This window comes from Bradyrhizobium sp. CCBAU 51745 (genome assembly GCF_028128715.1).
GTDB classification, from domain to species: Bacteria; Pseudomonadota; Alphaproteobacteria; order Rhizobiales; family Xanthobacteraceae; genus Bradyrhizobium; species Bradyrhizobium manausense.
In genome coordinates, this window is record NZ_LBJP01000007.1 from 399,374 (window position 1) to 453,381 (window position 54,008).

56 protein-coding genes, 1 tRNA gene and 1 riboswitch (2 of these 58 running past the window's edge) are annotated in these 54,008 nt (G+C 64.6%); of the genes, 15 read left to right on the forward strand and 42 right to left on the reverse strand.

Features of this window, described 5'->3' with window-relative positions; genetic code table 11:
- The 3 genes from XH98_RS09120 to XH98_RS09130 all read right to left on the reverse strand — a co-directional run.
- A protein-coding gene (locus XH98_RS09120; protein ID WP_057742628.1) for an SCO family protein crosses the window boundary here: on the reverse strand, window positions 1–102 show its beginning. 489 nt of this gene lie to the left of the window's left edge; only the first 102 of its 591 coding nucleotides appear in the window; its start codon is at window positions 100–102; the stop codon falls past the left edge of the window.
- A gap of 24 nt (window positions 103–126) precedes the next feature.
- A complete protein-coding gene (locus XH98_RS09125; RefSeq protein WP_271598704.1) occupies window positions 127–321 on the reverse strand; it encodes a hypothetical protein in 195 nt (64 codons plus the stop codon).
- Window positions 322–528: 207 nt separating this feature from the next.
- Window positions 529–999 (reverse strand): hypothetical protein, encoded by a 471-nt coding sequence (locus XH98_RS09130; protein WP_057742624.1) that lies wholly within the window; start codon window positions 997–999, stop codon window positions 529–531.
- A 250-nt stretch (window positions 1,000–1,249) separates the two neighbouring features.
- Between XH98_RS09130 and XH98_RS09135 the strand changes: the two genes are divergently transcribed.
- The 3 genes from XH98_RS09135 (at window position 1,250) to XH98_RS09145 (ending at window position 3,908) form a co-directional block, all read left to right on the forward strand.
- Window positions 1,250–2,920: an FAD-binding dehydrogenase gene (locus XH98_RS09135; RefSeq protein ID WP_271598703.1), complete on the forward strand. Its 1,671-nt coding sequence runs from the start codon at window positions 1,250–1,252 to the stop codon at window positions 2,918–2,920.
- A gap of 119 nt (window positions 2,921–3,039) precedes the next feature.
- Window positions 3,040–3,390, forward strand: a complete 351-nt coding sequence (locus tag XH98_RS09140) for a RidA family protein (protein ID WP_057742620.1) — start codon at window positions 3,040–3,042, stop codon at window positions 3,388–3,390.
- Between the two features lie 152 nt (window positions 3,391–3,542).
- Entirely contained in the window at window positions 3,543–3,908 is a 366-nt protein-coding gene (locus tag XH98_RS09145) for a nuclear transport factor 2 family protein (RefSeq protein ID WP_271618409.1), read from the forward strand.
- A 192-nt stretch (window positions 3,909–4,100) separates the two neighbouring features.
- Here XH98_RS09145 and XH98_RS09150 read toward each other — a convergent pair whose 3' ends face one another.
- From XH98_RS09150 to XH98_RS09200, 11 genes are all read right to left on the reverse strand, one after another.
- Window positions 4,101–4,943, reverse strand: coding sequence for an amidohydrolase family protein (locus XH98_RS09150; RefSeq protein WP_271618410.1), 843 nt, complete (start codon window positions 4,941–4,943; stop codon window positions 4,101–4,103).
- A 3-nt stretch (window positions 4,944–4,946) separates the two neighbouring features.
- The gene (locus tag XH98_RS09155) at window positions 4,947–5,927 is read right to left on the reverse strand and encodes an aldo/keto reductase (protein WP_271618564.1); all 981 of its coding nucleotides are present in this window, start codon (window positions 5,925–5,927) and stop codon (window positions 4,947–4,949) included.
- Between the two features lie 205 nt (window positions 5,928–6,132).
- On the reverse strand, window positions 6,133–7,065 hold the full coding sequence (locus XH98_RS09160) for a sugar-binding protein (RefSeq protein ID WP_271598700.1): 933 nt from the start codon (window positions 7,063–7,065) through the stop codon (window positions 6,133–6,135).
- 101 nt (window positions 7,066–7,166) lie between these two features.
- Window positions 7,167–8,237, reverse strand: a complete 1,071-nt coding sequence (locus XH98_RS09165) for an ABC transporter permease (protein WP_271598699.1) — start codon at window positions 8,235–8,237, stop codon at window positions 7,167–7,169.
- A complete protein-coding gene (locus tag XH98_RS09170; protein ID WP_271598698.1) occupies window positions 8,237–9,001 on the reverse strand; it encodes an ATP-binding cassette domain-containing protein in 765 nt (254 codons plus the stop codon). The genes XH98_RS09165 and XH98_RS09170 overlap by 1 nt, the downstream gene beginning before the upstream one ends.
- A gap of 13 nt (window positions 9,002–9,014) precedes the next feature.
- A complete protein-coding gene (gene xylA, locus XH98_RS09175; RefSeq protein WP_271618411.1) occupies window positions 9,015–10,337 on the reverse strand; it encodes a xylose isomerase in 1,323 nt (440 codons plus the stop codon).
- Window positions 10,334–11,791, reverse strand: a complete 1,458-nt coding sequence (gene xylB / locus XH98_RS09180) for a xylulokinase (RefSeq protein WP_271618412.1) — start codon at window positions 11,789–11,791, stop codon at window positions 10,334–10,336. The genes xylA and xylB overlap by 4 nt, the downstream gene beginning before the upstream one ends.
- Before the next feature lie 138 nt (window positions 11,792–11,929).
- Window positions 11,930–12,976 (reverse strand): LacI family DNA-binding transcriptional regulator, encoded by a 1,047-nt coding sequence (locus XH98_RS09185; RefSeq protein WP_271618413.1) that lies wholly within the window; start codon window positions 12,974–12,976, stop codon window positions 11,930–11,932.
- Window positions 12,977–13,128: 152 nt separating this feature from the next.
- Window positions 13,129–13,590 (reverse strand): GNAT family N-acetyltransferase, encoded by a 462-nt coding sequence (locus tag XH98_RS09190; protein ID WP_271618414.1) that lies wholly within the window; start codon window positions 13,588–13,590, stop codon window positions 13,129–13,131.
- A 2-nt stretch (window positions 13,591–13,592) separates the two neighbouring features.
- Window positions 13,593–14,105, reverse strand: a complete 513-nt coding sequence (locus tag XH98_RS09195; protein ID WP_162268319.1) for a GNAT family N-acetyltransferase — start codon at window positions 14,103–14,105, stop codon at window positions 13,593–13,595.
- A complete protein-coding gene (locus XH98_RS09200) occupies window positions 14,105–14,686 on the reverse strand; it encodes a helix-turn-helix domain-containing protein (protein WP_220004127.1) in 582 nt (193 codons plus the stop codon). The genes XH98_RS09195 and XH98_RS09200 overlap by 1 nt, the downstream gene beginning before the upstream one ends.
- Window positions 14,687–14,861: 175 nt before the next feature.
- On the opposite strand from XH98_RS09200, the gene XH98_RS09205 reads away from it, so the two are divergent.
- Window positions 14,862–15,857: an alpha/beta fold hydrolase gene (locus XH98_RS09205; protein ID WP_271598693.1), complete on the forward strand. Its 996-nt coding sequence runs from the start codon at window positions 14,862–14,864 to the stop codon at window positions 15,855–15,857.
- A gap of 7 nt (window positions 15,858–15,864) precedes the next feature.
- On the opposite strand, the gene rpiB is transcribed toward XH98_RS09205, so the two are convergent.
- Entirely contained in the window at window positions 15,865–16,314 is a 450-nt protein-coding gene (gene rpiB / locus XH98_RS09210) for a ribose 5-phosphate isomerase B (RefSeq protein WP_271598692.1), read from the reverse strand.
- 17 nt (window positions 16,315–16,331) lie between these two features.
- Window positions 16,332–16,405, reverse strand: a tRNA-Gly gene (locus tag XH98_RS09215).
- A 177-nt stretch (window positions 16,406–16,582) separates the two neighbouring features.
- Here XH98_RS09215 and XH98_RS09220 point away from each other — a divergent pair.
- The 5 genes from XH98_RS09220 to XH98_RS09240 all read left to right on the forward strand — a co-directional run bounded on the left by XH98_RS09220 (window position 16,583) and on the right by XH98_RS09240 (window position 19,711).
- Window positions 16,583–17,161, forward strand: a complete 579-nt coding sequence (locus XH98_RS09220; RefSeq protein ID WP_271618415.1) for a methylated-DNA--[protein]-cysteine S-methyltransferase — start codon at window positions 16,583–16,585, stop codon at window positions 17,159–17,161.
- Between the two features lie 94 nt (window positions 17,162–17,255).
- Entirely contained in the window at window positions 17,256–18,095 is an 840-nt protein-coding gene (locus tag XH98_RS09225; protein ID WP_271618416.1) for a helix-turn-helix transcriptional regulator, read from the forward strand.
- Window positions 18,096–18,150: 55 nt separating this feature from the next.
- Entirely contained in the window at window positions 18,151–18,510 is a 360-nt protein-coding gene (locus XH98_RS09230) for a VOC family protein (RefSeq protein WP_271618417.1), read from the forward strand.
- Window positions 18,511–18,650: 140 nt separating this feature from the next.
- Window positions 18,651–19,040, forward strand: coding sequence for an SRPBCC family protein (locus XH98_RS09235; RefSeq protein ID WP_271598688.1), 390 nt, complete (start codon window positions 18,651–18,653; stop codon window positions 19,038–19,040).
- A gap of 197 nt (window positions 19,041–19,237) precedes the next feature.
- Window positions 19,238–19,711 (forward strand): hypothetical protein, encoded by a 474-nt coding sequence (locus XH98_RS09240; RefSeq protein ID WP_271598687.1) that lies wholly within the window; start codon window positions 19,238–19,240, stop codon window positions 19,709–19,711.
- Here XH98_RS09240 and XH98_RS09245 read toward each other — a convergent pair.
- The 3 genes from XH98_RS09245 to XH98_RS09255 form a co-directional block, all read right to left on the reverse strand.
- A complete protein-coding gene (locus XH98_RS09245; RefSeq protein WP_271618418.1) occupies window positions 19,708–21,150 on the reverse strand; it encodes an MATE family efflux transporter in 1,443 nt (480 codons plus the stop codon). The two genes, XH98_RS09240 and XH98_RS09245, sit on opposite strands and share 4 nt — an antisense overlap.
- A gap of 166 nt (window positions 21,151–21,316) precedes the next feature.
- Window positions 21,317–22,366 (reverse strand): hypothetical protein, encoded by a 1,050-nt coding sequence (locus XH98_RS09250; RefSeq protein WP_271618419.1) that lies wholly within the window; start codon window positions 22,364–22,366, stop codon window positions 21,317–21,319.
- 197 nt (window positions 22,367–22,563) lie between these two features.
- Window positions 22,564–23,700 carry a 2'-deoxycytidine 5'-triphosphate deaminase gene (locus XH98_RS09255; RefSeq protein ID WP_442868562.1) on the reverse strand — a complete coding sequence of 379 codons (1,137 nt, stop codon included), beginning with the start codon at window positions 23,698–23,700 and terminating at the stop codon, window positions 22,564–22,566.
- 80 nt (window positions 23,701–23,780) lie between these two features.
- Window positions 23,781–23,860: riboswitch (SAM riboswitch) on the forward strand.
- Window positions 23,861–23,933: 73 nt separating this feature from the next.
- Here XH98_RS09255 and XH98_RS09260 point away from each other — a divergent pair.
- Window positions 23,934–25,121 (forward strand): O-succinylhomoserine sulfhydrylase, encoded by a 1,188-nt coding sequence (locus XH98_RS09260; protein ID WP_057745218.1) that lies wholly within the window; start codon window positions 23,934–23,936, stop codon window positions 25,119–25,121.
- Between the two features lie 121 nt (window positions 25,122–25,242).
- Here the strand turns inward: XH98_RS09260 and XH98_RS09265 are convergent, their stop codons facing one another.
- The 3 genes from XH98_RS09265 to XH98_RS09275 are packed head-to-tail and all read right to left on the reverse strand — an operon-like array spanning window position 25,243 to window position 28,307.
- Complete coding sequence (locus XH98_RS09265; RefSeq protein WP_271598683.1) at window positions 25,243–26,244, reverse strand: SGNH/GDSL hydrolase family protein; 1,002 nt, start codon at window positions 26,242–26,244, stop codon at window positions 25,243–25,245.
- 12 nt (window positions 26,245–26,256) lie between these two features.
- Complete coding sequence (locus XH98_RS09270) at window positions 26,257–27,036, reverse strand: SGNH/GDSL hydrolase family protein (protein ID WP_271598682.1); 780 nt, start codon at window positions 27,034–27,036, stop codon at window positions 26,257–26,259.
- Window positions 27,036–28,307, reverse strand: a complete 1,272-nt coding sequence (locus tag XH98_RS09275) for an OpgC domain-containing protein (RefSeq protein WP_271598681.1) — start codon at window positions 28,305–28,307, stop codon at window positions 27,036–27,038. The genes XH98_RS09270 and XH98_RS09275 overlap by 1 nt, the downstream gene beginning before the upstream one ends.
- Before the next feature lie 181 nt (window positions 28,308–28,488).
- Between XH98_RS09275 and apaG the strand changes: the two genes are divergently transcribed.
- Complete coding sequence (gene apaG / locus XH98_RS09280) at window positions 28,489–28,881, forward strand: Co2+/Mg2+ efflux protein ApaG (protein ID WP_057745205.1); 393 nt, start codon at window positions 28,489–28,491, stop codon at window positions 28,879–28,881.
- A gap of 122 nt (window positions 28,882–29,003) precedes the next feature.
- Here apaG and XH98_RS09285 read toward each other — a convergent pair whose 3' ends face one another.
- From XH98_RS09285 to XH98_RS09295, 3 genes are all read right to left on the reverse strand, one after another.
- Window positions 29,004–30,023 carry an Hsp33 family molecular chaperone gene (locus XH98_RS09285; protein ID WP_057745202.1) on the reverse strand — a complete coding sequence of 340 codons (1,020 nt, stop codon included), beginning with the start codon at window positions 30,021–30,023 and terminating at the stop codon, window positions 29,004–29,006.
- Between the two features lie 163 nt (window positions 30,024–30,186).
- Window positions 30,187–31,110 (reverse strand): ornithine carbamoyltransferase, encoded by a 924-nt coding sequence (argF, locus tag XH98_RS09290; protein WP_271618420.1) that lies wholly within the window; start codon window positions 31,108–31,110, stop codon window positions 30,187–30,189.
- On the reverse strand, window positions 31,110–32,312 hold the full coding sequence (locus tag XH98_RS09295) for an aspartate aminotransferase family protein (RefSeq protein WP_271618421.1): 1,203 nt from the start codon (window positions 32,310–32,312) through the stop codon (window positions 31,110–31,112). Before XH98_RS09295 ends, argF begins: the two co-directional genes overlap by 1 nt.
- Window positions 32,313–32,779: 467 nt before the next feature.
- On the opposite strand from XH98_RS09295, the gene XH98_RS09300 reads away from it, so the two are divergent.
- Window positions 32,780–33,292, forward strand: a complete 513-nt coding sequence (locus tag XH98_RS09300) for a GcrA family cell cycle regulator (protein ID WP_271618422.1) — start codon at window positions 32,780–32,782, stop codon at window positions 33,290–33,292.
- 92 nt (window positions 33,293–33,384) lie between these two features.
- On the opposite strand, the gene phoB is transcribed toward XH98_RS09300, so the two are convergent.
- The 13 genes from phoB to XH98_RS09365 all read right to left on the reverse strand — a co-directional run bounded on the left by phoB (window position 33,385) and on the right by XH98_RS09365 (window position 45,083).
- A complete protein-coding gene (phoB, locus tag XH98_RS09305) occupies window positions 33,385–34,098 on the reverse strand; it encodes a phosphate regulon transcriptional regulator PhoB (protein ID WP_057745196.1) in 714 nt (237 codons plus the stop codon).
- Window positions 34,099–34,120: 22 nt separating this feature from the next.
- The gene (phoU, locus tag XH98_RS09310) at window positions 34,121–34,837 is read right to left on the reverse strand and encodes a phosphate signaling complex protein PhoU (RefSeq protein WP_220004112.1); all 717 of its coding nucleotides are present in this window, start codon (window positions 34,835–34,837) and stop codon (window positions 34,121–34,123) included.
- Between the two features lie 11 nt (window positions 34,838–34,848).
- On the reverse strand, window positions 34,849–35,670 hold the full coding sequence (pstB, locus tag XH98_RS09315; RefSeq protein ID WP_220004111.1) for a phosphate ABC transporter ATP-binding protein PstB: 822 nt from the start codon (window positions 35,668–35,670) through the stop codon (window positions 34,849–34,851).
- Window positions 35,667–36,512, reverse strand: a complete 846-nt coding sequence (gene pstA / locus XH98_RS09320) for a phosphate ABC transporter permease PstA (protein WP_271618423.1) — start codon at window positions 36,510–36,512, stop codon at window positions 35,667–35,669. The genes pstB and pstA overlap by 4 nt, the downstream gene beginning before the upstream one ends.
- Window position 36,513: 1 nt before the next feature.
- A complete protein-coding gene (gene pstC / locus XH98_RS09325; RefSeq protein WP_271618424.1) occupies window positions 36,514–37,503 on the reverse strand; it encodes a phosphate ABC transporter permease subunit PstC in 990 nt (329 codons plus the stop codon).
- Between the two features lie 187 nt (window positions 37,504–37,690).
- Window positions 37,691–38,704 (reverse strand): phosphate ABC transporter substrate-binding protein PstS, encoded by a 1,014-nt coding sequence (gene pstS / locus XH98_RS09330; protein WP_271598674.1) that lies wholly within the window; start codon window positions 38,702–38,704, stop codon window positions 37,691–37,693.
- Between the two features lie 149 nt (window positions 38,705–38,853).
- The gene (locus XH98_RS09335) at window positions 38,854–40,146 is read right to left on the reverse strand and encodes an ATP-binding protein (protein WP_271598673.1); all 1,293 of its coding nucleotides are present in this window, start codon (window positions 40,144–40,146) and stop codon (window positions 38,854–38,856) included.
- A gap of 36 nt (window positions 40,147–40,182) precedes the next feature.
- Window positions 40,183–41,241: a lysylphosphatidylglycerol synthase domain-containing protein gene (locus XH98_RS09340; RefSeq protein ID WP_271598672.1), complete on the reverse strand. Its 1,059-nt coding sequence runs from the start codon at window positions 41,239–41,241 to the stop codon at window positions 40,183–40,185.
- Entirely contained in the window at window positions 41,242–41,508 is a 267-nt protein-coding gene (locus XH98_RS09345) for a hypothetical protein (RefSeq protein ID WP_271618425.1), read from the reverse strand.
- 260 nt (window positions 41,509–41,768) lie between these two features.
- Window positions 41,769–42,701 (reverse strand): haloalkane dehalogenase, encoded by a 933-nt coding sequence (locus XH98_RS09350; protein WP_271618426.1) that lies wholly within the window; start codon window positions 42,699–42,701, stop codon window positions 41,769–41,771.
- On the reverse strand, window positions 42,698–43,288 hold the full coding sequence (locus XH98_RS09355) for a TetR/AcrR family transcriptional regulator (protein ID WP_220004104.1): 591 nt from the start codon (window positions 43,286–43,288) through the stop codon (window positions 42,698–42,700). Before XH98_RS09355 ends, XH98_RS09350 begins: the two co-directional genes overlap by 4 nt.
- Window positions 43,289–43,389: 101 nt before the next feature.
- Window positions 43,390–43,686 carry a hypothetical protein gene (locus XH98_RS09360; protein ID WP_271598669.1) on the reverse strand — a complete coding sequence of 99 codons (297 nt, stop codon included), beginning with the start codon at window positions 43,684–43,686 and terminating at the stop codon, window positions 43,390–43,392.
- A 2-nt stretch (window positions 43,687–43,688) separates the two neighbouring features.
- Window positions 43,689–45,083 carry an OmpA family protein gene (locus XH98_RS09365; RefSeq protein WP_271598668.1) on the reverse strand — a complete coding sequence of 465 codons (1,395 nt, stop codon included), beginning with the start codon at window positions 45,081–45,083 and terminating at the stop codon, window positions 43,689–43,691.
- A 167-nt stretch (window positions 45,084–45,250) separates the two neighbouring features.
- Here XH98_RS09365 and XH98_RS09370 point away from each other — a divergent pair, with 167 nt between their 5' ends.
- Window positions 45,251–46,309 carry a polysaccharide deacetylase family protein gene (locus tag XH98_RS09370; protein ID WP_271598667.1) on the forward strand — a complete coding sequence of 353 codons (1,059 nt, stop codon included), beginning with the start codon at window positions 45,251–45,253 and terminating at the stop codon, window positions 46,307–46,309.
- A gap of 224 nt (window positions 46,310–46,533) precedes the next feature.
- Window positions 46,534–47,334, forward strand: a complete 801-nt coding sequence (locus tag XH98_RS09375) for an SDR family oxidoreductase (protein ID WP_271618427.1) — start codon at window positions 46,534–46,536, stop codon at window positions 47,332–47,334.
- 180 nt (window positions 47,335–47,514) lie between these two features.
- Here the strand turns inward: XH98_RS09375 and boxB are convergent, their stop codons facing one another.
- The 4 genes from boxB to XH98_RS09395 form a co-directional block, all read right to left on the reverse strand.
- Window positions 47,515–48,966 carry a benzoyl-CoA 2,3-epoxidase subunit BoxB gene (boxB, locus tag XH98_RS09380; protein WP_057745154.1) on the reverse strand — a complete coding sequence of 484 codons (1,452 nt, stop codon included), beginning with the start codon at window positions 48,964–48,966 and terminating at the stop codon, window positions 47,515–47,517.
- Window positions 48,967–48,979: 13 nt separating this feature from the next.
- Complete coding sequence (gene boxC / locus XH98_RS09385; protein ID WP_271598665.1) at window positions 48,980–50,668, reverse strand: 2,3-epoxybenzoyl-CoA dihydrolase; 1,689 nt, start codon at window positions 50,666–50,668, stop codon at window positions 48,980–48,982.
- Window positions 50,669–50,803: 135 nt separating this feature from the next.
- On the reverse strand, window positions 50,804–51,616 hold the full coding sequence (locus tag XH98_RS09390; protein ID WP_271618428.1) for an alpha/beta fold hydrolase: 813 nt from the start codon (window positions 51,614–51,616) through the stop codon (window positions 50,804–50,806).
- Window positions 51,617–51,743: 127 nt separating this feature from the next.
- Entirely contained in the window at window positions 51,744–53,285 is a 1,542-nt protein-coding gene (locus tag XH98_RS09395; RefSeq protein WP_271618429.1) for a benzoate-CoA ligase family protein, read from the reverse strand.
- A 121-nt stretch (window positions 53,286–53,406) separates the two neighbouring features.
- Between XH98_RS09395 and XH98_RS09400 the strand changes: the two genes are divergently transcribed.
- On the forward strand, window positions 53,407–54,008 hold the 5' portion of the coding sequence (locus XH98_RS09400) for a helix-turn-helix transcriptional regulator (RefSeq protein WP_271598662.1). 307 nt of this gene lie beyond the right edge of the window; 602 of the gene's 909 nt are visible here — the first part of the coding sequence; the start codon lies at window positions 53,407–53,409; its stop codon lies off the right edge, out of view.

Below are 54,008 nucleotides of genomic sequence, written 5' to 3' on the forward strand. Positions count from 1 at the left end.
CTTGCTGACCCCGCCCATGGCCCAGAATATGATGAGGAGCCCGAGGACGAGACTTGCGGCGAAAGCGGTCGCGATCACCAGCGGACGGGCAGTGGAGCTCATGAGCGGAAAACTTCCTGTCGCGGGTCAGAAGCAGGCGGCAAAGCCGCTCCTGATCATTTCGAAGAACACCTGGGTGCCATAGTGGAACCAGAGCGCGAGCGCACCGATCACGAGAAGCCCACCGACGCCAGCCCCTGTCCACAGCAGCACAGACGGCGCGCGCCCGGCAGTGGGCGAATTGTCCCTTAGCGGATGCGCCTGATGCAGTGGTTGAGCCATGACAAGGATCGGGTTCCCTGCCTTTGAAATAGGCGCCTGGGCGCGGGCGGGCAAGCCAAACGGGGCGAGCGGAGATCAATTGGTGATGAGTTCTCCCGTCATGCCCGGGCTTGTCCCGGGCATCCACGAACCTCCTTTGCGTGCCCAAAAACGTGGATGGCCGGGACAAGCCCGGCCATGACGAAGGTGAGCGTGAGAAGCGAGGGACTACCTCGCCGATGGCTTGTTGGCCGAAGCCTGCGCGTCCATGTAGCAGGGCTTGTACATGGCCTGGAGCTGCTTGCCCCGCAGGAACAGCATGTGCGGCGTGAGGCCACCACGCTGTGAGATCCAGCGCTTCACCTGCGAGGGATACATCGCATAGAGCATCTGGGTGGCTTCGGGATTGGTGATGGCGCGGCCGTTGCTGCCGAAGTCCCAGGCGGCATGGAAGCCGAGCGTGGCGTGCGAGGTGACGCAGATGCGGTCGTGCGGGATGGCGCCGAGGACGATGGTGCAGGCGGAGGCGCAGAGACCGTCGATGATGACGGTATCGCCTGACTGCCTGAGGTCCTGGTATTTGTCGACGTAGGTTCCGATCCGGCCGCCACGATCATCCGCGATCCGAACCACCGCGTGAGACGCCCCCATGCAAGCGATCAGGCAAGCCGCCGCAAGCAACCCCGTCAGAAACTTCATTGGCCCCCGCCCCAGTCGTTTTCGAATCTGCGTGTCAGGTGGTGATGCGCGCCTAGCGTCGGTCGTTACCGTGGTTTTGTCTAGGCAGGCCGGCTCGCTCAAAACAAATTCAAATCCAGTGTTGCGTCCGCGCTGCACTCCGCCTGGCTCAATCCCAAAGTGGAACAAGTTAACGATGCCTTACGCGACACGCCCTTGATCTCAGTTACGGCAACGGGCTTCAATTCCGGGCAACTACAGGGGGGAACTCATGACCGACCTTCGGGCTGACCAGGCGGACGTCATTGTCGTCGGCGCAGGACTATCCGGGCTGGTCGCAGCGACCGAAATTGCCGATGCCGGCAAGCGCGTGATCGTCCTCGACCAGGAAGGCGAGCAGTCGCTCGGCGGCCAGGCGTTCTGGTCGTTCGGCGGATTGTTCCTGGTCGATTCGCCGGAGCAGCGCCGGCTCGGCATCAAGGACTCCTTTGAGCTCGCCATGCAGGACTGGCTCGGCACCGCCGGCTTCGACCGCGACGAGGACTTTTGGCCGCGCCAATGGGCCGAGGCCTATGTCGCGTTCGCTACGGCTGAGAAGCGTGACTGGCTGCGCGCGATGGGTCATCGCATCTTTCCCGTGGTCGGCTGGGCCGAGCGCGGCGGCTATGACGCGATGGGCCACGGCAATTCGGTGCCGCGCTTTCACGTCACCTGGGGCACGGGGCCCGGCATCGTCGAGCCGTTCGAGCGCCGCGCGCGCGAGGCGGCCAAGAGCGGGCGGCTGATCTTCAGGTTCCGCCATCGCGTCGATGCGCTGTCGATCACTAACGGTACCGTGGATGGCGTCAGCGGCGCGATCCTCGAAGCGACCAATGTCGAGCGCGGCAAGAGCTCGTCGCGCACTATCGTCGGCGAGTTCGCGTTGAAGGCGCAGGCCGTGATCGTCGCCTCCGGCGGCATCGGCGGCAATCATGATCTGGTGCGGGCGAACTGGCCCAGGCGGCTCGGCGATCCCCCGAAGTTCATGATTTCAGGGGTGCCGGAGCATGTCGACGGCCGCATGATCGGCATCACCGAGAAGACAGGCGCGCGGCTGATCAACCGCGACCGCATGTGGCACTACGTCGAGGGCATCCAGAACTGGTCACCAATCTGGCCGCGCCACGGCATCCGCATCCTGCCCGGGCCCTCCTCGATGTGGTTCGACGCCACCGGCACGCGACTGCCGGCGCCGCTGTTTCCCGGCTCGGACACGCTCGGCCAGCTCAAATACATCATGTCGACGGGGTATGATTATTCCTGGTTCGTCCTGACGCAGGCCATCATCAAGAAGGAATTTGCGCTGTCGGGCTCGGAGCAGAACCCCGACCTCACGGGCAAAAGCTGGCGCATGACCTTGCGCCGCGCCACCAACAAGGGCGCGCCGGCGCCGGTGGAGGCGTTCAAGAGCCACGGTGTCGACTTCATCGTGCGCGACAAGATCGAAGACCTCGTCGCCGAAATGAACAAGCTCGCCGGCAACGATCTGCTCAAGCTCGCGCACGTCAGGATGCAAATCGAGGCGCGCGACCGCGAGATCGCCAACCCCTACGTCAAGGATGCGCAGGTGATGAACATCCACAATGCGCGGCGTTACATCGGCGACAGGCTGATTCGCACCGCACCCCCGCACCGGATTCTCGATCCCGCGCAGGGACCGCTGATCGCGGTGAAGCTCAACATCCTCACCCGCAAGACGCTGGGCGGCTTCGAGACCGACCTCGACTCGCGCGTGTTCGGCGCCGAGGGCAGCGTCATTCCCGGATTGTATGCGGTCGGCGAAGCCGCAGGCTTCGGCGGCGGCGGCGTGCACGGCTATCGCTCGCTGGAAGGCACCTTCCTCGGCGGCTGCCTGTTCTCAGGCCGCAATGCCGGGCGTGCGGCAGCAAAAGCGGTGGGATAGGCGGGACGCATGCGTCATCGAGGATGCATGCGCCGCCGGCAACGCATGCGTGCCTGGGGTGGCTCAGCTTGGGGTGCTGGGCTAGACAGGGCCGCCATTCCCTGAAGGAGATTCCGCAAATGAGCATCCAGCGTTTTGAAACCGGCCCGCGCATGAGCCAGGTGGTCGTGCACGGCGACACCGTCTATCTCGCCGGCGTCGTCGCCAGCAACGCGGCCGGCGAAAGCGTGACCAAGCAGACCCAGGACATCCTCAAGACCATCGACGGCCACCTCGCCAAGGCCGGTACCGACAAGTCGAAGCTGCTGTCGGCCACGATCTACATCACCGACATGAAGACGTTCCAGGAAATGAACGCCGTGTGGGACGGCTGGGTCTCGCCCGGCAACACCCCCGCCCGCGCCACCGTCGAAGCCAAGCTCGCGGCGCCGCAGTACACCGTGGAGATCATGGTGACGGCGGCGAAGTAAGTTTCGCAGCATCGACGTACGACCGGAGCGCGATGAGACCCATCGCGCTCTTTTTTTTGCGGGCACATGATCTCCGAGGTAATCGATCCCTGCGCGCGAACCTTCGATAGTCAGGTCAGCCGAACCAAACGGCCCCATCGCAGGAGAGCACCATGACCGACCCCATCACCATCGCCCGCCGCTATATCGATCTCTGGAACGAGCGCGCGCAAAATCGCCGGCGCGAATTGCTCAGTGAAAACTGGACGGCGGATGCGAGCTATGTCGATCCGCTGATGAAAGGCGATGGCAGGGACGGCATCGAGGCCCTGATATCAGGCGTGCAGCAGCGCTTTCCTGACTTCAAGTTCAGCCTGATCGGCGAGCCCAACGGCTACGGCGACCATGTCCGATTTTCGTGGGGTCTCGGCCCTGACGGCGTCGACAGCCCGATCAAGGGGACGGATTTCGCCGTGCTGAAGGACGGGCGGATCAAGAGCATTACGGGATTCCTGGATCAGGTGCCCGCGGGGGCGTGAGGCGCGAGCGCGGCCAAACTCGAATTGTCGTCCCGGCGAAAGCCGGGACCCACACCGCGTGATGTCTCAATTGCGCGCGGTGGAAGCACCGAACAACTAGCCTTCGCCAAACTACTCCCTGGGGTTATGGGTCCCGGCTTTCGCCGGGACGACAGCTGTGGTTAGGCGCGAACTTATGTCCATCACATTATCTCATGCCAGCCGATACGCAGCCTTCGCATTCACCCCGAACGCCTTCTCGCGCACGCTTTCGCCGAGCTTCGCCAAGCACGCTTCCAGCGCGCTCTTGATCTCGCTGTAGCTGCCGGCGAGCAGGCACACCGGCCAATCCGAGCCGAAGATCAGGCGATCCTCGCCAAAACAATTCGCGACGTGCCGGAGATACGGAAACAGCCGCTCGGCGTCCCAATCGTCCCACTTCGCTTCGGTCGCGAGACCCGAGACCTTGCACCAGACATTGTCGCAGGCTGCGAGCTGCGCGATGCGCTCGGACCATTCGGCGCTGCCGCCAGCTGCGATCGGCGGCTTTGCAGCGTGGTCGAGCACGAAGCGGGCTTGCGGAAAGGCTTTTGCGGTTGCGATCGCGGCGGGTAGTTCGCGGGTGCGGACGAGGAAGTCGTAGGCGAGATCACGGGCGAAGATTTCCCCCAGTCCGCGCTGGACCTCAGTGCGCAGCAGCCAGTCGGGATCGGCCTCGTCATGAACCTGGTGGCGGATGCCGACCAGCTTGGCGCCGCCCGGCAAGGTGCGCAGGCGATCGAGCGTATCGCCGAGCGCGGCGTCGGTCAGGTCGGCCCAGCCGACGACACCGATGACGGAGGGCGTGGCATGCGCCGTCGCCAAGAATTCCTCGGTCTCCGCCAGCGACGAGCGGCACTGCACCACGATGCTTGCATCGATGCCGTTCGCCTGCACCAGTGGCGCGAGATCGGCGGGACCGAAGGCGCGGCGGATCGGCGCCAGCTCAGGCGCCATCATCCAGGGGTAGTCGGCGCGCGCGGGATCCCAGAAATGCTGGTGGGCGTCGATGACCATGACTCACGCTCCGCCCGGCAGCGGCGCCCGCGCGTCGACGAGGTTCCTGGCGCGCAGCTCCTGCCAGAAGGCCTGCGGCACCGTGCGCTCCGACATCGCGATATTGTCGGCGACCTCGCTCGCGTTGCGCGCGCCCATCACGGCAACGGTCACGGCCGGATGGGCCATGCCGAACTGGAGCGCGGCGGCCTTCAGCTCGGTGCCATGCTTGCGGCAGAGCTGGTCGAGCTCGAGCGCGCGCGCCACGAGGGCCGCGTCGGCGTCCTCATAGTTGAACTTCGCGCCCGCGTGCGGATTGGCCAGAATGCCGCTGTTGTAGATGCCGCCGAGCAGGATGCCGATATTCTTCGCAGTGCAGATCGGGAACAGCGCATCCAGCGCGCCCTGGTCGAGCAGCGTGTAGCGGCCGGCGAGCAGGAAGCAATCGACCGGGACGGCTTCGGCAAAACGCGTGAGCATCTCGCACTGGTTCATGCCGGAACCGATCGCTTTCACGGTGCCGTCGTCGCGCAGACGTATCAGCGCGCGGAAGGCGCCGCTGACGGCGGCATCATAGTGATCGTCGGGATCGTGCACGAGCAGGACGTCGACGCGATCGAGCCCGAGGCGCTCCAGGCTTTCCTCCACCGAGCGCATCACGCCGTCATAGCTGAAATCAAATCGCGGCCGCAGCGCAGGTGCGTCCTTAAAATGATCGTCCTCGACCGTCGTACTGTCAGGCGCGCGCAGCAGGCGGCCGACCTTGGTCGAGATCGCATAGGACTCGCGCTGCTGTTGCCGCAGGAAAGCACCCAAACGGCGTTCCGCGAGGCCGAAGCCATAAAGCGGCGCGGTATCGAAGAAGCGGACACCGAGCGACCAGGCCTTTGCGACGGTGGCCTCCGCGTCCGCATCGCTGACCGCCGAGAACAGGCCGCCGAGCGGCGCCGAGCCAAGGCCGATTGACGTGACTTCGAGATTGTCAGCTAGCCGCGCTTTTTTCATCTTATTCACTTTGCGGGCTCCCTTGCTTCTCCCCCTGTGGGAGAAGGTGCCTTGCCGAAGGCAAGGCGCACGAGGGGTTCTCTCGGCGCATATCACACGAGCGGGACTCGCGGAGAGAACCCCTCACCCTGCTTCGCTACGCGAAGCCACCCTCTCCCACAAGGGAGAGGGTGGTCAGCGCAGGAACGTTGGGCTGGTAACGTTCCTACTTCAACAATTGAGCGACGTTATCCTTGGTCACGAGGTCGAGGCCGGTGTAGATCACCTCCGGAACCTTCTGGCCCTTCTTGATCGCGAGCAACGTGTCCATCGACTTCTCGCCCATTTCGAACGGGCGCTGGCCGGTGAGCGCGTTGGAGTAGCCGTCCCGCAGCAACTCGAGCTGCATCTTCAGCGTATCGGCAACGACGAGCGTCAGCTTGCCGCTGTCGATGTCCTTCTTGTTCTTGTTAACGAAGGCCTTGAAGCCCTCAGGCGCGAACATCGGCCAGCCGCCGACCGGAACGATCGCGGCGAGATCGGGCGTCGCGGTGCGCAGGTCGGACATCTGCTGGACCGCGAGCGTGGAATCGTCGTTGCAGAAGGTCGGCGAACCCTGCACCTCGACCCACTTCGAGCCCTTCAACGCCTCGCGGACACCATCGACACGTTCGGCGAGGTTCTTGGCGCCCGGACCACCGGAGACCATGGCATATTTGCCGCCCTCGGGCCGAAGCTGCAGCAATTGCTTGCCGAGCGCCAACCCGAAGTCCTTGTTGTTGGTGCCGATATAGGCGATGCGCTTGGAGCCCGGCGCGTCCGCGTCAAACGTGATGACGGGGATGCCTGCCGCGGTCGCAGCCTCAATCGACTTGGTCATCGACGCGACGTCGGCAACCGAGATCGCGAGCCCATCCACCTTCTGGGTGATGAAGTCCTGGATGATCTGCGCCTGCGTCGCCGGCTCGTGCTCGATCGGCCCCTTGTAGATGCACTCGACATTGCCGAGTTCCTTGGCGCGCTTCAGGCAGCCGTCACGCGCCACGTCGAAGAACGGGTTGTTCATCGCCTTGGGAACGACGGCGAACTTGTAGGTCTGGGCAAATGCCGGGGTCGCCATCATCGCGATGGTCACGCCAGCCAACAGAAGCTTCTTCATACTATTCCCTCCACACTTTGATGCCTATCCATTTGTGATGTGATGCCCCGGCAGGCGGATAGACGATCTTTCGTTGTCCTGCCGGAGTAACTGGTTAAGTGTTAAGTCATGCGCGAGCGGATGCGATCGACCAGCACAGCAAGAATGATGATCACGCCCACCAGCGTCTGCTGCCAGTAGGAGTTGACCTGCGCGAGCACGAGGCCGTTGCGGATCACCTCCAGCAGCACGCAGCCGACGATGGCGCCGAGCGGTCCGCCGAGGCCGCCGGCAAGATTGGCGCCACCGATAACGGCGGCGGCGATGACGTTGAGCTCGTAGGACGTCGCCATGTTCGCGGGCGCGGATCCCAGCCAGCCCGAGATGATGATGCCTTGCAGGCCGGCGGCGAGCGCGCAGATCACATAGACCTGGATCTTCACGCGCACGACCGGAATACCAGTCAACTCCGCCGCCTTCTCGTTGCCGCCTAGCGCGAAGACGTGGCGGCCGAAACTCGTGTGATGCAGCACAACCGCCATCACGACGGCGAGGATCACCAGGTAGATGAAGGGCGCGGGCACGCCGTACACGTCACCCGAGGTCAACGCGTAGAACAAATCGGCATCGGGCCCGCCCGGAAAGCTGCCACGGCCGTTCGAGACGACATAAGCCAGCCCTCGCACGATCGAGAGCATGCCGAGCGTGGTGACGAAGGGCGACAGCCCGAGCACCGCAATGCAGAAACCGTTGAAAATCCCGACGATGAACGCGGTGAACAGCCCGGCAAGCAGCGAGATCAGCAGGATCAATCCGGGCACATTGGCGACGACCGTCTTGCCATCGGCTGCCATGTGGACGAAATACGATCCCGGCGCCGACAGCTCGACCATGACCATGGAGGTGATCATCGCGGAAAAACACATCATCGAGCCGACGGAGAGATCGATGCCGCCGGTGATGATGACGAAGGTGATTCCGAGCGTGGCGATGGCGATGAAGGAAAAGTTCTTCGCCACGTTCTGCATGTTGCCCTCGGTAAAGAAGTAAGGGCTGGCAAAACGCATCACGATCATCAGCACCACCAGCGCCAGCAGCACGTAGCCGGTCTGCGAGGCGAAGATGCCGCGATGCCACCATTTGCTGCGGCCGACATTGGTGAAGGAGATCGGGTTTTCCATGGGTACGGACATTACGCCGCCTCCTTCGCGCCGGTGATAAGAGCGGTGACTTCCTCGGGGGACGTGTCGTGGATCGGCTTGTCGGCCCGCTTCTCGCCGCGGCGCATGACGATCACGCGGTCGCACACGGCGAACACGTCGGGCATGCGGTGGGAGATCAGCATCACTGCGACGCCCTGCTCCTTCAGACGGTGGATCAGGCTCAGCACTTGCTCGACCTGGCGTACCGAGATCGCGGCGGTCGGCTCGTCCATCATCACCAGCTTGGCGTTGGAGAGGCGTGTGCGCGCGATCGCCACCGCCTGACGCTGGCCGCCGGACATCTGCTTGACCAGATCATGCGGCCGGGTTTCCGAGCGCAGCTCGCCGAACAGCTCCAGCGCGCGCGACGCCATCGCCTTGTGATCGAGCAGCGCGACGGGTCCGAATTTGCGCTTGAGCTCCCGGCCGAGAAAGACGTTCGCCGCGGCCGACAGATTGTCGGCGAGCGCGAGGTCCTGATAGACGACCTCGATCCCCACCGCGCGGGCATCGACCGGGCGGCTGAAGTGGACGGGATGGCCGTCGAAGCGGATCTCGCCATGGGTCGGGCGGAAATTGCCGGCGATGATCTTGACCAGCGTCGACTTGCCGGCGCCGTTGTCGCCCATCAGGCCGACCACTTCGCCGGGATGGACATGCATGTTGACGCCATGCAGCGCGCGGATCGCGCCGAACTCCTTGCCGATCCCGGTCAATTCCAGCACCGGCTGGCCGCTTGTCGAAGAAGTTGTCATGCTCGGGCCTCGCTCAGACGTACCGGTTGACGAGAGATTCGAGATATTCCTGACGGCCCGACCGCGGTTGCGGATCGAAACCGGGGGCAAGCGCGCGATCAGAGAGATCGGCCAGCGATCGCTTGCCTGCCATGATCGCCTGCCCTTCGCTATCGGTCCATCCCTCATAACGCTCGGCGAGCGGCCCCGTGAGCGCCTCGGCGTCGAGCATGTCGACTGCTGCGAGCAGCGCCCGTGCGCAGGCGTCCATCGAGCCGACATGGGCGTGGATGAGATCATCAGGGTCGATCGATTGACGCCTGATCTTTGCATCGAAATTGAGACCGCCGGTGGTGAAGCCGCCGCCCCTGATCATGTCGTGGAACACCAGTGCCAGCTCCGGCACGTTCATGGCGAACTGGTCGGTATCCCAGCCGAGCAGATCGTCGCCCCTGTTGATGTCGAGCGAGCCGAACACGCCGAGCGCCTGGGCCAGGGCCACCTCGTGCTGGAAGGAATGGCCGGCGAGGATGGCGTGGTTCTGCTCGATGTTGAGCTTGACGTCCTTGAGCAGGTCGTAGCGCTGCAGGAAGCCGTAGCAGGTGGCGACGTCGAAATCATATTGATGCTTGGTCGGCTCCTTCGGCTTGGGCTCGATCAGAAGCGGGCCCTTGAAGCCGATCTTGTGCTTGTGCTCGACGACAAGCGAGACGAAGCGGCCCAGCTGGTCGAGCTCGCGCTTGAGATCGGTGTTGAGCAGGGTCTCGTAGCCTTCGCGGCCGCCCCACAGCACGTAGTTCTGCCCGCCGAGCCGGTTCGTCACCTCCAGCGCGGCGCGGACCTGTCCGGCGGCATAGGTGAAGACGTCAGGATCGGGATTGGTCGCCGCGCCCGCCATGTAGCGGCGATGCGTGAACAGGTTCGCGGTGCCCCACAGCAGCCGCACCTTGGCCGAGGCCATCTTCTTCTCGAAGATGTCGCCGATCGCATTGAGGTTGGCGACGGATTCGGCGAGCGTCGCGCCTTCGGGCGCGGCATCGACGTCGTGGAACGTGAAGAAGGGCACGTCGAGCAGTCGGAACAGCTCGAAGGCGATGTCGGCCTTGGCGCGCGCCATCGCCATGGCGTCGGAGCCGTGATGCCATGGACGCAGGAAGGTCTCGCCGCCGAAGGGATCGCCGCCGGGCCAGCAGAACGAATGCCAATAGCAGACCGCAAAGCGCAGATGATCCTCGAGCCGCTTGCCGCGGACGACGCGGTCCTTGTCATACCAGCGGAAGGTCATAGGGTTCTTGGCGTCCTTGCCGCCATAGGCGACGGGGTCGGCGGCGCCGAAGAATTTTGGTAACGCGTTCACAGTGAAAACTCCTTCAGCGCGGGGTAGAGCTTGCGCCACTGCTGATAGGCCTCGTCATAGGCCGCAGCGCGCGACGGGTTGGGTGTTGACGTCGCAAGGCGCCGCGGACGCGTGCAGACCTGCGCGGGATTTCCGCCCCGAGCGGCGAGCCGGCCCAGCCGGGCAGCGCCGAGCGCGGCGCCGACCTCGCCCTCCTCGACGCGATGCACGGCAATGCCGAGCACGTCGGCGCAGATCTGCGCCCACAGCGCCGAGCGGGAGCCGCCGCCGACGAGATCGACTTCGGAGATCGCCGAGCTGGCACTGCCGAGCGCGGCAAGATTATCGCGCGCGGCAAAGGCGACGCCTTCGAGCACCGCCTGCACGATTGCGTCGCGCCCGGTGGCGCCGCGCAGACCGATGAAAGCGCCGGCCGCGGCTGCATCATTGTGCGGCGTGCGCTCGCCATCGAGATAGGGCAGAAACTTCACCGGGCCTGGCCCGGTTACGGTGTCGCCGAGCGGCGCGAGCAACGAGGCTGTCGGTGTCGCCGTCACGCTGGAGAGCCAGGCCAGCGAAGCGGCGGCCGAGAGCATCACGCCCATCTGGTGCCAGAGGCCGGGCAGCGCATGACAGAAGGCGTGCACGGCGAGGGCCGGCGCCGGCGCAAATTTGTCGGTGACGCGGAAGATGACACCGGACGTTCCGAGCGACAGGAAGGCATCGCCCGGTGCGATCGCGCCGAGCCCGATCGCACTCGCTGCATTGTCGCCGGCGCCACCGGCAACGACGACATTCTTTGCCATGCCCCAGCGCTGTGCGAATTCGCCCGCGAGCGTTGCGCTCGCCTCGCTGCCCTCGACCAGGCGCGGCATGTGGTGCAGATCGAGCCCGGTGGCCTGCAGCAGCTCCGCCGACCAGCGGCGCTGGCCGACATCGAGCCAGAGCGTGCCTGATGCATCCGACATGTCCTCGACCATCTCGCCGGTCAGCCGGTAGCGGACATAGGCCTTCGGCAGCAGCACCTTGGCAACGCGCTTGAAGACCTGCGGCTCGTGCCGCGCGACCCAGAGCAGCTTTGGCGCGGTGAAGCCGGGCATCGCCAGATTTCCGGCGATAGCATGCAGCGAGGGGCAGCGGCGCTCGAGCTCGACGCATTCAGCATGCGAACGGCCATCGTTCCAGAGGATCGCCGGCCGCAGCGGGCGTCCATCGGTGTCAAGCAGCGTGGCGCCATGCATCTGGCCTGACAGGCCGATGCCGCGCACGGCGGCGACATCACCGGGACGAGCGGCGGCAAGATCGTCGACGGCGCCGATGGCGGCCTCGACCCAGGAAGCCGGATCCTGCTCGGACCACAGCGGCTGCGGATGCGACAGCGCAAGCTCGCGCGCGGCCGTCGCGACAACCGCGCCGGCCTCGTTCACAAGCACCGCTTTCACACCGGACGTGCCGATGTCCAATCCGATAAACAAACGCGTCCTCCCTCTTCGTTTTGAGCGTGCTTCGTCCGGACAACCATTGCATTCCGGATCACGCTGCCGCGGTGCGCGATCTGACGTCGCGCTTGCCGCAATCACTCATTTCAACACACGACCGCCGCGCCCTTTCGGTTACGGCAGATTGTCCCGCATCAGGATGTCGATGCGAATCTTCTCCTGTTCACTCAAGATCGGCTCGTTACGTGCCAGCGACAGCAGCACGCGCACGGCGGCGCGCGCCTCGTGCCCCGGATTCTGCGAGATCGCGACATCCAGCGTGCCCTGCAGCAGCAATCTGCGCGTCATCGCCGTGAGGTCGTGAGCGATGAAGACGATCTGCTTGGCGCGGCCTGCCTCGGTCAGAGCGGTGGCCACGCCCTGCGTGCCGGCGCCGACATTGTAGAGGCCGATGATATCGGGATGCCTGCCGAGCAGCCGCGAGATCAGCTGCTGAGAGCGGTCGTCCTCGTCGCGCCCCTCGAGCAAAGGCAGGATGTCGAGGTGCGAAAACTCCGACGCCATCACCTGATTGAAGCCGAAAATGCGCTCGGCATGGTCGCGCAGGCCCTGCGACCCCGCGATGATGGCGATCTTGCCGGATCTTTGGCCGACCAGCCTTCCGATCAGCGCACCCGCGGTGCGGCCCGCGGCGATATTGTCGATGCCGACATAGTGGTGGCGGCGCGACGAGGGCACGTCGGACACCAGCGTCACGACCTTGATGCCACGGTCGACGAGATCATTGATGGCGGCGCGCACGCTCGGATGGTCGAGTGCGACGACCGCGACGCCGTCATACTCGCTGCCGGCAAGCTCCTCCAGCGAGGCCGCCAGCACCGACGGGTCGAACACGTCGGTGATGACCATCTCAACGGCGAGGCGGCGGGCAGAGAGCCACGCCGACATCTCGCCCAGATAGGCCTTGATCTGCAGCATGAACGGGTTGGCGCCGACAGGCATCACGAAGGCAAACCGGCGGGCGCGGCCGCGGGCGAGCTCGGCCGCGGCCACATGCGGCTGGAAGGCGTTGCGCGCGATGATCTCCTGGACGCGCCGGACCGTGTCCGGCCGCACGCCCGGACGGTTATGCAAGACGCGGTCGACCGTAGCGAGGCTGACACCGGCCTCGCGGGCGATGTCCTTCAGCGTCAGCGCGGCGGATGCGGTCTCTTCAGCCATGGCTGAAGGCTAGCAGAGGCGTTTTGAGGTGCGCAACTCATTTTGAGGGGCAGGACGCCATTTTCGAGCGCCGGTTGCGCAGGACTTCGCCTAGCTCTTTGTTTTGACGCGCCTTATTGCGCCAACCGTTATCCACTTCGCTTGAGAAGGTTCTATGCACCGAGATCCAGCGCGAGGAAGAGACTGTTGCGGTCCTCGACATAGCCCTCGAACGGGGCGCAAGGCACGAAGCCGTGGGCCCGGTAGAGCGCGTGCGCCGGCTTGAAATAGTCCCAGGAGCCGGTCTCGAGGCTCAGCCGCGTCATGCCGCGCCTGCGCGCCTCGGCGATGATGTGGCGGAGCATCTCCCCACCAAAGCCGCGGCGGCGCGTGGTCTGCAGCGTATGCATCGACTTCACCTCGCCGTGCTCGCCCGAGAGCGTCTTCAGCGCGCCGGTCGCAACCAGCGTCTCGCCGTCCCAGCCGGTCCAGAACGCGACGTCGCGGGCACGAAGCCCGGCGAGATCGAGCGCGTGCGCGCTGCCCGGAGCGGTCTGCGCCCGCGCTGCCGTAACGTGATGGTCGAGCAATGCGACGACGCGCGGGTCAAAAGTATCGCCGGTACGGATCTGCATCGTCACGGCCTCACGTCAGTTGCAAGCGTCTTCTGCATGAAGACGAGATCGAGCCAGCGGCCGAACTTGCAGCCGACCTCCGGCATGCGGGCGACCTCGACAAAGCCGAGCGAGGCGTGCAGGCCGATCGAGCCGGCATTGAGGGCCTCGATCCCGGCGATCATGGCATGCTTGTTCATCGCCGCAGCGCGCTCGATCAGCGCGGCCAGCAGGCTGCGGCCGATGCCGGCGCGGTGATGGCGCTCATCGACATAGACCGAATTCTCGACGGTGTGGCGATAGCCGGGGAAGGGACGGAAATCGCCGAACGAGGCGAAGCCGACGACATCCCTGCCCTTCATCGCGACCAGCACGGGATAGCCCGCCTGCTGCCTTGCGCGGATCCATTCGCGCCGCGAAGAGAGATCGGCCGGCCCGTCGGTCCAGACCGCCGTGGTGTTGATCGCGGCGAAATTGTAGATGGCGAGGATGTCCGCGGCATCCTCCAGCGTGGCGTCCCGGATGATCAGCGGCATCACATTTTCCCGTAAGATGTGCCGCGCCTGGTGATGATGACGTAGCGGGCATCCTGCTTGGTTTCGTTCTCGAAGGTCACCGCGCGCATGACGTCGAAGTCGAGGCAGTCGCCCTCGCGCAGGCGCACCGTCTTGGCGTCGATATGCACGCAGACCGCGCCCTCCAGCATCAAGAGCTGCTGGGTGAAGGCGTTGCGGCCCCAGGGGCTATACGGCACCCGCGCGCCGGCCGGCATGTCGACGACGATGATCTCGATGCCGCTCGCCGCATCGACGGGCGAGGCATGTCGGCGCCGGTAGCCGCTATCGGGATCGCGCCATTGCGGCTGGTCGGCGAGGCGCGTCAGCCGCTCCGGCGGCTTCTCCGAGAGTGCAACGACGTCGCTGAGCGAGACATCGAGCGCCGCGCAGAGCTTGTTCAGCAGCGCCGCCGTCGCGCTGCTCTGCGCCCGCTCCACCCGCCCGATCATGGCCCGGCTGACGCCGGATCGGCTGGCGAGCTCGTTCAACGTCATCCCTGCCTGCATCCTCAGAGTCTTCAAGCGGCGACCGATCGCGCGATCGAGTTTTTGCTGGTCCATGGCCTTCCGATCCGAACATCGCCCGGCACAGGGACCGCATCCGCCGGACAGGGGAGAGCTTAGAGCGGAGGAGCGGGGCGTGCCGCGAGCGAGAGGCTAATATATTGGAATCTTTGCGCGCCGGGCAGTAACGTTTAGGATGCACCAAACAACCATGCAGCGGGGAGGCGATGACATGAGCGGACCGACGCAGCGGATCATCAAAGCCAACGGCATCAACCTCAACATCGCCGAACAGGGCGAGGGGCCGCTGGTGCTGCTCTGCCACGGCTTTCCGGAAAGCTGGTATTCCTGGCGTCATCAGCTCGAGGCATTGGCGGCGGCCGGCTACCACGCCGTCGCGCCCGACATGCGCGGTTACGGCAAGAGCGACAAGCCTGAAGCGATCGACCAGTACACGATCTTCCACATGATCGGCGATCTCGTCGGCGTGCTCGATGCGTTCGCGGCAAAGAGCGCCATCATCGTCGGCCATGACTGGGGTGCGGGGATCGCCTGGCACGCGGCGCGGCTGCGCCCCGACCGCTTTCGCGCCGCTGCCATTCTCAGCGTGCCGTATCGCCCGCGCAGCGAGGTGCGACCGACCAGCGTGATGCCGCAGACCGAGGAAGCCCAGTTCTATCAACTGTACTTTCAGCAGCCCGGCGTCGCCGAAGCGGAGTTCGAGGCGGATACGCGCAAGGCGCTTGCCGCGATGCTGTTCGGCGGCTCCGGCGAGGGCGTCACCGCCATTCGCGCCATGGCGGCCGCGAGCGGACAGACGTCAAAAGGCGTCGGCATGGTCTCGCGCAAGGACGGCATGCTGCCGAAAGTGCCGGTGCCGTTGCCGTCGTGGCTCAGCGCCGCCGACCTCGATTATTACGCCGCCGAATTCGCCCGTAGCGGTTTTCGCGGGCCGCTCAACTACTACCGCAACCTCGACCGCAACTGGGAGCTGATGGGCGCGTTCGAGGGCGTCAAGGTAACAGTGCCCACGCTGTTCATCGCCGGCGACCTCGACATGGTGATCGCCTTCCCCGGTGCGGCCGAGCATCTCGCCAACATGAAGCAATGGGTGCCACAGCTGCGCGAGATCAAAATGCTGCCGGGCTGCGGACACTGGACGCAGCAGGAGCGGCCCGCCGAAGTGAACGCGGCGCTGGTCGACTTCCTGCGCAGCTTGCCGGGTTGAGCGGTCGCTAGCAGGTCCCGAGCTTGTCGATGCGCTTTTGATGGCGCCCGCCCTCGAACGCCGTCCCCAGGAACGCTTCGACACATTCCTTTGCGACCACCTCGCCGGTCGTGCGGCCGCCCAGCGCCAGAACATTCGCGTCATTATGCTGCCGGCAGAGCCGTGCGCCGGTGACATCATGCACGAGCGCGCAACGGATATGGGCGTGCCGGTTGGCGGCGATGGAAATGCCGATGCCCGACCCGCAGATCAGGACGCCGCGCCTGGCCTTGCCGTCCCTGATCGCGTCGGCCAGCTTGTGGGCGAAATCGGGATAGTCGACGGACGCCGCGCTGTCGGTGCCGAGGTCCAGCCACGTCACATCTGATAGCGCGGACTTCAGCGCTTCCTTGAGGGCAAAGCCCCCGTGATCACAGGCAATCGCGACCAAGCGCGTGCTTTCGTCCTTGTCGGCCATTTGCTGTCCCGGGTGATTGGAGCGGGCGAAGGGAATCGAACCCTCGTATGCAGCTTGGGAAGCTGCCGTTCTACCATTGAACTACGCCCGCCGATGCGCGTGTCCTGCGCCCATCCTGATTAGCCGAGACGGTGTCCGGCGCCAAGCGGTTTGGCGCGTCAGGCCGGACAGTTGTTAATGTCCTGGCAAGATTCCAGGTGCGCCGAATTGTGGCAGTGTTATGATGGCCGTGTCGGGGGGAGCAGCGTGCACTGAGTGGGGCGTGTGCATGGTGGGGCGTGCCTACACGATATTCGACACGGCGATAGGGCGCTGCGGCATCATCTGGAGCAGCACCGGCGTGGTCGCCGTGCAATTGCCCGAGGCACGGGAGATCGACACCCGCCGCCGGATTTTCCAGGTCCATCCCGAGGCGCGCGAGCAAGTCGCGCCTGTTAACACCGAGCTCGCCATCGAGGGTATCGTGGGCCTGCTGCAGGGCAGCGACCCCGATTTTTCCGACGTCAGCCTCGACGCCGGCGGCGTGCCGGCCTTCAACCGGCGGGTCTACGAATACACCTGCACCATCCCGCGGGGGGAGACGCGCACCTATCACGAAATCGCCAAGGCGCTGGGCGCCTCCGGCGCCGCGCATTCGGTGGCTCAGGCGATCGCCAAAAATCCCTACATGATCATCGTGCCTTGCCACCGCGTGCTGGAAACGGGCGGCTATGCCGACCGGATTTCGCCTTATGGCGGGGTGATCTCCAAGCGGCGCCTGCTGGCGCTCGAAGGCGCGCACCCGATCGCCAGCAAGACGCTGTTCGAGGTGCTGCTGCCCGTTGCCCCGCCGCGTTCACCCAGCTAAGGCGCGATCCAGATCGCACCTTGGCTTATTTTTCTGGGCACGATCTTGTCGGAAAACCGCTTACACTTTTCCGGATCATGCCTAGATAGCTGGCATGGATGCGACCACGCTGCTGACGTCTCAGTCGATGACCGTCTGCGAGTTTCGCTGCGACGCGGGACCCGGCGACACGCCGTTTGCAGAGTGCCGCACCGGTCATTCCATCGCCTATGTCCGCTCGGGCAGCTTTGGCTGCCATTGCCGCGCGGGCTTCTTCGAGCTGGTGGCGGGCTCGCTTTTGGTTGGCGCGCCCGGCGAGGAATACACCTGCACGCATGAACATGTCTGCGGCGACGTCTGCCTCGGTTTCTTCTTCAGCGACAATCTGGTCGATGCCCTCGGCGGGCGGCGCGAGACCTGGCAGGTCGGCGCGACACCGCCGCTGCCCGAGTTGATGGTGCTGGGCGAGCTTGCCCAGACGGCGGCAGATGGCAACAGCGATTTGGGCCTCGACGAGGTCGGCCAGATTCTCGCCGGCCGCTTTGTCGATGTCGTCTCCGGCAAGCCGCGCAAGCGGGTAGCGCCGACGGCGCGCGACCGGCGCCGTGCGGTCGAAGCCGCGTTGTGGATCGACGCCAATTCGCATGCCGCGATCGATCTGGAACAGGCCGCGCGCCTGGCGGACTTGAGCCCGTTCCATTTCCTGCGGCTGTTCTCCAACGTGCTCGGCGTCACCCCGCATCAATATCTGGTGCGCTCACGGCTGCGGCACGCGGCGCGCCTGCTCGCGGACGACGACATTGCCGTCACCGACATCGCCTATGACGTCGGCTTCGGCGACCTCTCCAACTTCGTCCGCACCTTCCACCGCGCCGCCGGCCTGTCGCCGACCAGGTTCCGCCAGGCCTCGAAGGGGATGCGCAAGATTCTCCAAGAGCGGTTCGCCCTCAACTGACTAGGCTCGTCTCCGGTGCGCGCCACGAGCGGCGCGCTTTGCAATGGAGATGATCATGTACGACCATATCGGATTGCGCGTTGCCGACCTCGACGCCGCCACGCGGTTCTACACCGCGGCACTGGCGCCGCTCGGTTACGTGCTGTGCTCGAGCGGCGACGGCTATGCCGGCTTCGGGCCGAAGGGCGAGCCGGCATTGTGGCTGCATCTGAACAAGGGCCGCAAGGCCGACGGCGCGCATATCGCGTTTCGTGCCAAGGACCATGACGCCGTGAAGGCGTTTCACCGCGAGGGCCTGAACAGCGGCGGCCATGACAATGGCGGCGCGGGCGCGCGCAAGGATTACAGCCCGACCTATTACGCGGCGTTCTTGATCGATCCCGATGGCAATAATGTCGAGGCGGTTTGTACGTGAGCGATCGCCACGCGCGTGATCTCGTAGGGTGGGCAAAGCGTAGCGTGCCCACCAATGCGCGCAACGATGCAGACGGTGGGCACGGCGCGCGAAGAGCGCACCTTTGCCCACCCTACTGATTCCGCATTTGAGGAAACAACATGGCCTCCATCCACAACGACGTCTCCCTCCCCGCCCCGGCCCGCGACGTCTGGGACGCGGTGCGCGATTTCGGCGCGCTGCCTCAGCGGCTGGTGCCGGGCTTCGTCACCGCATGCCAGCTCGACGGCGATACGCGTGATGTCACCTTCGCCAACGGCTCGGTTGCGCGCGAAGTGCTGGTCGATTGCGACGATATCAGACAGCGGCTGGTGTACGCGATCAGCAGCGAGCGGCTGAAACATTACAGCGCTTCGGTGCAGGTGATCGCCGACGGCGAGGCAAGCTGCCGCCTGATCTGGACCATCGACATGCTGCCGAACGAGCTTGCAGCTTACGTGCAGGAGCAGACCAAGCTAGCTGTCGCCGCCATGCACAAGGCCTTCCCGTAGTTTTTAATTTGCGCATGATCTCCGCGCAAACGCGTTCCGCGTTTGTCGCGAGGGAAAACCGCTGCACACTTTTCCGGATCATGCGCGTGCAGCGTGATCCTTCTCACAGAGCCCGCCCCTCATCGGCCGTAACCATGGCCGCGTGCGTCCTGACGGCCTCGCTCTCCCGGCGGCGCCACGCACGCGAGGAGCATGCCATGAGAGGTGCGGACAAGGTGATCTGCCAGGCAGCTGCCGTGCTGCTGCTGTTTTCGATTTCGAGCGCGCCGGCGAAGGCGCAATTCGCAGGCCTCGGAGGTGCCGGAGGCGGGGACATGATGACCCAGATGGCGCCGATGCTGGAGATGATGAAGGCGAAGATGGGCAAGCGCCGCTTCGCCATGCTGATGCAGACCATGGGCCCGATGATGAGCCGCATGATGGAGAACGGCGGCGGTGGCCTTGGCGGAATGATGGGCGGCAGCATGGGCGGCCTCGCCGGCGGCAATCTCGGCGGCGGATTCGGCGCACCCAATTACGGCGCCGGCTATGCACCGATGGGCGGCATGGGCGGCGGCGATATCATGGGCATGCTCGGCGGCGCCGGCAGCGGCGACATGATGGCGATGATCCCGCAACTGATGCGGCTCGCCAATGTCGGCGGCGGCCATCGCCGCCACAGGCATCGTTAGTCGGCAACCGACAGCACAGGCCCGACGGCGAGTTTCGGGTCTCGTGGCCCCCAGCGCGTCAGCACCACGCTGGAGCACGAGAGCACGCCGAGCACGACCATCGAGCTCGCGGCGAGCCAGAAGAAGCTTTGCGCGCTCGCGTCATGCGTCGACAGCCACCAGCCGATGCCCGCGATGTAGATCAGCCGGGCGGTCTGCGCCAGCACAGGACCGATCACCTTGGCTGCACCTTGCGAGGAGAAATACATCGTCGTTGCAAGGCCGAAGAACGCGTAGAACGGCCCGACCGTCGAGAGATATTGATGGCTCGCCGCGCGCACGGCCGCGCTGTCGGTGAAGATGTTGACCCAGAGATCCGGGAAGATCGCAACGAGGCATGCTGGCGCGCCGACGGCCACGAAGGCGGCGGCACCGGCGGTCCAGGCGATGCGGCGCGCCCGCGCGATGCGGCCCGCCCCGATCGCCATTCCGACCATGGGCACGCAGGCGATACCGAACGAGAACGCGATCGAGGTCAGCAGGAATTCGAGCCGCGCGCCGATGCCGTAGCCGGCGAGGATCGCGGTGCCGAATTTGGCCAGCATGTGGGTGAAGATCGAGATCGTCAGCACCGATTGCAGCGGCGAGAAGCAGGCGATGGCTCCGACCTTGAGGATGTCGAAGAACATCACCCATTGGATGCGCAAGCCGCGGAGTTTTGGAACGACGCGGGCGCGGCCGGAGAACAGGTACCAGCCCATCACGCAGATATTCATGGAGTAGGCGATCAGCGCGCCGGCGGCGACGCCGCGCATGCCGAGTTGCGGAAACGGGCCGAGCCCGAGGCCCAGCGTGCCGCCGAGCACGATCTGCCAGATCGCAGAGTTGAGGATGAGAAACGACGGCAGACGCATGTTGCCGGTGCCGCGCAGCACGCCCGCCATGGTGTTGAGCAGCCAGGGCAGCACGGCACCGCCGAAGAACACCTGGGTGTAGGCGATCGCATGCGTCAGCACATTGCCGCGGCCGCCGAGCATCGTCAGCACCTGAGGGCCGAAGACCAACATGCCGAGCATGAAGACGAGGCCGAAGGTGATGCCGATCAGCAGCGCATGCGCAGCCAGCGTCCCGGCACGCTCGCGATCGCCGGCGCCGAGCGCGCGTGCGATGGCCGAGGCCACGGCGCCGCCCATGGCGCCGCCCGACATCGTCATGGTCAGGATCACTGTCGGAAACACCAGCGCCATCGCGGCCAGCGCCTCGACGCCGAGCCGGCCGATATAGGAGGTCTCGGCGATCACCGTGCAGGTGCCGGCGGACAGGGCGACAACGTTCGGCCAGGCGAGGGAGAGCAGCGTGCGCAGGATCGGCCCGTCGGTCAGCGCGCTCCGTACCGGGCGCGCGGGCGACGGTCGCGGACGTTCCTGCTCATCGACCGGGATCTCGGCGACCTCAGTCATTTCCTCTCCCGGACAAATCCGCCATTCGCGGCGTGGCAATGCTTAGGTGCATCAATCATTCGCTCGCGCGAAAGGCGCGGCTGCGCACTTGTTAGCACGCTGGTTGCCGATTCCTCCTGCGTCAGGTGCAGGCGTGCCCTGCGGCAGCGCATTTCGATAGGTGGAATTAACCGATCGTCCAGACCAGCGGTGGGCGGCCGCCTGCCGTTGGGCGCAGGTGTACGCCGATGTGCCGGCCGCATCCTGCGGCGAGTCCCTCGAGCAATCCCTCCAGCACCTTGGCGCAGGCGCCGTGATAGTCAGTGACACCGTCCATCAGCTTCCAGCTCTGCTGGCGGATTTCGAAGCTGCCTTCGGATTGCGTGCTCTCGGCCGCATCGTCCTGCGCGGCGAACAGCGCGCGGAGGAAGGGCGCAAACGCGCTCGCGCCGCCGCGGCGCATCGCCAGCGGCGCCGCGATCTCATCGAAAAACTGCATGCCGATCAGATTACCGGTGATGCGCAGGAGATAGCCGGCATCTTCCGGCCCGAATAGTTGCACCATCACCGGCGCGGCGGTGCGCACATATTCCATGGCGTAGTTGCGATAGGCCTTTTCGAGCCGCGGCCTTGGCCAGCTAGCGAGGGGAAGCGCCGGCGCGGTCTTCGGATCGAACAGCGGCGCCTCCAGATGCCGCGCGTAGACGAGGCGTTGATCCGGTTCGAGCGGATGGTCGTATTGATGGTAGTAGCCTTCGAGCCCGTCCTGGCCGTCGACGCTCTGCTTGGTGCAGACGAAGCCCAACCGGAGATCACCGAGTGCGACGCCGTTGTTGGCGTGCCAGCCGCGCAGCATCGCGCGGCTGACCTCGCCCGGCACGCCGCAGATTGCCGCGCCTTTCCAGATCCAGCGCGGCGGCGGATAGCGGATCCAGGCCTTGATGTCGCTCTCATACATGTATTCGACATGCACGCCGCCGATCCAGTTGGAGAGATAGTGATATTGCGCCGCCGCCACCGCCGGCGGCAGATGATCGATCCCGAGCTTCCTGAGCCCCGGCAGGAAGCGCTCCTGCTGCTGGCGACGGAACACGCGGAAGACGAATTCGGCGGCGTCGGCCGTGCCGCGACGCGTCACCACAGTGAGGATCAGGCCGGTGAAATAGGCGTGGTAGAGATCGGCGACCGCACGCCAGCGCTTCCATTGCGCTGCTTGCGCGGCGTCTGCGGCGGTCATGGTTTGCTCCCGGCTTGTTGTTTTGCGGGAGTGTGTCATCGCGGATGGGGCTGAGCAACCAACACTAGCCCGGTGTCATCGCCCGGCGAAGACCGGGCGATCCAGTATTCCAGAGGTGTCAGTGCTTGAATCGAGAGGCCGGGGCGTACTGGATTCCCCGCCTTCGCGGGGAATGACAGCTGAGGACGGGGGTACAGCTACACCCGAAAATGCTTGCTCAGCTTGAGGCCCTGCGCCTGGTAGTTGGAGCCGATGCGCTGGCCGTACATGGCGTCGGGGCGGGACAGCATCTTCTCGTAGACGAGACGGCCGACGATCTGGCCGTGCTCGAGGATGAACGGCACCTCGCGCGAGCGCACTTCCAGCACGGCGCGCGATCCTAGCCCGCCGGCACCGGCATAGCCGAAGCCCGGATCGAAGAAGCCGGCATAGTGCACGCGGAATTCGCCGACCAGCGGATCGAACGGCACCATCTCCGCCGCGTAATCGGGCGGCACCTGCACGGCTTCCTTGGAGGCGAGGATGTAGAACTCGCCGGGGTCGAGGATCAGGCTGCCGTCGGGACGGGCCGAGATCGGCTCCCAGAAATCTTCCACCGCATAGCCGGAGCGGCGATCGACATCCACCACGCCGGTGTGGCGCTTGGCGCGATAGCCGACGAAGCCATTGCCCTTCTCCCCGGAGAGATCGACCGAGACGGCGACGCCGCCGGTGAGGTCGGCATCGTCGATGTCGACGAGGCGTTCAGTGGCATGGAGCGCATCGAGCGCATCGGCATTGAGGATGGCGTCACCAGTGCGGAAGCGCACTTGGCTTAGGCGCGAGCCTTCGCGGACCAGCACCGGAAACGTCTTCGGGCTGATCTCGGCATAGAGCGGGCCGTGATAGCCGGCGCCGATCATATCGAAGCGGCGCGTGCCGTCGGCGATCACGCGGGTGAAGACGTCGAGCCGGCCGGTCGAGCTTTTCGGATTGGCCGCCGCGACGATCTCCGGCGGTAGCGCCAGGCTCTCCAGCAGCGGCACGATATAGACGCAGTTGGTTTCCAGCACCGCACCGTCGGAGAGGCTGAACTCGTGCAGCTTCAACTGGTCGATGCGCTCGGCGACGGTGGCGCCGGGACCGGGCAGGAAACTGGCGCGGACGCGATAGGCGATATCGCCGAGACGCAAATCGAGGCTCGCCGGCTGAATCTGGCTTTCGACGAAATCATAGGCGGGCAGGATGAGGCCCGCTTCCGCCATCGCCGCGATCATGCGGTCGGGCAGGATACCATTGGCGTCGGCGGCAACCGTGAACGTCAACCGGGGGTCCTCGTCAGGGGTCGCGTACATCCGGACTTGCGGGACATACGAGCCTTTTACGGCTATCCGATGGACGCCTTGACGGAAAGGGCATTGCGGAATATGAGCATCACTTATCCCGTGGTGATTTGAGCCGGCCGGCTTGCAGCCACGTTAAATAAGTCGCTAAACAGGCCGGGGACCTCTGTGATCCCGGCCCGTGGAGATATCCAGGCCGGTTTTTTTATGACCATCTCGACAAGACGGTCATATCGGAGGGTCCTATGTCGAAGTCGCCTGCCTCTTACCGCCCCGAAACCCGCCTGGTCCATTCCGGCACCCTGCGCTCGCAATATGGCGAGACGTCGGAGGCGCTGTTTTTGACCCAGGGCTATGTCTACAACAGCGCCGAGGAGTGCGAGGCGCGGTTCAAGGGCGAAGACCCCGGCTTCATCTATTCGCGTTACTCGAATCCGACGATCGCGATGTTCGAGCGCCGCATGATCGAGCTCGAAGGCGCCGAAGCGGCCCGCTCGGCGGCGACAGGCATGGCCGCGGTGACGACGGCGATCCTCGCGCCGCTCAAGGCCGGCGACCATGTCGTGGCCTCGCGCGCGCTGTTCGGCTCGTGCCTCTACGTCATTCAGGATCTGCTTCCTCGCTACGGCATCGAGACCACGCTGGTCGATGGCGCCAATCTCGACCAATGGCAACGCGCGGTGAAGCCGAACACCAAGACGTTCTTCCTGGAGAGCCCGACCAATCCGACGCTCGACGTGCTCGACATTCCCTCGATTGCCGAGATCGCCCACAAGGGCGGCGCGCGGCTCGTGGTCGACAACGTTTTCGCGACGCCGATCTGGCAGAGCCCGCTCGCGTTAGGCGCCGACGTCGTCGTCTACTCCGCGACCAAACACATCGACGGCCAGGGCCGGTGCCTGGGCGGCATCATCCTGTCCTCGGAAGCCTTCATCGCCGAGCACATCCACAATTTCATGCGCCAGACCGGCCCGTCGATCTCGCCGTTCAACGCCTGGGTGCTGCTCAAGGGCCTGGAGACGCTAGGTGTGCGCGTGCGCGCGCAGACCGACACGGCAGCGCGCATCGCCGATGTGCTGGCGAGCCATCCCAAGATCGCGCGGCTGGTCTATCCCGGCCGCGAGGATCATCCGCAGGCGGCTCTGGTGAAGAAGCAGATGCGCGGCGGCTCGACGCTGGTCGGCTTCGAGGTCAAAGGCGGCAAGGCGGCTGCATTCCGCGTGCTCAACGAGCTCAAGCTCGCAAAGATCTCGAACAATCTTGGTGATGCCAAGAGCCTGGTCACGCATCCGGCGACGACGACGCATCAGCGGCTGAAGCCGGAAGATCGTGCCGCACTCGGCATCAGCGAGGGATTCATCCGCTTCTCGGCCGGGCTCGAGCATGCGGATGATCTGATCGAGGATCTGACCGCGGCGCTGGAGAAGGCGTAGCCACAACAAAGGTCTCGTAGGATGGGCAAAGCGTAAGCGTGCCCACGTCTTCTTCCTTCGTATCACTTAGCGGTGGTGGGCACGGCGCGTTGCGCCTTTGCCCACCCTACGGCGCAGTTGCCTACATCGGCCGGTAGGTCCGCACGTCCGCGGGCACGTTCACCCCGATCTTGATCTGGCCGACCGAGTGGATGATATCGTCGCCGAGCAGCTGGGCGAAGCAGGCATAGCCCCAATCGTTCATGTGCAGGCCGTCGGCGATGACGAAACTCTCGACCGGAAGCGCCTGCTTCTCGTGCCAGTCGCGCATCACCTCGAAGCGCGGGAAGATGCCGACGTGACGAAGCTCGGCGACCTTGCCGAGCAGCTTCACCATCTTGCTTGCGCTCTCGGGACGCTCGGTGACCCTGGGCGAATATTGCGGGTCGACCAGCACGATATCGGAATTGCCCGCAGCCTGGATGCGAGTGATGCCGTCCTCGACCATCTTGGCGGTGTCGCCGGGATCGAGATTGCGCAGCACGGCGTTGGTGCCGACCTGCCAGATCACGAGATCCGGATGCACGTCGATCACCTCCTTCTGGAGGCGCTTCATCATCTCGGGCGCGTCCTCGCCGCCGACGCCGGCATTGATGACGGTGATGTCAGCGGTCGGGTATTGCCGGCGCAGCTGCGCAGCGAGACGGTTCGGATAATTGAAGTCGGGCGAGCTCGCGCCATAGCCCGCCGTCGACGACGAGCCGAACGCGACGATGACGACGGGTTGGCCCGCGACGAGCTTGCCCGCGACATGCGGCAGCGAGCCCATCGTCTTGGCGCCGCCCTTCGGCGGCAGGCAGGGGACGCGGCTGAAAATATCGCCGGCGGATTTTGCGACCTGCTTCACCTTGTCGATGGCGCGCGAGGTGAGGCCGCGCTGATCGGTGGGCTGCTGGGCCGTCGCCGCAACCGTGGTCTGCGACGGCGAGGTGGGCGCTGGGTTAGCGGCCTGCTGCGGCGCGGCAGTCGCCTGGGCGGCCTGAGCTCGGGCAGGCGCCTGCAGCACAGGCATCAGCATCAGCAGCGTCGCCACTGCGGGCGCGGACAACCATGTCGACAGGCCAAAAGGGCGGAAAGAACTCATTAACGCTAGACCTCAATTCTGCTGCTCGGTCGGCCCCAGATGGGCAGCATCGATCACGAACTGCGCCAACGCCCGGCCAAGGCAATCATGGACCTGCTTCGCCAGCTCAGGGCCGCGCGAGGCGCTGAACAAGTCGAACTGCCCCTGATCATTCCACTGCCGCATGATCGCGAAACGATCGAACAGCGGGATATCATGCTCCTGTGCCACCACCCGCATATTGTCGAGATAAGGCGGTGCCGAGATCATGGATTCGGTACGCGGGCTGTATTGCAAATTCATCAAGACGACGTCAGCCCCTGCATGTTGCAGCGCAGCGACCCCATCGGTCACGGCGCCGCGAAAGTCATCGGGATCGATCGATCGGATAGCATCCACCGTCCCGGTCTGCCAGATGACCAAAGTAGGTGTTTTTGCTTCCATCAGCTTAACGAAGGTTCCGGCGGCCTCCTCCGCCGTCTTCTTGCTCTGTAGTTCTACGGATACGTGCACGGTCTCCGAAGGGGGCAGTTTCTCTTTCAAGATCGCCTCCATCCGTGCCGGATAGGAGCTGCTTTCCGAAAATGGGATCGTCGTCGACCGGCTTCCGATCACGAGGATCTCAAGCGGTTTGCCCGCCTTGACGGCGTCGGCGACCTTGGGGAGCTGGCTCTCGGTGGCGAGCAGATAAGGCGGCACTTCACAGGCTGCAGGGATCGGGGGCGTCGCAGGCGCGGCCTCGTCTGCGCGCGCCGAAGGCGCGGTGAGGTACCCGCATAGCAGGATCAGGCTCAGGATAACCTTCGCCGTCATCAGCCCCCTCCCGCCAGATCGGCGTTGCCGACGGCGTTTTTGGTTTTCGCACCGCTCTTGTCAGCTACGCGCTTGTACCACGAAATCACCCAGGCCATCGCCCACATGATCAGAATTCCTGAAAGACTAATCAGCGCATGCATGGCGGGTCCACCGGAGACCTCGGCCAGGATGAAATGGCCGGCAAAGGCCAGGAAGACGCCGAGACAGAAGATCTCCAGCGAGTGCTGGCCGCACACGATCAGCGGCCGCAACCATTGCGATTTCAGGCCCGGCCATTCCCGCGGCAGGAAGCGCACGGTGAGCGCGGCCAGCGCCAGGAAATGCGTGAAGCGCAGCACGTCGAGATCGGTCTTGTCGATCGGATACATCCACTGCTCGATCCGCTTCGGCATGAAGTGCGAAAGCTGCGGGACGTACCAGGTCAGCGTCACATAGAACGCCGCAACGAGATAGGCGATCGAGATCCACATCGTCACGGGCGATGCCAGAATGCGCGACATGCGTCGCGCACCTCCGAGCGCGCACCATGCGCCGAACACGAACAGCAACTGCCAGGCAAAGGGATTGAACGCCCAGAAACCGTTCGGATAGGCGGAGAAGTACAGATCGAACTGCCAGGTCGCCGCGTAAAGCAGCGCCGAGAGCGCGAGCGTGACATCGGGCCGCCATTTCATCGACCACAGGATCAGCGGCAGCGCGAGCATCAGGACGATATAGAGCGGCAGCACGTCCATGTTGACGGGACGGAAGCGCAAGAGAAGCGCCTGCACGATGGTGATGTCGGGCTGCTTGAGAAAATCCATGATGCCCATCTCTTCGGTGTAGAGCGGGTTCTCGAAGCTGGTCGCGACGTAGGAGATTTCGGCGAGGAAGATCGTGAACAGGAAGACGTGGGCGACATAGATTTGCCAGACCCGCCGCAGGACGCGCGCCGTGGCGATGACGACACCGCTCTCCAGCATCGCGCGGCCGTAGACGAAGGCTGCGGTGTAGCCCGAGATGAAGATGAAGATCTCGGTGGCGTCGCTGAAGCCGTAATTGCGGATCGTGAACCAGGTCAGCAGATTGGGCGGCAGATGGTCGATGAAGATCAGCCACAGCGCGAGGCCGCGGAACAGATCGAGCCTGAGCTCGCGCTCGCCGATGGCAGGCAGCGTGATGGCCGGCGCGGCGACGCGCGGCTTCGCGTCGACCGGTTTGGCCTCCGCGGGCTTGGCGCCTGCGGTTCCCGCGATCGTCGATCCCGTCACTTGATCGGCAATGGTCATGGGGGCCCAAAAACCCTTCCGCAAATCGCGACGTTTCAGGAGTGTACCGGGCCGGTCGCCGCCTCGCAAAGCGGCCGGATCACATCTGGGGTGTACTTCTTCGTGAATTCGGGCGGGACGATGTCGCCAAGGCCGCGTGCGGCGTTTGGTTCCTGGCCGGGTTTTCGTTATGATGGCAGCCATGTACCGCGCCGTGACCCGCCAGATCGAAGTGACCGTCGAGCCGAACTTTGTTCCGGAACAGTCCTCGGCCGACCGCTCGCGGTATTTTTGGTCCTACACCATCGTGATCACCAATTCGGGCGACGAAACCGTGCAGCTCAAGACGCGGCACTGGATCATCACCGATGCCACCGGGCGGCAGCAGGAGGTCAAGGGCGAGGGCGTGATCGGCGAGCAGCCCGTGCTCGCCCCCGGCGAACGCTTCGAATACACCTCGGGCGTGCCACTCTCCACCGCCTCCGGCTTCATGACCGGCCGCTACCTGATGGTGAGCGAAACCGGCGAGCGCTTCGAGATCGACGTGCCGACGTTCTCGCTGGACAGCCCCGACAACAAGCGGGTGTTGAACTAGAGGCGGGTGACAGTGCCGTAGGGTGGGCAAAGGCGCAAAGCACCGTGCCCACGTCTTTCGTTGTCATCGGGAGATCCGTGGGCACGGCGCAAGAGCGCCTTTGCCCACCCTACAAGAGCTCGTTACGCGTCTTCCACGCCCGCTTCATCCGGCGTGAACTCGTACACCGAGCTACAGAACTCGCAGGTCACGACGACCTTGTCGTCCTTGACCATGGCGCTGCGATCGTCAGGCGAGAAGCTCTTCAGCATGGACGCGACCGCGTTGCGCGAGCAGGAGCATTGCGCTTTCAGGACCAGCGGATTGAACACGCGCACGCCGCGCTCGTGGAACAGGCGGTAGAGCAGCCGTTCACCGGAGAGATCGGGATCGATCAACTCGACGTCCTCGACGGTCTCGATCAGCGAGCGCGCCTCGACCCAGGCATCGTCTTCGGCGACGCTGTGAGCCTCAAGGCCCTCGGGCGCATCGCCGGGATGCAGATCGGCCTGCCGCGCGCGCTCCGGCGCCTTTGGCAAAAACTGCATCAGCATGCCGCCGGCGCGCCAGCGGTGCTTGCCGCCGTCGCTCGAGCGCCACTCCTCGCCGACCGCAAGGCGCACGCGCGTCGGGATCTGCTCGGAGCGCAGGAAATATTCGTGGGCGGCGTCTTCCAGGCTGCCGCCGTCGAGCGCGACAAGGCCCTGGTAACGGCTCATATCGGGCCCCTGGTCGATGGTCATGGCGAGATGACCGCGGCCGAGCAGCGTGCCGGAATTCATTCCAGGTTCCTTGGCATCACCGAGGCGCTCGGCATCGAAGCGCGCATAGGCGCGCAGGCGATCGGGCGCCTGATAGTCGACCACCAGGAATGACACCGGCCCGTCGGTCTGGGCCTGCAGGATGAAGCGGCCCTCGAATTTGAGCGCCGAGCCGAGCAGCGTCGTCAGCACGATGGCTTCGCCGAGCAACTTGCCGACCGGTGCGGGATAATCATGCTTGGTCAGGATGTCGTCGAGCGCCGGGCCAAGCCGCACCAGACGGCCGCGCACATCGAGCGCATCGACCTCGTAGGGCAGCACGGCGTCATCGACGGGAACTGCGGAAGGCGCGCGAACCGGGCTTTCGGGCCTGGTTTTCATGTCGGGGGATTGGGAAACCATGGCGCTTTATCTGGGGTCGGAGGGCGGAAATGGAAGGGCCCCCGCATTCGGTGCTCAGAATGGCGGGGCGCGTAGCCCGGATGGAGCGCAGCGCAATCCGGGGAAGTCTTTCCGCGTTGAGAAGCCCGGATTTCGCTGCGCTCCATCCGGGCTACAAGTGAGCCTACTTCACCGCGTCAAAACACCAGGCCAAAATGCCCTTCTGCGCGTGCAGGCGGTTTTCGGCCTCGTCGAACACCACTGACTGCGGACCGTCGATCACCTCGTCGGTGACCTCCTCGCCGCGATGGGCGGGCAGGCAGTGCATGAACAGCGCATCGGGCTTGGCCAGCGACATCAGCTTGGCATTGACCTGGTAGGGCTTGAGCACGTTGTGACGGTGCTCACCTTCCTTGTCGCCCATCGACACCCAGGTGTCGGTGACGACGCAATCTGCGCCCTTCACGGCGGCCTCGGGATCGGTGCCGAGCACGATCGACGCGCCCGTCGCCTTGATGAAGTCGCGCATCACCTTCTTCGGAGCAAGCTCCGGCGGCGTTGCGACATTGAGCTTGAACTTGAAGCGTTCGGCGGCATGGGCCCAGGACGCCAGCACGTTGTTGTCGTCGCCGGTCCAGGCCACGGTGCGGCCCTCGATCGGGCCGCGATGCTCCTCATAGGTCATGAGGTCGGCCATCACCTGGCACGGATGTGAGCGCCGCGTCAGGCCGTTGATGACGGGCACGGTCGCGTTCGCCGCGAGCTCCAGCAGCGCCTCGTGATTGAGGATGCGGATCATGATGGCGTCGACATAGCGCGACAGCACGCGCGCGGTGTCGGCAATGGTCTCGCCGCGGCCGAGCTGCATCTCGGCACCGGTGAGCATGATGGGCTCGCCGCCGAGCTGGCGCATGGCGACGTCGAACGAGACGCGCGTGCGGGTCGACGGACGCTCGAAGATCATCGCCAGCGTCTTGCCTTCGAGCGGCCGCACCGGCTGATGCGCCTTCTGCTTCGCCTTCATGGCGGAGGAGGCCGCGAGCATGCTCTTGAGCTCCGACAGCGGCAGCTCGTTGATATCGAGGAAGTGCTTGGGTGCCTTGCTCATCAGCTTGCCGCCCGCTTGTTGCCTGACAGCGCCGTGCAGGCGCGCTCGAGCCTGACGATGCTCTCCTCGATTTCCGCCTCGGTGACGATCAAGGGCGGCAGGAAGCGCACGACATTGTCGCCGGCGCCGACGGTAAGCAGCTTCTCGTTGCGCAAGGCTGCGACCAGATCGCCTGATGGCACCACGGCCTTGATGCCGATCAAAAGCCCCTCACCGCGGATTTCGCTGACGATATCGGGATGACGGTCGATCACGGAGGCGAGCTTCTGCTTGAGCAGCAGCGACATCTTCTGCACGTGGTCGAAGAAGCCGGGCTTGAGCATGACGTCGAGCACGGCGTTCGCGGCCGCGATCGCCAGCGGATTGCCGCCGAAGGTCGAGCCGTGCGAGCCGGGGCCCATGCCGGCGGCCGCATCTGCAGTCGCCAGGATCGCACCGATCGGAAAACCGCCGCCGAGCGCTTTCGCCAGCGACATCGCGTCGGGTGTGACGCCGGTGCGGCGATGGGCGAAGAGATCGCCGGTGCGGCCCATGCCGGTCTGCACCTCGTCGAAGGCCAGCAGCAAGCCTTTCTCGTCGCAGAGCTGGCGGAGCGCCTTGAGGAAGGCTGATGTCGCCGGACGCACACCGCCCTCGCCCTGGATCGGCTCGATCAGGATGCCGGCGGTATGCGGGCCGATCGCCTTCTTCACGGCCTCGATGTCGCCATGCGGGATCTGGTCGAAGCCGTCCATCGGCGGACCGAAGCCTTCGAGATATTTTGCCGATCCCGTCGCGGCCAGCGTCGCGAGCGTGCGGCCGTGGAAGGCGCCCTCGAAGGTGATGATGCGATAGCGCTCCGGATGGCCCTTGGAGAAGTGATGATGGCGGACCAGCTTGATCACGCCCTCCAGCGCCTCGGCGCCGGAATTACAGAAGAACACGAAGTCGGCAAAGCTCTCATTGCAAAGACGCGCAGCGAGCTTCTCGCCGTCAGGGCTCTGGAACAGGTTCGACATGTGCCAGAGTTTCGTGGCCTGCTCCTGCAGCGCCTTGACCAGCGCCGGATGGGCATGGCCGAGTGCGTTGACCGCGACGCCCGAGGTGAAATCGAGATAGCGATCGCCATTGGTTGCGATCAACCAGACGCCTTCACCGCGCTCAAAACCGATATCGGCCCTGGCGAAAACGGGGAGCAAATGCGGCGCTGCGCTGTTGGTCATGACGATCTCTTTGGTGGTCACTTCGGATGTTTCGGACGGCCTGAACACGCATGGCGCAGCGCGTCATTTGGCCCGGAAAACGAAACGTGCCGCCTTTTAAGGGCGGCACGTGCGACTATCTTATGCTTGGCAATACGGGTGTCAATGCCGCCCGGAAAGCCTCGCGAAACGCTGAATCCGTAGTCTTGCGGTGGCGATTTTGCGGGATTTTCGCCACGGAACATGTGGAAGCGAGTCGGCGGACTCTTGCGCGTGAGTCACGGCATATTGTAGCGTTTGGCTTGTCAGATACGACATCTCGTGCAGCGGTTCTGATCCCAAAAGTCCTCATGTACCGGCGTAAACGTTCGGGCGCATCTGGCGCGCCCGGCGAGCCTTAAGGGATTCTGGCGGCACGGGTTTTTCGAAGCTTAGGCATTCGTCGTGAGGCCCCACAGATGGCTGGCGCCGGCGAAGGAAAGGATGCAATGACGGTTTTGACCTGGTCAGATGATCGCGTCGAGCAGCTGAAAAAGCTCTGGGAGGCCGGACTTTCGGCCAGCCAGATCGCCGCTGAGCTTGGAAACGTGACCCGCAACGCCGTAATCGGCAAGGTGCACAGGCTCGGCCTGTCCGGCCGCGCCAAGAGCCCCTCATCAGCAGCTCCGCGGCCGCGCAAGGCGCGTCCCGCACAGCACATGATGCGGGTGAGCCGCCCCATCGCGCGCGGCAACACCGCGCTGGCGCAGGCTTTCGAGATCGAGGTCGAGGCTGAACCTGTTACCTACGACAACGTTGTGCCGATGAGCCAGCGGCTCTCGTTGCTCGAATTGAACGAGGCTACCTGCCACTGGCCGGTCGGCGATCCCTCAAGCCCGGATTTCTTCTTCTGCGGCGGCAAGGCGCTCTCCGGCCTGCCCTACTGCGCCCAGCACTCGCGCGTGGCGTATCAGCCGGCGGCGGATCGCCGGCGGGCGCCGGCGAAGCCGGGCACGCGCTGAGTACTTGGTTCAGACGACATCGTCGCGGTACAGGCCGGGACGAAAAAAAGCGCGCCACCTGGCGCGCTTTTTTTTGTTTGCTGGCGGGCAGCTTAGCTTGAGGTCTGCTCAGCCTTCGCGAAGCGATCGTCGAGCGCGTAGCCCGCGCCGCGGACGGTGCGGATCGGGTCCTGCTCGCGGCCGAGATTGAGCAGCTTGCGCAGGCGGCCGATATGCACATCGACGGTGCGTTCGTCGATATAGATGTCGCGGCCCCAGACGCTGTCGAGCAACTGCTCGCGCGAGAACACCCGGCCGGGATGCTCCAGGAAGAACTCCAGCAGGCGATATTCGGTCGGTCCGAGATCGATCGGCCGGCCCGAGCGCGCCACGCGGCGCTTCTCGCGATCGAGCTCGATGTCGCCGAAGGCGAGCACGGTCGCGAGCCGCTCGGGGCTGGCGCGCCGCAGCAGGCCCTTCACCCGCGCGAGCAGCTCGGGCACCGAGAACGGCTTGACGATGTAATCGTCGGCGCCTGTGGCAAGGCCCCTGACACGCTCGCTCTCCTCGCCGCGCGCGGTGAGCATGATGATCGGCAGCTGCTTGGTGTCGGATCGCGTCCGCAACCGGCGGCACAGCTCGATCCCGGACAGGCCCGGCAACATCCAGTCGAGCACGATCAGATCGGGGATGTGCTCCTTGAGGCGGGTGTCGGCGTCGTCGCCGCGCATCACCGTCTCCACGTCATAGCCGTCGCCTTCGAGGTTGTAGCGGAGAAGCTCGGTCAGAGCTTCCTCGTCCTCAACCACCATAATGCGTGCGCCCATGGGCTCGTCGCTCCTTGCGTAATCAGGTGTTCGGGACCGTCGTGGCGAACGTCGTCATGTCGCCCTTCGGCCGCTTGTCGGTGATGGCCTGGCCTTCGATCATGTAGAACACGGTCTCGGCGATGTTGGTGGCGTGGTCGCCGATCCGCTCGATGTTCTTGGCGCAGAACATCAGATGGATGCAGAACGAGATGTTGCGCGGATCCTCCATCATGTAGGTTAGGAGCTCGCGGAACAGCGAGGTGCAGATGGCATCGACTTCCTCGTCGCCCTTCCACACCGCCATCGCTGCCGGCAGATCGTGCGCGGCATAGGCGTCCAGCACCGACTTGACCTGCTGCTGCACGAGGTCGGTCATGTGCTCGAGGCCGCGGAACAGCTTGAGCGGATGGAAATCCGTCTCCAGCGCCGCGACGCGCTTGCCCATGTTCTTGGCGAGGTCGCCGATGCGCTCGAGGTCGGTCGCAACCCGCATGGCGCCGACGATTTCGCGCAAGTCCACCGCCATCGGCTGGCGGCGCGCGATGGTCAGCACGGCGCGCTCCTCGATCTTCTTCTGCAGCGCGTCGAGCTCGGCATCGATGGTGACGACGCGCTGGCCCAGCGCGACGTCGCGGCGGATCAGCGCATCGACGGAATCGACGATCATGCGCTCGGCGATGCCGCCCATCTCGGCGACCAGGCGGGTGAGCTCCTGAAGGTCGGTGTCGAAGGCTTTTGCGGTATGTTCGGAAGCCATGTCCTGTCTCCTCAGCCGAACCGGCCGGTGATGTAATCCTGCGTGCGCCGGTCCGACGGCGACGTGAAGATCTTGCTGGTGTCGTCGAACTCGATCAGCTCGCCGAGATACATGAAGGCGGTCTTGTCGGAGACGCGGGCCGCCTGCTGCATGTTGTGGGTGACGATCGCGATGGTGTAGTTCTCGGACAGTTCCTGGATCAGCTCCTCGACCTTGGCGGTCGAGATCGGATCGAGCGCCGAGCAGGGTTCGTCGAACAGGATCACTTCAGGCCGCACCGCGACGGTGCGGGCGATGCAGAGGCGCTGCTGCTGGCCGCCCGAGAGCGACAGGCCGGAGGCGTTGAGCTTGTCCTTGACCTCGTTCCACAGCGCGCCGCCGCGCAGCGCCTTCTCGACGCGGTCGTCCATCTCGGACTTCGAGATCTTCTCATAGAGGCGGATGCCGAAGGCGATGTTCTCGTAGATCGTCATCGGGAACGGCGTCGGCTTCTGGAACACCATGCCGACGCGGGCGCGCAGCAGGTTGAGATCCAGCTTGGGGTCGAGGATGTTGGTCTGGTCCAGCATCAGCTGACCGGTGACGCGTTGGCCCGGATAGAGGTCATACATCCGGTTGAAGATGCGCAACAGGGTCGACTTGCCGCAACCGGACGGGCCGATGAAGGCGGTGACGCGGTTGGTGCCGAGCGTCAGATTGATGTTCTTCAACGCCTGGTGCTCGCCGTAATAGAAGTTGAGGTTGCGCACCGTCACCTTGGCCGGAGCTTCCGGCAGCGGCTGCTGCGAGGCGAGGTGCGCGTTGGAGCTCACGGATACGGACAAGTCGGTCATTTTGCGGTCCTCTCGGCACCGAGGATGCGGGCGCCAATGTTCAGGGCAAGCACGGTGAGCGTGATCAACAGCGCACCGCTCCAGGCGAGCTGCTTCCAATAGGCGTAAGGGCTCTGGACGAAATTGTTGATGGTGACGGGCAGGTTCGCCATGGTCTTGTTCAGGCCGAGGCTGAAGAACTGGTTCGACAGCGCGGTGAAGAGCAGCGGCGCGGTTTCGCCGGCGACGCGGGCGGTGGCGAGCAGCACGCCGGTGATGAGGCCGGAGCGGGCCGCACGATAGGCGATCCGCTTGATCACCAGCGAGCGCGGCAGGCCGAGCGCGGAGGCGGCCTCGCGCAGCGCGTTCGGCACCAGCAGCAGCATGTCCTCGGTCGTGCGCAGCACCACCGGGATCACGATGACGGCGAGCGCGAGCGAGCCTGCGATCGCCGAGAAGCCGCGCATCGGCACCACCACCGCGCCGTAGATGAACAGGCCGATGATGATCGAGGGCGCCGACAGCAGGATGTCGTTGATGAAGCGGATCACCGAGGTCAGCTTGTCGTTACGGCCGTACTCGGCGAGATAGGTGCCGGCGAACAGGCCGAGCGGCGCGCCGATGCCGACGCCGATCACGGTCATGATCAGTGAGCCGACGATGGCGTTGCGCAGGCCGCCTTCGGTCGAGCCCGGCGGCGGGGTATCGGCGACGAACAGGTCGAGGTTGAGGCCGGCAATGCCGTTGTAGAGCAGCGTGAGCAGGATCAGCGCGAGCCAGGTGACGCCGACGGCGGCGGCGCCAACGCAGAGCCCTCGGACGATGATGTCCTTGCGGCGGCGGCGTACATAGATCGGGTTCATGTTACTTCCCCGCCTTCGTTTCCAGACGCAGCAGCATCAGCCGGGCGGCGGCGAGCACGAAGAACGTCAGCACGAACAGCAACAGGCCGAGCAGGATCAGGCCGGACTGGTGCAGGCCGTCGCTCTCGGCGAACTCCGATGCGATCGCCGCCGAGATCGTGGTGCCAGGCGCGAAGATCGATGACGAGATGCGGAACGAGTTGCCGATGATGAAGGTCACCGCCATGGTCTCGCCGAGCGCACGGCCCAAGGCCAGCATGACACCGCCGATGACGCCGACACGGGTGTAGGGGATCACGACGCTGCGCACCACTTCCCAGGTGGTGCAGCCGACGCCGTAGGCGGCCTCTTTCAGCACCGGCGGCACGGTCTTGAACACGTCGACCGAGATCGAGGTGATGAAAGGCAGCACCATGATCGCCAGGATCAGCGCGGCATTGAACAGGCTGAGATAGGACGGGGGACCTGCGAAGACCGCGCCCAGCACCGGGACGCCGTCGAAGATCTTGATCATGAAGGGCTGGAAGGTGTTGGCCAGGAACGGCCCCAGCACGAAGAAGCCCCACATTCCGTAGATGATCGAGGGAATGCCGGCGAGCAGCTCCACCGCCATGCCGATCGGGCGGCGCAGCCATTGCGGGCAGAGCTCGGTCAGGAAGATCGCGATGCCGAGACCGACGGGAATGGCGATCAGCATCGCGATGAAGGAGGTGACAAGCGTGCCGTACATCGGTCCCAGCGCGCCGAGCACGGGCGGATCGGCCGACGGCGCCCAGCGCTGCGTCCACAGGAACGCAAAGCCGTATTCCTTCATCGCCGGGAAGGCACCGACGATCAGCGACAGGATGATGCCGCCAAGGATGAGGAGCACCGAGATCGCGGAAAGCCGCGTGATCCAGTAAAAGGTGACATCGCCGAGCTTGAACGCGCTCAAGGCCTTGGCGCGATCATAAGGGCCAGCGTCGTCGATTACATCGCTCTGAACAGCCATTTCTGCCACGCCGATCCCCTGTATTACGCTATCTGCATGCCGCCGATAAGGAGCGGTCTTGTCGACGATTTGTCCCGCGTCATTCCGGGATGGTCCGAAGGACCAGACCCGGAATTTCGAGATTCCGGGTTCGCTCGCCACGCTCGCGCCCCGGAATGACGGGGCACGAGCGTCGGACTTCAGAGCTTTAGCTCTTGATCTCGGCAGACCAGGTCTTCTCGATCTGCTGGACGACGCTGTCCGGCATAGGGATGTAATCGAGCTCCTCGGCTGCCTTGGCGCCGTTCTTGAAGGCCCAGCGGAAGAACTTGATGGCTTCCTGCGAGGCCGCCTTGTCGGTGGCATCCTTGTGCATGAGGATGAAGGTCGCCGCCGTGATCGGCCAGGACTTGTCGCCGGGCTGGTCGGTCAGAATGACGTAGTAGCCGGGCGCCTTGGACCAGTCGGCATTGGCGGCGGCCGCCTGGAAGGCCTCGGTGGCGGGCTCAACGGTCTTGCCACCCTTATTGACCATCTTGGTGTAGGTCAGCTTGTTTTGCTTGGCGTAGGCGTACTCGACATAGCCGATCGAATTCTTGGTCTGGCCGATGTTGCCCGAAACGCCTTCGTTGCCCTTGGCGCCGACGCCAACCGGCCATTCGACCGCGGTGCCCTCACCGACCTTGCTCTTCCAGTCCGCGCTGACCTTGGAGAGATAGTTGGTGAAATTGAAGGTGGTGCCCGAACCGTCCGAGCGGCGAACCACGGTGATCGCCTCCGACGGCAGCTTCACGTTCGGATTGAGCTTCTTGATCGCGCCGTCGTCCCACTTGGTGATCTTGCCGAGATAGATGTTGGCGAGCGTCTCGCCGTCGAACACCATCTCGCCAGGCTTGACGCCTTCGAGGTTGACGACCGGAACGATGGCGCCCATCACCATCGGCCACTGGGCAAGGCCGTCCTTCTCGAGCTGCTCGGCCTTGAGCGGCATGTCGGTGGCACCGAAGGTCACGGTCTTGGCCTGAATCTGCTTGATGCCGCCGCCGGAACCGATCGACTGGTAGTTCAGACCGTTGCCGGTCTCCTTCTTGTAGGCATCAGCCCACTTCGAATAGATCGGGAACGGGAACGTCGCACCTGCGCCGGTGATGTCGGCAGCGAACGCCGCCGTCGTCGTTGCGGCGACCAAGCCGGCAGCGACGATCGTTTTGAGGAAATTCATGCTGGTCTCCATACAGGGGAGCGAAGCGCCATCCGCGCCCGATCGCGCTCCCGCGCCGCCCCTTTAGGAGCGGTCGGCTGAGCTTTTACGAAGGTTTCGTGACAGTCGGATGACAGCGCTAAACGATTGAAACCACGTGGCTTTATTGCCTAAACCAAAGTCCTGGCCTGGGGAAAACAGGCGGTGAAAGTCGCACCCTGCTTGGGCACGCTTTCGATCAAAAGACGGCCCCGGTGACGGTTAAGAATATGTTTCACCAGCGATAATCCGAGCCCCGTGCCGCCCTGCGAGCGGCTGTCGCCGACGTCAACCCGGTAGAACCGCTCGGTCAGGCGCGGCAGGTGCTCCGGCGCGATGCCGGGGCCGAAATCCCGCACCATGACCCGGATTTCCTGAGTTGCATCGGCGGGCGCCGGCAGCGTCAGCGAGACGATGACGCGTCCACCGGAGGCGCCATATTTGAGCGCGTTTTCGATCAGGTTTTCGAACAGGCGGAGCAGCTCCTCGCGGTCACCGGCGATCATGACCGGGCCGTCAGGCAAATGGGTCTCGACCTCGACCTGACGCTCGCGCGCCAGCGGCTCGAGCCCGTCGGCGACCTGGAGGATGATCGGCAAGAGATCGACCAGAGTGTCGGGCCGCACATGGGCCGACAGCTCGACCCGCGACAGCGACAAAAGGTCGTCGATCAGGCGCGCCATGCGCGTCGCCTGGTTGTGCATGATACCGAGGAAGCGCTCGCGCGCCTTCGGATCGTCCTTGGCCTGGCCCTGGAGCGTGTCGATGAAGCCGGACAGCGCGGCCAGTGGCGTTCGCAACTCATGGCTGGCATTGGCGACGAAGTCGGCGCGCATCTCCTCGACCCGGCGCAGCGGGGTCTGGTCGTGGAAGGTCATCAGCATGCATTTGTCGGCGCCGCCGAAATTGGTCGGCACCGGCACCGGGGTGATGATCAGCTCCATCCAGCGATCGACAGGCACATGGTCGAGATAGGTCGCGCGCCGCGGCTCGGTGGTGGCAATGGACTCGCGCAGCGCCGTGATGATCTCGGGCGAGCGCAGCGCGAACTGGGCGAGTTCGTTCTTGCGCAGCGCCGGCGCGAGCTGCGCGGCGGCCGCATTGAGATGGATGACCCGGCCGGCGCGGTCGAGCAGCACCGCCGGATCCGGCATGCCGGCGACGACCGCAGCCACCGCGGCGCTTTCCACCGGATTGACGCGCCTGACGTCCTCGCGCGAGGCGGCGGTATCATGCAGCCGCCAAGGGATCAGTGCCGCAGCCGCGATACAGACAAACACGGCGACGGCATGCACCACCGACACCTCGCCGAGCGAGACTACGACCGACAGCGCCAGTGCCGCAGCGATCAGGACGATGGTCGAGTGTCGCAGCCGGTCGGACCAAGGCTGCACCGTGGGAGACGAGGGAGCGTCGATCGCCATCGGGCCGGGCTTCTCCTTGGGTTCGCTCTGCGCCGGTCAGACGCCACCGCTATCGCTACGCTTTCTCACATAAGCGGCTTCAGGCGGTGGACCTGGATCGAGCTTGAGCGCCGCCTGCTGCAGGCGTTTCGATCGGGCGCCGATGATAACCTCCCGAAACGTCAGCAAGATTACAGAGATGACGAAAGGGGACAGATAATAGAGGACCCGGAACAGCAGCATGCCGCCGAGCAGCTCCTCACGGTCCATCTGCCAGAGGCCGACAAGCATGGCGGCGTCGAAGACCCCTAAGCCGCCGGGAGAATGGCTGGCGAAGCCAAGCAGCGTCGCCGAGACGAAGATGACGGCGACCACGACGAAGCCGAGATTGGGCTCGTCGGGCACCAGCACGTACATGGCAAGCGCACAGAAGCCGAGATCGATGATGCCGATGGCGATCTGCAGCAGCGTCAGCGGGCCGCCCGGCAGCACCACGGTCCAGGGGCCGCGCCCGACCACCCGCGGCTGGGTCCAGACCCAGACCACGTAAGCGACCAGCGCCACGATGATCATCATCGCGACGGTGCGGTTCAACCAGGGCGGCAGCTGGTCGATCGAGGCCGCCGCCTCCGGATGATAGGAGATGCCGAGGCCGAGCACGGCGGCATTGCCGAGCCAGAAAGTGAGGCCGGCCAGGAAGCAGATTTTCGCGACGTCGATCGCGTTGAGGCCATAGGCCGAATAGATGCGATAGCGCACGGCGCCGCCGGTGAAGACGCTGGCGCCGACATTGTGGCCGATCGAATAGCTGGTGAAGGCCGCGAGCGCGTTGATGCGATAGGGTACGTGGGATTGGCCGATCGCGCGCACGGCAAACAGATCGTAGAAGGTCAGGGTGAAATAGCCCGCGGCGACGAACAGCGCGGCCATCGCAATCTGGCGCGGCTCGGTGCTCTTGATCGCCTCGATCACCTCGTTCGCGTCGATGCCGCGCAGCATGTGGTAGAGCACATAGCAAGCGATGCCGATGACCGCGACGCTGATCACAACTCCAAGCTTATGCAGGATTTGCTTCTGGCGCAGCAACGTCATCGTCCTGCGTATGGCTTCCAGCATCTAGACCTCGAACAACACTTCAGCGGCCAGGGTGGCCGGCGAACAGGCGGACGACGCACAGGCACTCAACGAACGAGCACTCAACGAACCCTCGCCGCCGGCTTTGGCCTCGCGCATGCCCCCCGTCCCTCCACTAGCGCGTTTCGGGGCGGAGTGGAATTCGCCAATGTGAACAAAATCACGTGCCTTCAATATTTTAGGCAGGCTTGCGAGCTGATGATGCACGGTTTGGCGCTTTCGGCGGCAAGGCTTGAGGCGAATCTCCATGGCAATCTGCGCAGTCGCCGTGAAGTTTTGATGATTTCGACCGGACAATGTTCCGTCGCGCTTTAAGTCGAAATCAATCTATGGACCGCGTGCGCCCGTTAAAAGAGGGGCCGCTGCGTCGGCAGGGCTGCGCGGCACACGATGATGTGGCCGACGCCTCGCTCCTGGTCATCGCGTTGCACTGCGACATCACAGACGTCATCGCGGCCGCCCCGCCAAGGCAGCCGCGACGAGCATGTTGCGCAGAAGTAGCGTTGCCCTCAGGCTGCAAGTTGCGGGCGCATCGCTTCGATGCCGGCGATCCAGCCGGCGACAGAGCGGCCAATCGCCTCGGGGTGATCCTCCTGAAGGAAGTGCAGCCCGCCGCCGAGGCGAACCAGCGCGCAGTTCTTCAACGAGGCCGCAAACCGCGCGGCAAATTCCGGTGCGACCAGAGCTCCGGGCTCACCCGTGAACAGAAGCTTGGGATAGGACGACGCGGCCAGCGCCGCGTGCGCGGATTCAAGCGCCGCATAGACGTCGGCTGGCTCGCCCGCGATCGGCAATTCGCGTGGAAGCGCAAGCACGGGACGGCGACTCTCCGGCGTCGGGAATGGCGCACGATAGGGTGCCATCTCCGCGTCGCTCAGCTTGCGCACGACGCCGCCGGGCAGGACGCGCTCGACGAACGCATTTGCCTCGAGGATCATCGCTTCGCCCTCACCTGGCGTCCTGAATTTGCGGAAGACCGCGCGTGCCGCCTCGGCATGGTCCTGCTCTTCCGCGACCTCGGTGTGGTGGAAATCCTGCCAGGTCGGCATTGGACGGATGAATTCCATGAAGGCGAGGCCGCGCACGAAATCCGGCCGGCGCGCGGCGAGATGAAATGCGAGCGCCGTGCCCCAGTCCTGCGCGACGAGATAGGCCGATTTGATACCGCGCGCTTCGATGAAGGCATCGAGATAGCGGACAAGATCGAAGAAGCGGTAGGCGATATCGGGCTTGCCGGACTGACCGAAGCCAATGTTGTCGGGGGCGATGCAATGCGCGACCGGGGACACCAGCGGCAGGATATTGCGCCAGATATGCGAGGAGGTCGGATTGCCGTGGAGGAACAGCGCGACGGGCGCGCTGTCCGCGCCGGTCTCGCGATAGGCCATGTGGCTTCCGAGGACGGACGCTTTGCGAATCTCGATGTCGATCGGCTTGGTCATGTCGGCTCCTTGAACACGGTTTGGAATGCGATGGTCTTGAAGCGTTCGAGCGCCTTGGGATTGCGGTCGACTTTCATGCGCAGGATTGCGCCCTGCCAGGACGCGAGCAGGAAGTCGGCAAGCTCATCGGGCTCGAAATCGGAGGCGATCTCGCCGCGCTCTTGCGCATCCCTGATGCAGGCGGCGAACGGGGTGCGCCATTCGGCAAAGATCGCTGAGAGACGCGCGCGCAGCAGTTCGCTGCTGCCCGACGCCTCAAGGCTGAGATCGCCGATCAGGCAGCCGCGACCATAGCCGTCGGCCTCGAGCCTTCCGGTGATGATGTCGAGATAGCGCCGCAGGCGCGCGCGCGGCGTCAGCGAAGTGTCCTCGAGCGCTTCGGCGACCAGGCCGCGGGTGACATCGAAATAGCGGTCGAGCACTTCGGAAGCGAAGGCCTCCTTGGAGCGGAAATGATTGGTGAAGGATCCCTGCGGCGCGCCCGCCGCAGCGGTGACGTCGCGCACGCTGGTGCCGTGATAGCCGGTCCGGAACATGACCTTGAGGCCGGCGTCGAGGATGGCGTCTTTGAGCGATGGCTTAGGCATGCGTGAAATAATACGTACGTACGTATTAATGTCAAGCACTAACCTGTTGCTGCGGCAATCCCCCTGCCGGTCAGTCAGTTACTGCATTTTTGGAGCACGGATCAGGCCGCAGGCTGGCTGCGCGAGACCACCCAATAGCGCAGCCAGGCGCCGACGGTGCAGCCACCGAGATAGCAGGCGAACATGACGAGGCCGAGGTCGAGCCAATAGCCGAAGCGGCCCGGCACCGCATGCGCGAACGAGGCCGCGACCAGGCCCGCAACGAGCACAGCGAGCCAGCGCGCCGTCACCTTCGAGGTGCCGTTGCCGCGCTGGACCACCGAGATCCAGCCCATGCAGAAGCCCAGCAGCACCGAGCCGATCAGCCAGCCCATATGGAACGAGACGAGATAGGGCATGATCACCTCACCAGAAATTCGATGCGGCGGTTCTGCGCCTTGCCGTCGTCGGTGTCGTTGCCGGCGACAGGCTGCGTGCTGCCATAGCCGACCGCGGTGAAACGGTCCGGGGGCAGCCCGGCCTTGACCAGATAGTCGATCACCGCCTGCGCGCGCTTCTCGGAGAGCGCCTGGTTGAACGAGTCCTCGCCATCGGCATCGGTGTGGCCGGCGACCTCAATATTGGTGGTGGGGCAGCGCAATGCCGTTTCGATCAGATGATCGAGGACGCCCGCGGAGTCAGGATCGATATCGGCACGCTTGGGCTCGAACCGGATCTTGCCCTTGGCCAGCAGCTCCGAGAACAATTGCTGGCAGACGGTGCCGTCGACCGGCCCTGCCGCGGGCTTCACCGTGATTTCGGGCTTGTATTGCCAGGCCTTTGGAAAATCCTTGCCGAGGCCGGCGCGGATGTCGTTGGCCGCGCCTTCGTACAGCGCATCACCCGACAGCTTCACCTCGCGATCCGAGACCACGAGGGTGCCGGTCGACAGCCGCGACAGCGCACCGAGTGCTGCGACCACCGCGGTGTTGAACGAAGCAGGCGCGCCGATGCTGGCCTTGAGATTGTCGACCACCTTCTCGGTGAAGAATTTCCGCGAGGCGCTATTCGCGATCGCGGCGTGCACGGCGTTGTCGGGCACGTAGCCGGTCAGCGTCACGGTGGCGGCGACCGGATCCTTGTAGGCCTGGAAGATATAAGGCGGCGCCTTGATCTCGTTGGACGCGATCGAAAAGCCCTCAGGCAGGTTCTTCAGCGCGGCGGCGATCGCCTCGCGTCCGCCGAGGTCACGCGCCATGCCCGACAGATTGATCTTGGTGTCGGAGATCGTGATCTTGCCGTCCTTCAGCTTGCCGATCTGGTCGATCAGCAACATCGCCGCCGCCTCGAAACGCGCAGGCGCGCCGCGGGCGAGACCCATCTGATCGGCGACCTCGCCGCCATTGACCTCCTTTCGCGCGGCCTCGGTGAGGCGCGCCTTCATCGACGGCAGCGGCGCGGAGCCCGACAGGGTCACCCGCACGACGTCGCGCTCGGCGGTCCAGACGAAGGGTTTTGCTTCGGGAACAAGGCGGGTCTGGTCGTCGACCAGCCGAACGCCGGGAACCGTCTCGACCGTGGTCACGGCATCGCGGCGCCCCTCCTCGGAGAAAGCGTCCGCGGCCAAGCGGACGTCCCGGCCGTCCACCGCGATTCGGGTCTTGTCCAGGACGGTATCCTTGAGCGCGGCCGAGCTGCGGGCCGACAGGTCGGCCTCGACAGGCAAGGTGTTATTCCAGGCCGCAAATCCCCACATGACGGCCAGGGGAATCAGCCCCGGCCACCACTTGCTGGCCCACCTGAAAAGCATATGCATTCGACGACCCGAACTCTGGAACCGGAGACAAAACAAACCCTTGGCAGGCTGTCAAACCGGAAATGGGGCCGTTTCCGGGGTCACCCGTGAAACAATTGGAATAACTTTTTCTTCAAGGGTCGTTCCCTACATTGGGGGCGGAATGCCCAGGGGTCGGCCAGCCGGTCATGAAACAACTGCGTAACAACGTCATTCGCGCCGGGCTGGGAGCACTCTATTTCAGCGGCGCGCATCACCTGCTGCGTCCGCTGCTGTCGGGCGTCGGCGCCATTTTCATGCTGCACCATGTTCGGCCGGCCCGTGAGCGCGCGTTTCAGCCGAACCGGCATCTCGAGGTGACCCCCGACTTCCTGCGCGCGACCCTGTGCCATTTGCGCTCGCGCGAGATCGACATCGTCAGCATGGACGAGCTGCACGAACGGCTGGTTCAGGGCCGGTTCGAGCGCCGCTTCGCCGCCTTCACCTTCGACGACGGCTATCGCGACAACCGCGATCATGCCCTGCCGGTGCTACGCGAATTTGACGCGCCCGCGACCGTCTATGTCGCCAGCGACTTCGCCGAAGGCATGGGACGGCTGTGGTGGACCGCGCTGGAAGCCGTCATCGCCAAGGCCGAGCAGGTCGACGTCACAATCGGTCAATCCGCGCTGCGGCTCGATGCAAGCTCGCCGGCCGCCAAGCAGGCGACGTTCGATCGCCTGCACGACTGGCTGCGCGCGCTGCCGGGCGAATACGATCTGAAGCGCGAGATCGAGGCCCTCTGCATCGCGCACGGTATCGACATGGAAGCGCTGTGCCGAGACCTCTGCCTGTCCTGGGGCGAGGTGAAGCGGCTCGCGGCCGATCCGCTTGTCACGATCGGTGCGCACACCATCAGCCATTGCAATCTCGCCAAGCAAAGCGAGGAGGCCGCCACGCAGGAGATGGCGGTGAGCCGCGCGCGGATCGAGCATGCGCTGGAGCGCGAGGTGCGGCACCTCGCCTACCCCTATGGTGACCGCGAAGCGGCGGGGACGCGCGAATTCGCGTTGGCCGCATCGGCCGGCTTCAAGACCGCGGTGACAACACGGCCCGGCATGCTGTTCGCCGAGAACGCCGATCACATGACCGCATTGCCGCGCGTTTCGCTCAACGGAAATTACCAGGACGCGCGCATCCTGCCGGTGCTGACCTCTGGCGCCGCGACCGCGATGTGGAACGGTTTTCGCCGGTTTGCGGCGGCCTGACCGTCGTCCCGGCGAAAGCCGGGACCCATACCGCGTGATTTTTCGATTGCGGTTGATATTAGTCCCGAACGACCAGCCTTCGCCAAACACCTCCCTGTGGCTACGGGTCCCGGCCTCCGCCGGGAGGACACTGAGTTGGCTGAACGGCTGACGCACTACACTCCACCGTTCCTTGACTCCCCTCGCCGCGACGCTCAAAACGTCGCCAACTCAAGGGAGGTGTCATGTCCAACGATCTGTTTTCGCTCAAAGGCCGTATCGCACTGGTCACCGGCGGCTCACGCGGCATCGGCAAGATGATCGCGGCGGGACTCCTCGGTGCCGGCGCTGCGAAGGTCTACATCACCGCGCGCAAGGCCGGGCCCTGCGAAGCCACCGCGAAAGAGCTCTCGGCGCAATATGATGGCGATTGCATCGCGCTGCCGATCGACATCTCGACCGTCGAAGGCTGCAACAAGCTCGCCGGCGAAATCATCAAGCTGGAGCCGAAGCTCGACATCCTCGTCAACAATGCCGGCGCGGCCTGGGGCGCGGAATTCGACGAATTCCCCGAGAGCGGCTGGGACAAGGTGATGGATCTCAACGTCAAGTCCCTGTTCTTCCTGACCAAGGCTCTGGCCAAGCCGTTGCGGGCGGCGGCCTCGCGCGAGCGCCCGGCGAAGGTGATCAACATCGCCTCGGTCGACGGCATCTTCGTCAATCCCAGCGAGACCTATTCCTATGCCGCGAGCAAGGCCGCCGTGATCCACCTGACGCGGCGCATGGCAACGAAGCTGATCAAGGACTACATCAACGTCACCGCGATCGCGCCGGGCGCGTTCAAGTCCGACATGAACCGCGCCGCGCGCGATCATTCGGACGAAGTGGCCAAGCGCATTCCATCGCGGCGCATCGGCACCGACGAGGACATGGCGGGCGTTGCGATCTATCTGGCTTCGCGTGCGGGGGATTACGTGGTCGGCAACACCATCGCGGTCGATGGCGGCGTGGTGTACGCGAATGCGGGGCTGGAGATCGCGGGATAGGAGGCGGCTAGCGCCTGGGCCTCACCACACACTCGCTGTCATGCCCCGGCTCGACCGGGGCATCCAGTACGCCGCGGCTTCCCGGATCTATTACAACCGTCTCTGGAATACCGGATCGCCCGCCTTCGCGGGCGATGTCAGTGAGGGTGTGGCGCGGCCGTCGCGTCTCGCTGGCAGCCCCTACGACTCGATCTTCACGTACTCGAAATCGCCCGGCTTGTTGTCGATGCCGACCTTCGGCGGCGAGATCCAGGAGGCGAACTTGCCGGTTTCGGTGACAGGCTGCATCAGGGAGGTGATGAAGTCGCCGTCGCTGGTCGAGGGCAGCCAATCGTCCTTGCGCTTGGCCCAGGTGGCATCGTCGATCAGGATGCCGTCGGGCGTCGCGTGCACGTCCTTGAACTCGCCGATATGGCGGTGGAAGGCCACGTTCGGCAGCGTCAGCTTGAAATCGTAGCCAGCGGTCGAGATCACCTTGTTCCAGCGCAGCATGCCCTTGACGCAATCCTGGCTGTAATCGTCGCGCAGGCGCATGTTGAGCGCGGTCAGCGCCGGCTCGTCGACCAGCTTGATCTCGCCGTTGATGAGCTTCAGCACCGGATAGGTCGAATTCTTCAGCTGATGATCGTCGTCGATCTGGGTCTCGTGGTAGCGGCCCTTGATGCCGGCGTTGAAGGCATTGGCCGCGTTGGTCGAGACTTCCGAACCGAACAGGTCGAGCGACAGCGTGTAGTGCAGGTTCAGCTTCTTCTGGATGGTCGGAAGATCAATGACGCCCAGCGCGCGGACCTTCGCGATGTCGGTCGGGTCGGTGATGCCGGCCGCCTTCATCGCATCGCAGGTGCGCTGCACGACGCGGGTGATGCCGGTCTCGCCGACAAACATGTGGTGCGCTTCCTCCGTGAGCATGAAGCGGCAGGTGCGCGACAAGGGATCGAAGCCCGATTGCGCCAGCGAATGCAGCTGCATCTTGCCGTCGCGGTCGGTGAAATAGGTGAACATGAAGAAGGACAGCCAGTCCGGCGTCGCCTCGTTGAAGGCACCGAGCATGCGCGGCGCATCGGCATCGCCGGAACGACGGCGGAGCAAATCGTCGGCTTCTTCACGTCCGTCGCGGCCAAAATATTTCTGCAGCAGATAGACCATCGCCCAGAGATGGCGGCCTTCCTCGACGTTGACCTGGAACAGATTGCGCATGTCGTAGAGCGAGGGCGCGGTCTTGCCGAGATGGCGCTGCTGCTCGACCGAGGCCGGCTCGGTGTCGCCCTGGATCACGATCAGGCGGCGCAGCATGGCGCGATGCTCGCCCGGGACTTCCTGCCAGGCCGGCTCACCATAATGCTCGCCGAACGGGACGACGCGATTTTCTTCCTGGGGAGCAAGGAGAATGCCCCAGCGATATTCGGGCATGCGGACGTAATCGAACTTGGCCCAGCCGCGCGGATCGACCGAATAGGCGGTGCGCAAATAGACCAGCGACTCCTGGAAGCCTTCCGGCCCCATGTCGCTCCACCAATCCATGTAGCCGGGATGCCAGCCTTCCAGCGCCTTCAGCACCTGGCGGTCTTCGGCGAGATTGACGTTGTTCGGAATCTTGGTCGAGTAGTCGACGTTCATGATGTTCATGTTCATGGCCGTGCTCTCCTTAAACCCGCGTCATATCGAATTTCGGCTTCTGGCCGCTGCCGTAGCGGCGCAGCGCGCCTTCCTCGCCGACGGCGTTGGGGCGCTGGAAGATCCAGTTCTGCCAGGCGGTGAGGCGGGCGAAGATCTTTGATTCCATGGTCTCGGGACCGACGAAGCGCAGGCTGGCTTCCATGCCGGTGAGGCTGTCGGGCGAGAAGCTGGCGCGCTCCTCCAGGAACACGCGGACCTCGTCGTCCCAGTCGATGTCGTCGAGCGCGAAGGTGACGAGACCGAGCTCTTCGGCCTGCTCGGCGTCAAGCGCAGTGCCGAGGGTGGCTTCGGCGCGCTCGACGTCAGCCGGATCAGCCTGGAAGCGCGACTCCAGCCGCGTCAGGCCGTGGCTCATCGGATAAGGACCGAAATTCATCGCCGACAATTCGATCGACGGCGGCGGCTGATTGTCGCCCTGGCGCGTGCCGATCAGCATGTAGGAGCGGTCGGCGGCGAAGACGAGCTCGGCGAGCGTGCCGGCAAAGCAGGACCCCGGCTCGACCAGCGTCACCAGCGTGCGCGAGGTGACGTCGACGCGCTTGAGCACGCGCTTCCAGTAGTGCCTGATCTCGTTGACCAGCCAGTGCGCCTTGTTGGCTTCGAGGAAGGCGTCGGACGCGAGCACATGGGCACGGTCGCCGTGGCTCTTGAACACGAGCATGGCGGTCTCGAGCTCGTTGATGCGCAGGTGCAGGATGGCATCGTCGAGCTCGCGTGCGACTTGCAGCGGCCAGAACGAGGCGCCCTGCACCATCATGCCGTCGATGTCAGCAGGCGGCGCGGCCTCCGGCGCCTTGATCGAGATGGTGGCGATGCGCGCGGCGCGGTCGATGTCGACCGTGACAAAACCATAGCGAATGCTGGTCTCGTCGATCACGCGCTTGAGCGGCGTCAGCACGATGCCCTTGCCGCTGCCGGCGCGCTTCGAGGCCGCCGCAAACTCCTTGGCACGCTCGGCGATCCTGGCCTCGAGCTTGGAGTTCGGCGCGATCTCGTCGACGAGGCGCCATTGCACGGCGCGCTTGCCCTTCACGCCTTCCTCGATGGTGCAGAAGAAATCGGCGTGGTCGCGGCGCACCTTGCGCTTGTCGACGACGCGGGTGAGGCCGCCGGTGCCCGGCAACACCGCGAGCAGCGGCACCTCGGGCAGCGCCACGGCCGAGGCGCCGTCGTCGGCGAGGATGATGTGGTCGGTCGCGAGCGCCAGCTCATAGCCGCCGCCGGCGGCCGAGCCGTTCACCACGGTGATGAAGCGCTGGCCGGAGTTCTCCGAGGAATCTTCCATGCCGTTGCGGGTTTCGTTGGTGAACTTGCAGAAGTTCACCTTGTGGGCATGGGTCGAGCCCGCGAGCATGCGAATGTTGGCGCCGGCGCAGAACACGCGGTTCTTGGCCGAGCGCATCACCACGACCTTCACCTCGGGATGCTCGAAGCGCAGCCGCTGCACGGCGTCGGCGAGCTCGATGTCGACGCCGAGATCGTAGGAATTGAGCTTGAGCAAATAGCCCTCGAACAGGCCGCCGTTCTCGTCGACATCCATGGTGAGCGTCGCCACGTCACCGTCGACCGCCAGCTTCCAATGCTTGTAGCGGGACGGTTCGGTCTGGAAATCGATGAATGTCGCGCCGCCTGCGAGGCGCCGTTCTTCCCCGGCCATGGGCCACCCTTGAGCTCGTCCTGGTTTTAGCGTTAGATGCACAATAATGCATCTTCTTTCATACGTCCAGCCCGAATCTGGGCCGTGTATGCACTTTGCTTCATCCTGATGACAACTCGCAAAGGCCCCCGGGGATCATGCCGCTTGAAGCCCGGGATCATCGCGCAGGGTGGCCTTTGCGAATTGCTCGATCGCCTCCAGCGTCACCCCCGGCGCTTCACGATGCGGCGAATGCCCGGCACCCGGAATGATTTTCAGGTCGACCGGGCAGTAACACTCCTCCTGCGCGATCTCGACCTGGCGCAACGTTCCGTATTGGTCATCGGCGCCTTGCACCACCATGACCGGCACGCGGATGTAGGCCAGATATTCCGAGATGTCCCAGTCGCGGAATTTCGGGTCGAGCCAGGCGCCGTTCCAGCCGTAGAAGGCGTTGTCGACGTCCTTGTGCCAGCGCGCGAGCTTCGACCTGAGGTCCGTTGTCTCGAACGTCGTCTTGATCGCGGCGATGGATTTGATCGAGATGTCTTCGACGATGAAGTGCGGCGCAATCAGTGCGATGCCTTGCAGGCGATGATCCTGATGTGAACCGGCATAGATGGTGGCGATCGAGGCACCATCGGAATGGCCGAGCAGGAGGCCGCGCCTGAAGCCGATCATGTCGAGCAGCTTCGGCAGCACGTCCAGCGCCTCGCGATGCATGTAGTCGAGCGGACGTGGCAGCGCGACCGGAGACGACTGGCCATAGCCCGCGCGCGAATAGGCGAAGATGCCCGCGCCGGTGGCTTGCTGGAGCTTCTGGGGGAAGTCACCCCAAAGGCCGACGGAACCGAGCCCTTCGTGCAGCATGACGATCGTCGGCGCGTCGGAGGCCTTCGGCGCCAGCCAGACGTATTCGAGGCTGGCGCTGCCGATGCTGAGGAAGCCGGTGGGTGTGAGATTGGTCATGCACGTTTCCATTCATTCCGTCATTCCGGACAACTCGCAGAGCGAGTTGATCCGGAATCCCGAGATTGTAGCCTGTGGCTCGAGATTCCGGGTTCGCGCTTCGCGCCCCCCGGAATGACGGAGCCAATCAATTCGCCCCTTCCCGCAGCTTGAATCGCTGGATCTTCCCCGTCGCGGTCTTCGGCAGCGAGTCCACCACGTCGATCCAGCGCGGATATTTCCACGGGCCGATCTTCTGCTTGACGTGCTCCTTCAGCATCTCCTGCAAGTCGCTCGTCTTCGCACCCGGGCGCAGCACGACGAAGGCCTTCGGCTTCAACAGGCCTTCCGGATCGGCCTCGGGCACGACGGCGGCCTCCAGCACGGCCGGATGCGTGATCAGGGCGCTCTCGACCTCGAAAGGCGAGACCCAGATGCCGGAGACCTTGAACATGTCGTCGGCGCGGCCGCAGAAAGTGTAGCGGCCCTCGGCGTCGCGAACATATTTGTCGCCGGTACGTGTCCACGGGCCTTCAAATGTGCGCCGACTCTTGTGGCGCTGATTCCAATAACCCTCGCCCGCCGAGGGCGCATCGACCAGGAGTTCGCCGACTTCTCCGTCAGCGACATCCTGGCCGGCCTCGTTGACGAGCCGCACTGCATAACCCGGCACCGGCTTGCCTGAAGAGCCGTACTTGATGTCGCCGGGCGCGTTCGAGAGGAAGATGTGCAAGAGCTCGGTCGAGCCGACACCGTCGAGAATGTCGACGCCGAAACGAGACTTCCAACTGTTGCCGACGGATTCCGGCAGCGCCTCGCCGGCGGAGGTGCAGATGCGCAAGGACTTGCCGCCCCGCTCGCTCTTCATCGCCTCGTCGTTCAACATCGCAGCAAACAGCGTCGGCACGCCGTAGAAGATCGATGGGTTGTAGCGGTTCATCAGGTCGAACATGCGCGCCGGCGTCGGACGCTCGCTGTTGAGGATCACGCTCGCGCCGACCGACATCGGGAAGGTCAGCGCATTGCCGAGGCCATAGGCGAAGAACAGTTTTGCCGCGGACAGGCAAACGTCGCTCTCGCGGATGCCAAGCACCTGCTTGGCGTAGGTATCCGCGGTCGCCTGCAGATTGGAATGGATGTGGCGCACGCCCTTGGGCATGCCGGTCGAGCCGGACGAATAGAGCCAGAACGCGGGCTCATCCGGATGCGTCGCAGCGGTGGTGAACTGATCGCTCTCACCTGCGATCTCTTCCGCGAGTTGCTTGTGGCCGTTCTGCTTGGCGCCGGAGACGACGACATGCTCAAGATCAGGCATGCGGCCGACCACGTCCTTGATGACGGGGTAGAGCGCCTCCGAGACGAACAGCACGCGGGCGCGGCAATCGGCGAGGATGTAGGCATATTGATCCGCGGTCAGCAGCGTATTCAGCGGCACCGGCACGATGCCGGCGCGGATCGCGCCCAGGAACACGATCGGGAAATCGACCGTATCCAGCATGATCATCGCCACGCGCTCCTCGCGGCGGACGCCGAGCCGGCGCAGCATGTTGGCGGCGCGTCGGGTCTGCTGCTGGAGCTCGCCGTAGGTGAGCTGCGAAACGGTGTCGTCGAAGGCGAGCTTGTTACCTCGGCCTTCCTCGACGTTACGGTCGAGCAGCCAGGTCACCGCGTTGTAGGGTCCCTCGCTCACGGTCGCCTCCCCCGAATTTTGAATTATAATTCATAGAAAGACACTGTGCTGGCTTGCTGTCAATGCCAGCAGGCACTATGTTTCATTAAAACGCGCCGCAGGACACCTGTAAAGAAGGCTCATGACCGACAGTCCCGACGCCGAATCCCGCTTTCTCGAACAGCTCGGCCAGCGCGTGCGCACCATGCGCGCGCTGCGCGGCATGTCGCGAAAAGTGCTCGCCAAGGTATCAGGAATTTCGGAGCGCTACATCGCGCAGCTGGAGAGCGGCAAGGGCAATGTCTCGATCGTGCTGCTCCGCCGCGTCTCCGACGCGATGGGCGCTCATCTCGAAGATCTGCTTCCCAGTGCCGATCCGACGCCGGACTGGCAGATGTTTCGCGACCTCTTGCGCAAGGCGACGCCTAGCCAGATTGCGCAAGCCAAGGATCTGCTCACCGGGGGCAGCGCGTCAGCGCCGCGCCGCGCGCCGTTCTGCGGTATCGCGCTGATTGGCCTGCGCGGCGCCGGAAAATCGACGCTCGGACGCATGCTGGCGAAGAAGATCGGCTGGAGCTTTGTCGAGCTCAACAAGGAGGTCGAGCAGCAGAACGGCCTCTCGGTTGCCGAGATCATCGCGCTCTATGGCCAGGAAGGTTTTAGACGCATGGAGCAGGCGGCGTTGCAGCAGCTGCTCGCGCGCAACGAGCTGATGGTGCTGGCGACCGGCGGCGGCATCGTCTC

What these genes read in the sequence shown, in the direction of transcription:
- XH98_RS09125 (WP_271598704.1), bottom strand. Translation starts at nt 321, where the DNA reads ATGGCTCAACCACTGCATCAGGCGCATCCGCTAAGGGACAATTCGCCC.
- XH98_RS09130 (WP_057742624.1), bottom strand. Translation starts at nt 999, where the DNA reads ATGAAGTTTCTGACGGGGTTGCTTGCGGCGGCTTGCCTGATCGCTTGC.
- XH98_RS09135 (WP_271598703.1), top strand. Translation starts at nt 1,250, where the DNA reads ATGACCGACCTTCGGGCTGACCAGGCGGACGTCATTGTCGTCGGCGCA.
- XH98_RS09140 (WP_057742620.1), top strand. Translation starts at nt 3,040, where the DNA reads ATGAGCATCCAGCGTTTTGAAACCGGCCCGCGCATGAGCCAGGTGGTC.
- XH98_RS09145 (WP_271618409.1), top strand. Translation starts at nt 3,543, where the DNA reads ATGACCGACCCCATCACCATCGCCCGCCGCTATATCGATCTCTGGAAC.
- XH98_RS09150 (WP_271618410.1), bottom strand. Translation starts at nt 4,943, where the DNA reads ATGGTCATCGACGCCCACCAGCATTTCTGGGATCCCGCGCGCGCCGAC.
- XH98_RS09155 (WP_271618564.1), bottom strand. Translation starts at nt 5,927, where the DNA reads ATGAAAAAAGCGCGGCTAGCTGACAATCTCGAAGTCACGTCAATCGGC.
- XH98_RS09160 (WP_271598700.1), bottom strand. Translation starts at nt 7,065, where the DNA reads ATGAAGAAGCTTCTGTTGGCTGGCGTGACCATCGCGATGATGGCGACC.
- XH98_RS09165 (WP_271598699.1), bottom strand. Translation starts at nt 8,237, where the DNA reads ATGTCCGTACCCATGGAAAACCCGATCTCCTTCACCAATGTCGGCCGC.
- XH98_RS09170 (WP_271598698.1), bottom strand. Translation starts at nt 9,001, where the DNA reads ATGACAACTTCTTCGACAAGCGGCCAGCCGGTGCTGGAATTGACCGGG.
- XH98_RS09185 (WP_271618413.1), bottom strand. Translation starts at nt 12,976, where the DNA reads ATGGCTGAAGAGACCGCATCCGCCGCGCTGACGCTGAAGGACATCGCC.
- XH98_RS09190 (WP_271618414.1), bottom strand. Translation starts at nt 13,590, where the DNA reads ATGCAGATCCGTACCGGCGATACTTTTGACCCGCGCGTCGTCGCATTG.
- XH98_RS09195 (WP_162268319.1), bottom strand. Translation starts at nt 14,105, where the DNA reads ATGCCGCTGATCATCCGGGACGCCACGCTGGAGGATGCCGCGGACATC.
- XH98_RS09200 (WP_220004127.1), bottom strand. Translation starts at nt 14,686, where the DNA reads ATGGACCAGCAAAAACTCGATCGCGCGATCGGTCGCCGCTTGAAGACT.
- XH98_RS09205 (WP_271598693.1), top strand. Translation starts at nt 14,862, where the DNA reads ATGAGCGGACCGACGCAGCGGATCATCAAAGCCAACGGCATCAACCTC.
- rpiB (WP_271598692.1), bottom strand. Translation starts at nt 16,314, where the DNA reads ATGGCCGACAAGGACGAAAGCACGCGCTTGGTCGCGATTGCCTGTGAT.
- XH98_RS09220 (WP_271618415.1), top strand. Translation starts at nt 16,583, where the DNA reads ATGGTGGGGCGTGCCTACACGATATTCGACACGGCGATAGGGCGCTGC.
- XH98_RS09225 (WP_271618416.1), top strand. Translation starts at nt 17,256, where the DNA reads ATGGATGCGACCACGCTGCTGACGTCTCAGTCGATGACCGTCTGCGAG.
- XH98_RS09230 (WP_271618417.1), top strand. Translation starts at nt 18,151, where the DNA reads ATGTACGACCATATCGGATTGCGCGTTGCCGACCTCGACGCCGCCACG.
- XH98_RS09235 (WP_271598688.1), top strand. Translation starts at nt 18,651, where the DNA reads ATGGCCTCCATCCACAACGACGTCTCCCTCCCCGCCCCGGCCCGCGAC.
- XH98_RS09240 (WP_271598687.1), top strand. Translation starts at nt 19,238, where the DNA reads ATGAGAGGTGCGGACAAGGTGATCTGCCAGGCAGCTGCCGTGCTGCTG.
- XH98_RS09245 (WP_271618418.1), bottom strand. Translation starts at nt 21,150, where the DNA reads ATGACTGAGGTCGCCGAGATCCCGGTCGATGAGCAGGAACGTCCGCGA.
- XH98_RS09250 (WP_271618419.1), bottom strand. Translation starts at nt 22,366, where the DNA reads ATGACCGCCGCAGACGCCGCGCAAGCAGCGCAATGGAAGCGCTGGCGT.
- XH98_RS09255 (WP_442868562.1), bottom strand. Translation starts at nt 23,700, where the DNA reads ATGTACGCGACCCCTGACGAGGACCCCCGGTTGACGTTCACGGTTGCC.
- XH98_RS09260 (WP_057745218.1), top strand. Translation starts at nt 23,934, where the DNA reads ATGTCGAAGTCGCCTGCCTCTTACCGCCCCGAAACCCGCCTGGTCCAT.
- XH98_RS09265 (WP_271598683.1), bottom strand. Translation starts at nt 26,244, where the DNA reads ATGAGTTCTTTCCGCCCTTTTGGCCTGTCGACATGGTTGTCCGCGCCC.
- XH98_RS09270 (WP_271598682.1), bottom strand. Translation starts at nt 27,036, where the DNA reads ATGACGGCGAAGGTTATCCTGAGCCTGATCCTGCTATGCGGGTACCTC.
- XH98_RS09275 (WP_271598681.1), bottom strand. Translation starts at nt 28,307, where the DNA reads ATGACCATTGCCGATCAAGTGACGGGATCGACGATCGCGGGAACCGCA.
- apaG (WP_057745205.1), top strand. Translation starts at nt 28,489, where the DNA reads ATGTACCGCGCCGTGACCCGCCAGATCGAAGTGACCGTCGAGCCGAAC.
- XH98_RS09285 (WP_057745202.1), bottom strand. Translation starts at nt 30,023, where the DNA reads ATGGTTTCCCAATCCCCCGACATGAAAACCAGGCCCGAAAGCCCGGTT.
- argF (WP_271618420.1), bottom strand. Translation starts at nt 31,110, where the DNA reads ATGAGCAAGGCACCCAAGCACTTCCTCGATATCAACGAGCTGCCGCTG.
- XH98_RS09295 (WP_271618421.1), bottom strand. Translation starts at nt 32,312, where the DNA reads ATGACCAACAGCGCAGCGCCGCATTTGCTCCCCGTTTTCGCCAGGGCC.
- XH98_RS09300 (WP_271618422.1), top strand. Translation starts at nt 32,780, where the DNA reads ATGACGGTTTTGACCTGGTCAGATGATCGCGTCGAGCAGCTGAAAAAG.
- phoB (WP_057745196.1), bottom strand. Translation starts at nt 34,098, where the DNA reads ATGGGCGCACGCATTATGGTGGTTGAGGACGAGGAAGCTCTGACCGAG.
- phoU (WP_220004112.1), bottom strand. Translation starts at nt 34,837, where the DNA reads ATGGCTTCCGAACATACCGCAAAAGCCTTCGACACCGACCTTCAGGAG.
- pstB (WP_220004111.1), bottom strand. Translation starts at nt 35,670, where the DNA reads ATGACCGACTTGTCCGTATCCGTGAGCTCCAACGCGCACCTCGCCTCG.
- pstA (WP_271618423.1), bottom strand. Translation starts at nt 36,512, where the DNA reads ATGAACCCGATCTATGTACGCCGCCGCCGCAAGGACATCATCGTCCGA.
- pstC (WP_271618424.1), bottom strand. Translation starts at nt 37,503, where the DNA reads ATGGCTGTTCAGAGCGATGTAATCGACGACGCTGGCCCTTATGATCGC.
- pstS (WP_271598674.1), bottom strand. Translation starts at nt 38,704, where the DNA reads ATGAATTTCCTCAAAACGATCGTCGCTGCCGGCTTGGTCGCCGCAACG.
- XH98_RS09335 (WP_271598673.1), bottom strand. Translation starts at nt 40,146, where the DNA reads ATGGCGATCGACGCTCCCTCGTCTCCCACGGTGCAGCCTTGGTCCGAC.
- XH98_RS09340 (WP_271598672.1), bottom strand. Translation starts at nt 41,241, where the DNA reads ATGCTGGAAGCCATACGCAGGACGATGACGTTGCTGCGCCAGAAGCAA.
- XH98_RS09345 (WP_271618425.1), bottom strand. Translation starts at nt 41,508, where the DNA reads ATGGAGATTCGCCTCAAGCCTTGCCGCCGAAAGCGCCAAACCGTGCAT.
- XH98_RS09350 (WP_271618426.1), bottom strand. Translation starts at nt 42,701, where the DNA reads ATGACCAAGCCGATCGACATCGAGATTCGCAAAGCGTCCGTCCTCGGA.
- XH98_RS09355 (WP_220004104.1), bottom strand. Translation starts at nt 43,288, where the DNA reads ATGCCTAAGCCATCGCTCAAAGACGCCATCCTCGACGCCGGCCTCAAG.
- XH98_RS09360 (WP_271598669.1), bottom strand. Translation starts at nt 43,686, where the DNA reads ATGCCCTATCTCGTCTCGTTCCATATGGGCTGGCTGATCGGCTCGGTG.
- XH98_RS09365 (WP_271598668.1), bottom strand. Translation starts at nt 45,083, where the DNA reads ATGCATATGCTTTTCAGGTGGGCCAGCAAGTGGTGGCCGGGGCTGATT.
- XH98_RS09370 (WP_271598667.1), top strand. Translation starts at nt 45,251, where the DNA reads ATGAAACAACTGCGTAACAACGTCATTCGCGCCGGGCTGGGAGCACTC.
- XH98_RS09375 (WP_271618427.1), top strand. Translation starts at nt 46,534, where the DNA reads ATGTCCAACGATCTGTTTTCGCTCAAAGGCCGTATCGCACTGGTCACC.
- boxB (WP_057745154.1), bottom strand. Translation starts at nt 48,966, where the DNA reads ATGAACATGAACATCATGAACGTCGACTACTCGACCAAGATTCCGAAC.
- boxC (WP_271598665.1), bottom strand. Translation starts at nt 50,668, where the DNA reads ATGGCCGGGGAAGAACGGCGCCTCGCAGGCGGCGCGACATTCATCGAT.
- XH98_RS09390 (WP_271618428.1), bottom strand. Translation starts at nt 51,616, where the DNA reads ATGACCAATCTCACACCCACCGGCTTCCTCAGCATCGGCAGCGCCAGC.